Genomic DNA, 44854 nt, shown 5'->3' with positions numbered 1-44854 from the left:
GCTTAATTATACAAACGGCGTTGGGATTACTGAGCAAAAAAAATCAAACGGGGTATGAATTGAATCAAGCATTCAAAAATGAGATCGGTGAATTCTGGCAGGCAAAGCATAGTCAGATCTATCCTGAACTGGCTAAGATGGAAGAACTTGGAATCATCAAACATGAAGTAGGAATTACTGGAGTCAAGCTAGAAAAGAAAATTTATCAGCTGACTGAAGAAGGGCGTGTTTTGTTAAACGAATGGATCCATACCTCGCCAAACGAACTCCCGGTCAATCGAGACGAATTTGTCTTGAAACTTTATTTTGTGAAAGACATCAATGATCCAACATGGATCGAGATCCTTGAACAGCAAAAGGAGCTTCATGAAGAAAAAAGACAGCATTTATTCGCCCGACAACAAGTGATTTTCCCGACAGAAAAAGACCAACATGAAAATTATGGCCATTATTTGATCTTGTCTCACGCAATCAATCGAGAAACCGAATATATCAACTGGTTGACACAAGTATTGGAACAAGAAATAAGAAAATAAATGGAAAGTTTATGACAAACAGCTTAAAAAGGCGCCATCCACAAAAATTTGAAAAACAATTTTCGTGGATGGCGCCTTATTTCTTGAGGCTGAACACTTCTGTTCCGACCTCGTGGTGGCTTTTCTATTTAACTGTAGCATGTCGGCTACAAGTTCTAATGGAGTAAAAAAATCAACCTGCGATCTTTTCTTATTTTTCCAGTATTTTTTTAGGATCAGTTGTTTCATCTGCTGGAAGGATCTTATAAGACAGTTCATCTGTTTCTTCGTCATGAATAATACATAGCTGTTCCAGATCATTGAAGTCGCCAATCAAAAGGAGTGTATAACGTTCATCAATCAACTGGATGTCTTTGATGGATTTTGAGAAAACTTTTCGGACATGGCTCATTTTGTTTAAACGTTCCTGAGCTTTTTCAGCGGCTTTGGTCAACGTGTACCCTTCATCTAAAAATTTCTTGATGATCTCAACTTTGACCACTGTCGGTAATCGGTATTTTCTTGAGCAATTCGCGTCAGCAGTAACGGATTGGATAAAGCCTTTTTTTTCCCAGTATCTCAACTGTCGTGGCGAAACCCCAACGATCTCACTCAATTCACTGATGCCTACTAATAAGTGGTCATTTTCCAATAATTGTTTAAGTGAAGCCCCCACCATTCGTCACACTCCTTTGTTGGTTGTTCCCTTAATTATACTTTTGTTGACTATCGTGTCAAGTAGGTTGACAAAAGTTGAAAATAGGAATAAAGTATCTTAGTGATTTCAGAAAACATTCAGAAAGAAGGAGAAATATGAGTAAGAATCAACCCGTAGATATTTACGGAAAACCATATAATCGTACACTATTAGTTGTCGTGTTATTGATTGGGACATTTTGTACGGTCTTGAATCAGACCTTACTGACAACTGCTTTTCCAGCATTGATGAAAGCTTTCGATATTTCAGCTTCTGATGTGCAATGGTTGACAACAGGCTTTTTACTAGTGAACGGGATCATGATTCCGATTACTGCTTGGTTGATCAATAAATTTAGTTCTAGAAAATTATATCTGTCAGCTATGACGATTTTTTTGATTGGAACGATTACCTGTTTTACTGCTCCTAACTTTAGTACGCTACTGATTGGACGTTTGATCCAAGCGTGTGGTGTAGGGGTATCTATGCCATTATTGCAAAATATTATGCTATCGATCTTCCCACCAGAAAAAAGAGGTTCTGCTATGGGAATGTCTGGGATCGTTATCGGATTAGCCCCAGCATTAGGCCCAACACTATCTGGTTATATCATTGATAACTATCATTGGCGCGATTTATTTGGAATGGTTATTCCAATCGTCGTTCTTGTTTTAGTACTTGCGTTCTTTTTGATGAAGAGTGTGATTCCTTTATCCAATCCAAGTATCGATATTTTCTCTGCCATTCTTTCAACAATTGGATTTGGTAGTTTGCTATACGGATTTTCAAGCGTAGGAGACGCCGGTTGGGGAAGTACGAAAGTAATTAGCTTCTTGATTGTTGGTGTGATTTTCATCGCCGCATTTGCTTGGCGTCAATTACATTTAGAACATCCATTCTTAGAGTTGCGTGTCTTCAAATCACCAACCTTTACGATTGCAGCGATTTTAGCTGGAGTAACGAATATGGCAATGGTCGGAGCGGAAATGGTCGTTCCTTTATATATTCAAAATATTCGTGGAGAATCTGCTTTCCACTCAGGTTTGATGTTGCTTCCTGGAGCATTGATCATGGGGGCAATGATGCCGATCACTGGTGCGATCTTTGATAAACATGGGGCAAAACGTCTTGCGATTGTTGGGATGTTCATCTTAACAGCAGCTACAGCACCTTTTGCTTTCTTGACTGAAACGACACCTGTTTTGTATATCGTCATTCTTTATGCGATCCGGATGTTTGGGATCTCGATGGTCATGATGCCGGTGACGACATCAGGGATGAATGCTTTACCTAACAACTTGATCAGTCACGGAACAGCGGTGAACAATACCTTCCGCCAAATTGCAAGTTCGATCGGAACTGCGATTTTGATCAGTGTGTTGACGAATGTTACGAAAGACAATCTACCAACGGATGCTGTGTTGAAAAGTACACCTTTAGCCTATAAAGATCAAGCAATCAACGCGACTTTATCTGGTTACCATGCGGCCTTCTTTGTCGCAATCATATTCGGCTTGATTGGTTTTGCGATTGCTTTCTTCTTAAAAAGAAAAGAACCAGTAGTGGTGGAAGTGGGGGATAACGCATGATTATTTTCGTATTGATTGCCAGTGTCATTGCCTTTGCTTTGACGAATGTTTTTGCCAAAAAAAGGTGGCAAACACTTCTTTCACTCGTCTTTGGCTTACTGTTTGTTCTCTCATTAGGGCTGATCGTAGGAAATATCACTAATCATTTTGGTATGAAAGAAGTGACAGAAACAAAAACGACTCCGCTCGTTTCCAGTGCGGATCAGTCAGACGTAAATATGTTGCTTTATCAGTCACTAGGAGATGGAACAGAAAAAGTCTACTTATATCGAACCGATGACAAGCAAAAAGAACCAAAAGCAACTGGCACAAAAAATGAAACAAATAAGGTTGAACAAACGGACGGAAAAGCAGAAAAAGTCAGTGAAACAACTTATTGGGTCTATAAAAATGACCAATACAAATTCTGGTTCAACTTAGCGGATAATAACCATGAATATGAACGCCGGGTCAATACGTTCAAACTTCCCGCGGATTGGATCGAATTAAGTACTGACCAAGCCTCTGAATTGGCAAAACGTGTCGAAGAACAAAAAAGCACGATGGAAGCCGATGCACAAAACTTCGTAAAAGAAGGCTTGATGAAAGCCATCGCCCAAAACCCAGCGATGACTCAAGAAGAACAACAACAAGTATCAAAAGACTTAGCGACAACCTATCAAAAACAAGCATTGGCAAAATTAGTTGAAGAAGTGAAGAAGTAAATAGTTTAATAATAGGACAAAAATAGTGGATGAAGTATTCGACAACATACTTTATCCACTATTTTTTTATGGAAGTAGGAATGGAATGAAATTTGCATTTTTGCATATTTAAAGAGTAGAAGACAGAAAGTTCCTAAAAGAAAGGAGTGGTCGAAATACGAATAAGAAATTTTCTACAAAGGATAATTATGTATATACAAAACGGAGGTCGTTTATAATGGAGATGTTGCCAATAAAAAAATGGGGAAACAGTAATGGTCTTAGGTTACCAAAATATATCATGGAATACCTTGAAATCCATACAGAAGATAAAGTGAAAATCATACAAGAAGAGAAGAATGGGAAAAAACGTTTGATTATTGAGATATCGTTCTTCTTGGCTTTGAACCGTCAAAAGGTTATGCAGTTAAAAAGAGACGACCGGCTTTAATTATGAGTAAGGATGCGTACAATTTAGCAACGAATTTAATTATCGTATGTCGAATTACTACAAGTGATAAAAATAGACTATTTCTTGTGCCTATTCAAAGCGACAAGTTCAAGCTAGATGAAGTGAAGAAAAGCAAAGTAAATACGCTTCAAGTATTCTCTCTTGACTATACCGAAAAGCTAAACGAAAGGTTAAATATATAGACACTTTAGAGGAAGAAGCTTTTTTTGATATTGCACAAAGATTTCTTAAAAATTTTTCTTTTCCTATCTAGAGATCAGATGGTTGAGAATCAATTTATCTTAGGAAGAAATAATTTATTTAATTTGATAAGTTGATATATAAGCCCTTTTTGAAACCGCGAGCTACATAGTACGAACAAAAGAATAAAGCAAAAACACATTTGGTTTTGAAATTACTTGTCAAAACCAAATGTGTTTTTTTCTATTATATTTTACTATTCTGCTCTTAAAGCAATCGCTGCATCTTTCTTCGCTGCCATACGAGCTGGGATGTGTCCGCCTAACATCGTTAAGATCGTTGATACAACAATCAAAATCAAGGCGTGTACAGGATTTAGTTGAGCAACATTTTCTAAATCAGTCATATTGTACAAGAGACTATTGATTGGGAAAGTCGCGAGCCAAGCAATCAAGACACCAAGTAATCCAGAAGAAATCCCTAAGATGCAAGTCTCAGCATCGAATACTCGTGTGATATCTTTCTTACGGGCACCTAAGGCTTTCAAGACCCCGATTTCCTTCGTACGTTCGATCACAGAAGTATAAGTGATGATGCTGATCATGATCATACTTGTTACAAGTGAAATACCTGCAAAAGCAATCAAGACATACGTGATGGCATCCATCAATCCACCAGTCAATTCGGTCATCGTTCCAGCTAAATCGGAATAGACGATTTTATCTTCATCTGATTTGCCTTTGTTGAATTCATTTAAATAGTTTAGAATTTCTTCTTTATCGCCAAAATTATTTGGGTAGATCATGATACTTGAAGGTAAGCTATCTCCACCTAAATAGCTGATCAATGTTTGTTTTGCTGACTCATCTACTTTTTCAGTCGTCAATACGTTCATATCGCTGTCTTTTTGTGCTTGAACGATTTCAGAATCTTTGTTTTCATTGACGATTTCTGTTGTCAATTGGTCGCTGTAAGCAATACCAGGAGATAATAGATTCATCGTAGAAGAAGATTTGACACGTAGAATACCAGAAATCTTAACTTCTCTGGAGGCATCTTCGTACATCGCTTGGTAATCCGTATTAGGAATGAAGTTTCCTGTCGGTAATTTTGTATAGTACGCATCATTGTTCACTAATTTGAAAGTAGTGCCGACGATTTTGTCAAAATCAAGTGTTTCGCCGTCTTTCACATCAAAGCCTAAATTTTTCAACGCATTGATGTTGGTATTATTATTGCCATCCACGATCAATACGACATCATTTGCAGAGGCAGGATAACTACCAGAAAGTAATGAGTAATTTGACTCTAAGAAATTGTCTTTTTGGTCGTCTAGTTGTGTTGGGAAACTAGAAACACCTACACCAGTCATGGAAGACATCGCACTTGAGAAGGACAGTGATTCAGAATCTGGGTTTTGATTTGAGAAGCTAACAGGCTGTACTTCGCCGTCAACATCTCTTAACAAATTGATACCAGTCGTGCGAGTGAAACCAATATTATTACTTAAATCAGGATCGATACTTGTTACATAATCAACATATTCTTGGTCGATATTATTTGTATGTTGTGCCCGATCTTCGTCGCTGACTTTTGCAGTGACGGTTTTTGTATCTGGATATTCGGCTGTGTTGGAACTCAAACCATCCGATTCAGAAGGCGGGCTAGTGGTGACTTTGGAAATCGTGATTGGAAAACGAGCCATCGTTTCTGACTGTGTTTGATCAATTTGTTTTTGGAATCCTGTAGATAGGGCTAATACGATCGCAATCCCAATAATCCCGATACTTGAAGCAAAGGAAGTCAAAAATGTTCGTCCTTTTTTCGTACGAATATTATTGAAAGATAATTTTAATGCGGTCCAAAAGCTCATCTTTGTCCGACGTAGATTAAATTGATCATCTTTTGGACGTTCGATATGTGGATTAGAATCAGAAACGATTTTTCCATCTGAGAACTCAATGATTCGATCGGCATATTCATGTGCCAACTCAGGGTTATGTGTGACCATGATCACTAGTTTCTCATTGGATAGTTCTTCGATCAACTTCATGATTTGGACACTTGTTTCTGTATCTAAAGCACCGGTTGGCTCATCACATAGAAGGATGTCAGGGTCATTGGCTAAAGCACGTGCAATTGCGACACGTTGCATTTGTCCACCAGATAATTGATTGGGTTTTTTGTGCATGTGGTCGGTCAAGCCAACGCGACGCAATGATTCCTCAGCTTTTTTCCGTTTCTCGTCTTTAGAGACACCACTTAATGTCATGCCAAGTTCAACATTTTCAATGATTCCTAAATGCCCGATCAAGTTATAGCTTTGGAAAACAAAACCGATGGAATTATTACGATAAGCATCCCAATCGCTATCTTTAAAATCTTTTGTGGACTTCCCATTGATGACCATATCGCCAGAGTCATAATTATCCAAGCCGCCGATCACGTTCAGCATAGTTGTTTTACCAGAACCACTAGGACCTAGAATAGCTACAAATTCTTTTTTTCTAAAAGCGACGGATACGCCGTCTAATGCTTTTGTCGTTGTTTCACCAACTTTATAATATTTCTTTATCTCTTTTAATTGTAACATTGTCACCCTTCTTTCCGTTTGAAATATTCGTTATACTAATAAGTATAACAGAACAACGAACGTAGTATAATGAATGAATGTTAACTGAATATGAACAATCAGAAAAAAAACTGAAATTTTTCAAATAATTACATGGGGAGAAATAATGAATCGAATATTACTAGTAGAAGATGATGAGCGTTTGCAACAACTTTATCAATCCGTTTTAGAACGAGCTGGTTTTTTGGTTTTTGCCGTCGCAAATGGGACCGAAGCTTTGAAGCGATTAGAGAGTACTCAAGTAGATGTGATCATCACAGATATCATGATGCCTGTGATGGATGGTTATGAACTGTTGGAAACTTTACGAAGCAGTCGCATAGAAACACCTGTGTTGATCATTACAGCAAAAGCAGATTTTGAAGATAAAAAGAAGGGATTTCAACTGGGAACGGATGACTATATGACCAAACCAGTAGATGTCAATGAAATGGTGTTGCGGGTAGAAGCTTTGTTACGGCGAGCGAAAATCAATCATAGCCACCAATTGAACATTGGACAAACTAGCTTGAACCAAGAAACGTATGAAGTGATCAAGCAGGATCAAGCCATCTTACTTCCACAAAAAGAATTTCAATTATTGTACAAACTACTTTCTTATCCAAATAAGATTTTTACACGTCAACAATTAATGGATGATATATGGGGGTTGGATACCAATACGGAAGAACGGACGATCGATGTGCATATCAAACGATTACGCACGCGTTTTATTGAAAATGATGATTTCCAGATCATGACAGTTCGCGGCTTAGGCTATAAGGCGGTGATTTGATGCGTAAAAAAATCTTTTCACAATTATGGATTTATTTTGCGTGCATTGTGTTTGTTTCCATTTTAGTTACTTTGTTGTGTTTCTTAGGTTTTATTTTCTTACTGTCACACAAAACAGTCCCTGCTTCAGAGCAACAAGCGACATGGTTTCCTCTAGTCGTTTTTGCAGGATTTAGTATGATGGTGGGGACAGGGATCTCGATCTTTGTCGGTCGTCGGATCTTACTGCCAATCAGTGATTTACGAACGAATATGAGCAAAGTAGCAACGGGGGATTTTTCGATTCGGATGAATGAACAACAAAAAGTTGAAGAAGTGCAGCAACTATATAAAGATTTCAACGTGATGGTCCAAGAATTGAGTAGTATCGAAACGTTGAGAAATGACTTTGTTTCCAATGTTTCTCATGAATTCAAGACGCCACTTGCCACGATCCAAGGATATGTGCAATTGTTGCAGCAACCGAATATCTCAGAAGAGGAAAAGCAAGTTTTCTTGCAACGGATCATTGAGAGCATCACTCAGCTTTCACAATTGACAGAAAACACTTTGAAGCTGAATAAATTAGAGAATCAACGAATCCAATTAGAAAAGCGTCCGTTTCGTTTAGATGAACAGATTCGTGAAGTGATTGTTTTTTTACAACCCAAATGGGAGCAAGAACATCTTCAACTGGAGATCGATCTGGAAAGCGTCAGCTTTGTTGGCAATGAAGAATTTTTATATCAAGTCTGGTTGAATCTCATGGATAATGCCATCAAGTACAATCAACCACAAGGAAAAATCAAGATTCGTTTAACACAAAATGCCACTCAAGTGATCGTTGAAGTGACAGATTCTGGCGTGGGAATGGACCAAGAAACACAAGCACGACTCTTTGAGAAATTTTACCAAGGGGAATCCAGTCGCCAATTTTCTGGGAATGGACTAGGATTATCACTAGTCAAAAAAATCATTGAGTTGCATCATGGAAAAATCAGTTATAACAGTATCCCAAAAGTAGGAACGACCGTCATCATTCAATTAGACAAAGAAAACACGCAACCAAATTCTTCGATGGAATAAGATCCAGGGAAGTGAACAGTTAATGATCTATAGGAGCAATAAACCAACAAAAACAAAGAAAAAAACGCCACTTCTGATTCAATAGTTCTAAGGTGTATTTTTCAAGTAATATATACTTGGAAAAGTGTACGAAGACAAGTCGTACATAAGTGAGCATTCGTATATTTTTCTAATAACCGTTATTGGAGGAATGATAGGAATTGAAAAAACAAGTCGGTTTATTGCTCGGACTTTTGACGTTAAGTGTTGGACTAAGCGGAGCCAATCCCATAGTCATTGCAGATGAAGCAACTCATTCTCATGGTACTCCCACAGTATTATTGAAACAGGATTCGGTCTTAGATACACTTGTGGCAAATGCAAGTGCAGAGGATGAAAAACAAGCAGATCGTGGTATCGGTTATTATTGGAAATGCCATACATGTGGCTATCATAGTAAGTGGCATCTATTTCCTGGAACAGCTGTTTCTGCTGCCAATAAACATGCACAGCAATACGATCATGTCACCTCTGTTTATCCAAATTAGCAACTGACTATTTTAGAATGGAGTGTAGCAAATGATGAATGAAACGTGGTTGAACAGGAATAGAAAAGAAGTGATCCGTTTCTCTCTTGCAGTTTTTCTAGGTTTTGCACTGAGTTTTATCGTGTTTGCTTTGTTGTAGGTAAGAGGATAATAAGAAAGTATTCAAAAGGAACAAAGACCAGAAATCATTACGGTCTTTGTTCCTTTTTTGTAAGTAGAATTTTTATGATACTTAGCGTTGTTTTCGAGAATATTGAAGTGATCAGGAGAATGAATGTGAATTTTACTTGCAAACAATATTATACGTGATATAATATTGGTAAATATAAAATATTGCAAACTATAAAGAAGGTGAAGTAATGCATATCCAAGTCCCAACAGTTTTACTCGATGGTACAGTTTTAGCAGCTTTAAGCAGAGAAGACATGTACGGTTACGCATTAACGAAGATCGTCCAAGAAAGTTTATCTGTCAGTGAATCAACGATGTATCCTGTTTTACGCAGATTAAAAAAAGAAGAATACTTAGAAACATACGACGAACCATTCGAAGGCAGAAATCGCCGATATTACCGCTTAACTCCGAAAGGACGTCAACATTTAGAAGAAATCATTGATAAATGGATCGTGTTTCGAGATTCCTTAAACCGATTACTGGAGGAGAATACGAATGAATGAATATTTAAATGATGTGTTGGACGAACTTCAAGAAATACCTGAAGATGATCGCTTTGATATTATTCAATATTATGAAGAATACTTCTTGGATTCTGGCAAAACAGTAGAAGAAGTCGTGGATGAATATGGCTCACCAAAGCAATTTGCCCTGAAGCTGAAAATCAATTATTACTCGGAACAAGACGACGATGAATCAGAATACAGCCAAAGTCCTAAACGGAAAATCCGTTTGATTTGGATGATCGTCATTGGGTTGTGTGCATCACCTTTATTGATTCCTTTAGCATTAGCGTTTATTCTAGCGATTTTTGGTATTCTGATTGGCTTAATTGGCGTGATCATTGGAATCTATGTGGTATGTATCAGTATTTTAGGAGCAGGTTTATTTTCAATCATTTCAGGCGTTGCTGTCTTGCAACAATCGATTGCTAGTGGGCTGTTCTTTGTAGGACTAGGGTTACTTGCCACAGGAGGTGCTGTTTTCTTTGCACCATTACTGTTAAAAGGGACCAAATGGCTATTCCAAATGATGATGAACTTTGTCAAATGGGTAGGACGCCGGTTTATTACGAAACGAGCGATCCATACGACGAATAGTGGGGTGTAAAAAATGAAATTAAAGTATATCTTAGGCGCAGGGTTAGGACTGATGGTCGTTGGTGGCTTGATGGCAGGGTTAAGTTATGCCTCTGGTGCCCAAACGAGTCTGACGTGGGAAGGTGGACCAAGGATCATAGAAATGACTCGCGAAACAAAAGATTTTTCGTCTGAAAAAATCGAAAAAATCGTTGTCCGAGCAGATCACCAAAATATCGTGATCCAACGAGGCGTGAACTTTGGGGTTGAAGCGTCTTATGACAAAACGCAAAAACCAAAGATCAATCTGGAAGATCACACATTGGATATCTCAGCTGACGGTCAAACGCCAGCAGCGATGATCAACGTGACAGACACACGTTCGATGTTGAAGATCACGATTCCTAAAACCATGTCCTTAACAGAATTAGTGGTTGAAGGGAAAAACAATGAATTGTTTTTAGATGAATTTAGTAGTAAGAAGATCAACTTGAATTTAGCAAATACTTGGACGTCGATCAATGAAGTAAGTGGGGAACTTCTTACTGTTGAAAATCAAATGGGCTCGCTAGATTTGCATGAGTTTTCGATAGATAAAGTCAAATTGGCTGCAAGTGATGGCAGTATCCTTTTTAACGACAATGAAAAGTCAATCAAAGGCGAAATCACACTTCAAAATAGTAGTATTGAGTTCTATGAGTATCAACAGCAAGGATTAGCTGTGACACTAGAAGGGGATTCTTACATCAACAAAAATTATGAAACATTGACAACAAAGACTTATAATCAAGGGAATAAAGACCTTAAAGTGACGGGGCATAATAGTCAAGTGAATTTGACAAGTGAAGATGACGAAGAGTCTCCGATGGATGATGAAGACTATGAAGAAGTCTATGATTGATCGTTGAACTGTCAAGACTATCTTTTCCGAAATAACGAATAAATAGTTGAAGAAGCGTATAATTCTTTATGGAATAAGGAATTATACGCTTTTTTATTTATTTTACATGAAATATCATCGCCTATCATCCAATAATATAGTAGAATAAAGAAAGGGAAAAAACGTACATATATGGGGAAAATAGGGTGAATAATGAATGAAAACAGAGGAAATCAAGCGGGAAGAATTGAAAAGTGAATTAGGGAAATTGCATCATTTTTTAACAGAACTGAGTACTAAGTATTATGATACAGACAAAGAAAGAGTAACGATCCAATATCCGAATAATTCCGAAGGTCGACAACTTGAGCAAGTGTACAACGAAATGTTCAAACATCTATTGAAAGTGCAAAAAGAATTAGATTATTATTCACTGCCAATCATCGATACGGGTATTTTGAAATACGATCAAGCAAGCGAACGATTTGTTTTCAAGTCAGTTCGTGAGAATCTCGAATTATCCGCTGGTATGGATCTAGAGATCTTAGTGGAAGATTATTTTACTGAAACGAAACAATGGGTCCGTACACGATTAGAATATTTGCCAGAAGCATCAGGTGGCGTACATGAGAACGGTTGGTATATCACGGAAGACAAAGAATTGGAATTAGAAGGAGCCATGGCAAGGATTCGTAAAAAAACAGAATAGGACCAAGCAAAATTAGGAGTTAGAAAATGAAAGAAAAAAAGGCATTCACTATTAATGGCTATATAGGGCTGTTTATTATTCTTCTAATGTTTGTCGTAGGACTCTTATTATTTTTCATAGGGGTTGCTCGATTTTTAGTTGGATTTTCAATTGTCGGGATTTTCTTATGGGTGATTGTTTTCTTAGCAATCAGCGGACTGACAGTAGTCAGTCCTAATCAAGCAAAGGCAATCGTCTTTTTTGGGCAATATATCGGAACGATTCGTGAAAGTGGATTTTTCTTAACGATTCCTTTTGCGCAAAAAATCAACTTGTCGTTAAAAGTTCGAAACTTCAATAGCTCACTTTTGAAGGTCAATGACTTAGATGGAAATCCGATCGAGATCTCCGCAGTCGTCGTTTTCAAGGTAGTAGATACGGCCAAAGCGCTTTTTGATGTAGCAAACTATCATCAATTTGTTGAGATCCAAAGTGAAACCGCCATTCGTCATATCGCTAGCCAATATCCATATGACACATTCAACGAGGATGATCTTACTTTACGTGGGAATACCACTGCGATTTCAGATGAATTGGCAAAGGAATTACAAGAACGATTATCGGTGGCAGGAGTCGAAGTTTTAGAGACAAGATTGAACCACCTGGCTTATGCAACAGAGATTGCCAGTGCGATGTTACAACGGCAACAAGCTAAAGCCATTTTATCTGCCCGTCAAACCATCGTTGAAGGCGCAGTGACAATGACACAAATGGCCTTGGAGCAAATCGAAGCAGGACAGGATATCGCTTTTACCGATGATCGAAAGATCCAGTTGATCAACAATCTACTTGTGTCGATCATTACTGATAAAGGCACCCAACCAGTGATCAATACTGGAAACAACAAAGAAAAATAGCTGACCGAGGCAAGCATCCGCCAATGGAGCGCTTAGCCAACGAATATCGGTTTGAATCAATAAAAAGAAATTTGGAGTGGGTTACACTTCCAGATTTCTTTTTTTTGAACATATGACAATAATGAAAGAGTTTTGATAGTAAAAAGAAAGGAATTTTCACGGTTACTTGACTATACTTAATTTATCAGAACAGGAAAGAAGGAGTCATGATGAAAAAATTATTGATTGGGTTAGGTGCGTTTATCATCATCGTCTTTGGTGGATATCGTTTAGCAGACCATTTGATCATGGGTGGGGAAAGCTATTATGTTCAAATCACAACGGATGGTGAAAAACAGGTGGATCGCGCTGACGGTGGACAAGAAATCATCAGTTATCGTTATGAATTACCGGGGTTTAATAAAGATGGTAAAGAAAAAACAATGGACTTCAATGGTTTTCAAGAGCGACCATTAAGAAAAGATGCCTATTTGAAAGTAACTTGGAATAAAAATAAAGGCGTGACGTCTTATGAAGAAATACAGGCAAAAGAAATTCCATCCGCAGCACAAAAAAAACTAAATAAAGGGACGGTCAATAATGGATAAAATCGTAGAAATCAATAACGTAACAAAAGTTTACGGAAAAAGTAATGAGAAACAGACACAAGCATTGAACGGTATCAGTTTTAGTGTAGAAAAAGGCGAATTCATTGGTATCATGGGGGCTTCTGGATCAGGTAAATCAACCTTATTGAATATCTTATCAACATTAGATAAACCAACAAGTGGCACGATCCATATCAACCAAGCAGATGTCACGAAGTTGAAAGGAAATCAGCTAGCCGATTTTCGAGCAAAAGAAATCGGCTTTATTTTCCAAGATTTCAATCTTTTAGAGAACTTGACTGCACAAGAAAACATTGCAGTTCCGCTTTCTTTACAAGGCGTGAAACCAAAAGATATCAAGAAAAAAGTCAATGCGGTGGCTGAACGCTTATCAATCAGTCACATTTTAGACAGCTATCCAGCGAAAATCTCCGGCGGACAAAAACAACGGGTGGCAGCTGCGCGTGCATTGGTGACTCAACCAACGATTCTTCTAGGTGATGAACCGACAGGCGCACTGGATTCAAAAAGTGCAAAAGATCTTTTAGACACGATGGAAGAATTAAATACAAAAGATAAAGTCTCGATTTTATTGGTAACACACGATGCTTTTTCAGCAAGTTACTGCCAACGAATCTTATTTATTAAAGATGGCGTGATCCATCAAGAAGTTAAACGGGGAGAGCAAAGCCGTTCAGACTTTTATCGTCAAATATTAACTATTCTAGGTAATCTAGAACAGTAAGGAGGAAACTGAACATGCTTTGGAAATTATCACTTACTGGGATCAAGAGCCGGTTAAGAGACTATATCGTTCTATTTTCAGGTTTAGTCATGGCTTCAGCCATCTTTTATATGTTCGAGTCAATGGCAAGCAACACCGATTTTTTGAACAATAATTCCACTTTAGCGATGACAGTCTTCATCTTTCGCTTTGGGTCGGTATTATTGGGGATCATCACGTTTGTTTACATTCTTTATGCCAACTCATTTTTGATGGCGATGCGCCAAAAAGATTATGCGATGTTTATGATGCTAGGAGCAAAAGGCCGGAAAATTGCCCAAATGATTTTCTCTGAGACCTTGATAGTAGGAACAGTCGCTACTTTGGTTGGTTCAGCTTTAGGGATTGGTTTAACAAGCGTCGTCCATCGACTATTAGTTGCCCAGTTAAATATTAAAATCACTCATTTTACACCGTTCAATATGAATGGATTATTGATTACTTTGCTATTTTTCATCGTACTATTCTTATTAGCAGCGTTTGTCAATGCATTCTCGATTGTCAAAAAACCAATTTTGACTTTACTACGTGCGGATCAAACACCTGCGCAGATGAAACAACACAAATTCTTATTTTTCCTTGAAGTAGTTTTAGGAATCATTTTTATCGGTGTCGGTTATTATATGATGGCAAATATCGGAACCTATCAGTTGATGGCAATCGCCGTCGCGTTAGTTACAATCGTTTTAGGAACGTACTTTATTTTCCATTCGGTCATCATTTTCTTCCTTAAACTATTGAAGAAAACAGAAAATCTTTCGATGAAAAAACTGAACAACTTTACGTTATCACAGTTAAGCTTCCGTATTCGTGAATACACACAAATGCTTTCAATGGTTGCGATGTTACTCGCATTAGCTTTAGGTGCATTAACAGTCGGTCTAGGATTTAAAAACCAGATCACTCAGTTGACGAATGAAGTATCGAATTATGATCTAGTATTGAATCAATCAGAATTGATCGATCAATCTAAAGTGGAGAAACTTTCACCAACGATCAACGCGGTCTACCAACAAAAAGAAGACGAAAAAACAGTGTACTATAATTATAGTGAGTTTGAACAAAATCCATTTTTGATCATGGAAAATCAAACACCTAACACTGGGGAAAGAAACGTCAAAACGAAAAAAGTAACCGCAGAAGAATTAGCGACAAACTTAAATTATCAAGATGAGTTGCGCTATTACGAATTGCCAGAACAACGAGAAAAAGAAGTCAAATTACTGCCAGCAGAAGAATTTGCTCAATTAAATCTTCCACAAACAAGTATGCAATTGATCCAAGCAAAAGATTTCCATGAGAGTATTGAACTGATTGGTGATCTGGTAGCAGAAAACAATAAAAATAATGAATCATTAAAAGATGGAATGTTTAGTTTCACGCAAAAATATGATGCGTACCAAATGATCAACGGCATGTTCTCAGGTTTTGAATTCATGGGCTTCTTCTTAGGGATCGCCTTCTTGACGATGTTAGCAAGTTGCTTGATGTTCAAGATCCTCTCAGGTAGCAAGAGTGATGTCGTTCGTTATGAGATGCTCGGTAAGATCGGTGCTCGTCAAGCATTGTTAAAACAATCGATTCGTCGAGAAATCGGTATTCTCTTCTTAGCACCAGGGATTCTAGGAGCCATCCATGTATTATTTGGACTTCAAATGTTTACTGTTTTGATGGATGATCCATATCACAACTTATGGATACCATTTACAATATTCTTTGTTCTCTACTTTATCTACTATGTTGTAACTACTTGGCTGTATACAGGCATCGTTTTGAACAAAAAAGAATAAGTTGAGATTGATAAAGAGCGAGAAGATGGTTCGTAGAAAACCCTCTTCTCGCTTTTTCTGTTGCCTTCGATAAAATTTAGTGAAATAGGATATAATAAAGAAAAACCTAGGGATACGATAGGAGGCTATTGATTATGAGTGAACTGGCTAGATTTTTCAAAGATGAGCAACTGCAACAAATCCCTAGAAAAGAAAAAAATAAACGCTTGATTTTTGATCATCTTTATTCAAAGTTTGAATTTGATAGAGATTACTTAGAGAGGGAGGTCAACACTATTCTAAAAAGTATTTATCCTGATCATGCGATATTACGGCGCTACCTCGTCGATTACCGTTATCTCGATCGAGAAAAGGACGGTTCGATCTATAAAAAGGCAGTGAGAGAGACAGAATCAAATAAATAAAAAACGCATCTCTTTAAAAGCCAAATTGGCACGAAAGAGATGCTTTTTTTAGGAACTTTTATTTGTTTGCTTTTGCCAAGCATCATATTTCAACAAAAAATATTCGATCACGAAAAACAGCGTCGAAGTTGTTTCAAAAGGTGTAAGGATATCTTCTTGATTTTGTACTTCTGGATTCAAGAAGAAAATCGTTTCATCACAAAGTTTTGAGACAGTTGAGTTCCTAAGTTTTGTGATACCAATTGTCTGGATATTTCGTTGTTTCAGTTGCTTCGCTAATTTGACGACTTCTGGAGATTCACCATTTAGTGTGATCAATAGGACTAAGTCTTCTGGCTGAATGATTTGGTAAAACTGCTTATTGATTGAAACAGCACCAAAGTCATAGAGTATCAATCCATTATGTACAAAGAGCAGTTTCATGTAACTTGAAACTAGCGTTTGTATATCACCGGATCCATAGATAAAAATCCGATTCGCATTAGCCATCATTGTACAAAGATCAGTAAAATCTTTTTTCTTGAGGTTTTTGATTGTTTGGATATGATTTTCCAAAATTTCCTCCTCAAACTCAGATAGACGCACATTTTCCTGTGTAAGTTCATTTTTCAGATGATATTTGAATTCTGAAAAACCATCAAACTCTAGTTTTTGGCAAAAACGCATGATCGTTGTGCGTGAGACATTGCATTGTTTCGCCAACTCATTAATAGACATCGTTAAAGTATGTTTCTTGTGCCCTGTAATGTAGGACCAGATAAGAAAATCGTTTTCAGTCAGTCTTGACTGAAACGTGGTAATACGGTCTTGTAACATATGTTTTCTCCTCATGATTTATTCGCCTAGACATGGTGTGACGATTCACAATTTGTGTGAAAAAAACCTTTTGTTCGTGAGAAACTCTTAAATCCGCCAAATGCCACCCACGAGTCCATTTTAATAGTAAACTAACAATCAGTAAAGCGCTTACTAAAAAATACGAAGGGCAAAAAGACTATGATGAAAAAAATTCAAAGATTTGGCGGAGCAATGTTAGCGCCTGTCATGCTATTCTCTTTTTTCGGTATCGTGATTGGTTTTTCTCTGCTTCTTTCAAACCAAACGATCATGGGAGATATTGCTGCACCTGATACACTTTGGTATAAGTTCTGGAATGTCGTAGCCGCTGGTGGGTGGACCCCGTTTTTTCAATTACCACTTTTATTTGTTATTGGATTACCAATCAGTTTAGCAAAAAAATATGCGGCTCGAGCAACGATGGAAGCATTAGTGATCTATATTGCTTTCAATTATTTCGTCAATGCAATTTTAACGTTATGGCCAAATTCTTTCGCTGTGGATCTATCTCAAGGGACAGCCGTTGGTTCTGGGTTAACATCGATTGCTGGGATCATTACTTTAGATACGGGCATGATCGGAGCATTATTGATTTCAGGTATCGTGGTTTATTTGCATAATCGCTTTTATGAAAAAGAATTACCAGAGATGTTGACGATTTTTAGTGGTTCTGTTTTCGTTACGATGATTGCTTTTTTTGTCATGATTCCTCTAGCACTTTTGATGTGTGTCGTATGGCCTATCATCCAAGAAGGAATGAGAAGCATGCAAGGATTTTTTATCAATTCAGGAAATTTTGGTGTATTCATCTATCAATTTTTACAGAAAATCCTTATTCCAACTGGCTTACATCATTTTGTGTACGCCCCATTTGCTTATGATAGTGCGGTAGTTGAAGGAGGGATGGCTGCTTATTGGGCATCAAATATCGGCGAATTCCAAACAAGTGCGCTCTCACTCAAAGAACTTTATCCATTTGGGGGTTTTTCTTTATCGGGCATGTCAAAAGTATTTGGAACTGCTGGCTTAAGCTTAGCCATTATTCAAGCCGCTCATCCAGATAAAAAGAAGAAAGTCATCGCATTGATCGCCCCAGCTGCTTTAACTGCGATTTTGACGGGAATCACCGAACCGATCGAGTTTACTTTCTTATTTGTTGCCCCAGCTTTATGGGGTGTCCATGCGCTATTAGATGCTTCGATTGCTACGGTTTCTTACGCTTTTGGCGTCGTTGGTGATTTTGGTGGTGGATTGATCAATTGGTTAGGACTAAACTGGTTGCCTCTTTGGAATTTTCATGGTTCAACCTACCTCATCCAAATTATGATCGGACTTACATTTACTGCGATCTGGTTCTTAGTATTCACTTTCATGATCAAAAAATTCAATCTAAAAACTCCAGGACGTGAAGAGGAGGTATCAGAGATACAACTTTATTCAAAAGCTGATTACGAAAACAAAAAGAAGACACAACAAGATGAACAGGAGAAAAACCTACCTAAACATGCGCGACAAGCACAAGCCTATCTAGTGTTAGTAGGTGGAAAAGAGAATGTACTTGATGTGACGAATTGTGCAACACGGTTACGACTTACCGTGAAAGATATAAGTAAAGTAGCCAGTCCTATTGATTTTCAGGAAGCTGGTGCCTCTGGGCTAGTCAATCCAGGCAATGGTGGTATTCAAATCATTGTTGGATTGACTGTACCAAGAGTGAGAGAATCATTTGAAGAATTGATCGTAAAATAAGAGGAGGACAATCATGAGTAAGAAAAAAAGTTCAATCTTGATCGCAGGTGGAGGGAGCACATATACACCCTCATTAGTGATGATGTTAATAGAAGACCGAGAACGGTTTCCAGTCAGAAAAATCAAATTTTATGATAATGATGAACAAAGGCAAGCAGTTATAGCAAAAGCATGCGCGATCATCCTCGCAGAACGAGCGCCAGAAATCGAATTTGATTATTCAACAGATCCGAAAGAGGCTTTTACAGATGTTGATATCGTCATGGCACAACTACGAGTCGGAAAATATGCCATGAGGGAACAAGATGAAAAAATTCCATTTAAGCACAATGTTGTAGGTCAAGAAACATGCGGACCAGGGGGACTTGCTTATGGGTTGCGCTCGATCGGGCCAGTTTTAGAACTAGTCGATTATATGGAAAAGTATTCACCAGATGCTTGGTTATTGAACTATTCTAATCCAGCAGCAGTTGTCGCAGAAGCAACAAGGAGATTTCGCCCCAATTCAAAAATCATCAATATTTGTGACATGCCTGTTTGTTTAGAAGATATCATGGCTCGAGTGATTGGGCTACGGGATCGTAAAGATTTTGAAACATCTTATTTTGGCTTGAATCACTTTGGGTGGTGGACAAGCATCAAAGACCATGAAGGCAATGATTTGCTACCAAAAATAAGCGCCCATGTAAAAAAATATGGTTATACGGAACAAACACAACAAGGCCAACACAAAGAAACAAGCTGGTTGGAAACCATGTTAGCCGCCAAAGAGTTACATGAAATCGAACCCACCTTTTTATCCAATACGTATTTAAAATATTATTTGATGGCTGATGAAACGGTTGCTCATGCCGATAAACAATATACAAGAGCGAATGAAATCATTGATGGACGGGAGAAAATTGTTTTTGAAGAATGCCAGCGGATCATTAATCATCAAACAGCCAAAGACACTCTTTTTGCCTCTAATGAGCATGCCTCATTTATTACAGATCTAGCTTGTGCGTTGACATTCAATACGAAAGAGCGCATGATCCTGATCGTTGAGAATAATGGTGCCATCTCTAATTTCAATCACGATGCGATGGTCGAATTGCCTTGTATCGTAGGGAAAGACGGTTATGAAGTACTATCGATTGGTGAAATCCCTACTTTCCAAAAAGGTTTGATGGAACAGCAAATTGCATCTGAAAAGTTAGCAGTCGATGCTTGGGAACAACAATCATATCAAAAATTATGGCAAGCCTTCATCATGAACAAAACGGTACCTAGTGCAAAAGTAGCAAAGGAAATCCTTGATGAAATGATCGAAGTCAATGCTCCTTATTGGCCGGAGCTTCACTAAGTATCACTTATAAAAATGAAAGGGATCGGCTGTGGGAAATCCTTCAGCCGATCATTTTGAAAGTCGATATGGCAGTAAAGAATAAATTTCAACTCGTCTATTTTTTTCAATATGCGCTGATGGCTATTTTGATGACACAAATCGTTCCGTTTTTAACTGGACAAGGATATGATGCGGTACAAAGAGGTTGGTTTTTAGCTTCTTACAGTGTAACTACGATTATTTTCCAAATTTTTATTGGCTATTATTCTGACCGAAGCAAGCAGATAAAGAAAGTTGCCATGGTAGTTTCTTTACTATTCGTATGCTTTGCGATTAGTTTTTATTTGCTAGGAAAAGAGGTCTGGCTGATACATCTGATCGTACTGGCTATTGCAGGAGGGTTATGCAATACAGGAGCAACTGTCCTAGATAACTGGGTGCTGTCAGAATCAGAGATGCGCAGCAACCTTGCGTCGATCAAAGCAATAGGTTCTTTAGGTTGGAGTGTGATGAGTGTATGTATTCCGGTATTCATTTTTAATAATAATTACCAGTGGCTGATCGTTCCCTTTCTCTTTTTTCTAGTCAGTTATTTGTATATCGCAAAAACAGTGCCCCAAAAACCTCACGATAAAAATGAACATAAAGAACAAGAAACTAAGGAATTTAATCTTGCAGATATGTATCAACTGTGCAGGAATGGGGATTTCTTAGGTTATACGTTGCTATTTTTCCTTTTATATTTAACGATCGTCGCCAATAATACGATCGTGATCGACAAGTTACTCTTAATGGAGAGTGGAAATACATTCGTAGGATTAAAATGGGCGATTCAAGCTTTCTGCGAAATCCCAGCGTATCTTTTATTGAATCATTCGGTGACAAAATGGAAGAATGAGCGATTGATTTTTATTTCTGGTTTCTTTTTGGTCCTGCAATTTTTGATTTATGCAACTTCGCGAACGCCGTTAGTATTGCTTGCTGCCAGTTTCTTGCAGTTTTTCACTGTACCAGCTTTTACTATCGGTAGTCGAATGATCATCAGTGAGATTACCCCTAAAAATGTTTTTTCCTCCGGACAACTTCTATCTATAAGTGTTTATATGGGGCTTTCTTCCTTCATTTCTCCCTTACTAGGAGGTGTCTTGGCGCAACAGTTATCATTGAACCAAGCACTTTACTTTTTTAGTCTGCTACCGATCTTCGCTTTTCTTTTTTATTACTGCTACAGGAAGTATCAAAGAAATAAATGAAAAATCTGAACAGATGCGTACAAGAAAGGTGGGGGATTCCTTACTTTTTTGTATACTCAAATAAAGGAGAGGAATACTTATGGACAAAAAAGTGCAAGTCTCAGCTAAAATGACATCCAAAAAATCAAATCACTGTCCCTAAGAGTGTGCGACAAAAATTAGGCTTGAAAGAGAATCAGAGAGTTATTTTTGAATTCACACCTGAAGGTGAAATTAAAGTGACTAGTGAAAAAAACAATCTGGATTTTGAAGGATTTTGGAAGCATGAATTGGCTGTGGCGGAAGAATACACGAGTTACGATACAGAAATCGTTGATTTTGGAGAGAATGTAGGCGAGGAGAAAATCGAATGGTAAAACAAGGGGATATTATTTTTATAGATTTGAATCTAACAAAAGGGAACGAACTAGCAAAAAAACGCCCGTGTGTCATCATCAGCAATGACAACTATAACAAGATTTTCAATACAGTTTTAGTCATGCCAATCAAGTAGTTCAACAAAATATTTACAGGGGAAATATCAACGCTCAGGTGCATTTCAAACAATTTTTGATACAGCGATGAATACAATCAAAGGAACGATATTATGTCAACATATCCGAAGCATTGATTTATCTCAACGCAGTAATCTTCAAGTGATTGATCAAATTGATCCTCAAACGAAAGAAAGGTTATCAGAGATTGCCAAATATTTTTTCTAACCAATAATGCAACTTTCCAGCGCCTATTTAGGTGGAGTAAGGTACATAAAAAGAACCAGAACTCAGAAGTATTTCATCAACTTCTGAGTTTTGGTTCTTTGATGTGTGTCCATTTTTGCTATCTCAAAAATTGTTTCATCCGAAAGACACGATCAAGGTTCAAGCGACTAGCAAGTGGCTGATCGGTTTCTCTGACCGTAACAGAAAGTTTCTGTGGGATTTCTCTCTCTGAAAAATGATGCCATAGGTCCCAGAAAGAAGCAAATCTTAATTCTGATAGATACAGAAGTGAGGGATTTCTTTGATTGAACAACGAAATGGTCATCCTAGATGAGGTAGACGAAGAATTTCGCCAACGGGTAGGAACGACAAAGGAATCCGTTCGCTCGTTTGTTTTAGAATCCTTTTTTTCTTGTTCTTTTGGTTCGTCGTATTGCGTCAAGTCATAGGCTTCAATGATGGCATTCAATTTTCTAGAATATTGTCGATCTGTTGCATAGCGCCCTTCTAAATACTTCGTTGCTTCTCGGTAATCTTTAGTCTCAGATTTCCATGTTGGTTTATAAAAATCAGCATTATGTGATAAACCATTTTTGATCAAATCGGCATAGTCTTCTAAGCTTTCTTTATATGATGGGTATTTACGAAATGCTGCACGAATCTGATAGTTTTGCCCAGCTGCCGTTTGTTCTAAGGTATTGAAGGAAACACTGCTCCCTTTATAAGCGCCCTTGATCCCAAAAAGATTATAGTTGGGTGAGCGAGAAAGCAAGCTGTTGCCAGAACCACTTTCTAGAATAGCTTGTGCCATCATAACAGAAGCATAAATATTTTCTTCTTGCCCAATTTCTCGAGCATCTTCAGCGATTTTTTCGACAAACTGATCTGTTGTTTGATTTTGTGCGAAATGGAATGAATCGTTGATCCCATCTAAAATCGGTGAACTAGCTAACGAATTTGTCGCTCGTGGTAAACCAGCTATATTGACACGTAAAGCAAAGTCGGGTCTGTAAGCCTTGATGGAAGTGATCCGCACATGGTCACCCGGTTGAGGGGCATGGATGTAATTCCCATTACCAATATAAATACCTACATGATGGGTAGTACCAGAAGCAGGGCCCCAAAAGACTAAATCGCCCGGTTGAGCATTCTCGACAGGGATTTGTGTGCCAGCATATTGTTGTTCCCCTGTCCAACCTCCAATTGAATGGCCAGTTACTTTTTTATAGATGTAATAAGTCAAACCAGAACAATCGAAAGTCGTAGGACCTTTGGCACCCCAGACATATGGTTTTCCCAGTTGGCGATACGCTTCTTTTACAAGTGCTTGTTGGGTGCTCGTTGTGTTGGCCGGTAAAATTGCTTCGATCGGTGTTTTTACAACAAAATCAGATGATTCTGAAGCAGGATTTTCAATTCGATCGGGCGTCTGTGGCCGATTAGTGTTTGTTGTCTGATTTGAAGATGAGCCATTATTGTTTGTTGATCCTGTAGAACCGTTTGTATTGCCATTATTATTTGACGAACTTGGCGGTCGTGAAGGATTCGTTGTATTTCCTGTAGTTGAATTTCCGTTGTTGTTGCCATTATTTCCCGAATTGCCAGTGTTGCCATTATTACCACTATCCGGAATATCTGGAGTAACTGGCGCTGGCTCAGAAGAATCTGTTGTTTCTTCTTCTGGGGATGTTGGTTCAGAAGGGGAAGTCGACGACTCAAACTTCGCGGAGATCGTTAAATCAGTCACGCCAACTGTAAACATTTGTTTGGTATAGTCGATTTCTTGCGCACCTTCGATTTTGACAGAAACTAATTGTTCATTTGTTTCAGGTGTGATCATATATGTAACTTCGGTTCCTTCTTCTAAGTCTTTGACTTTGCCAGACTTAGAAATCTCTAGAAAATCTTCTTCCGTGTACTCTCTCGTTTTGATCTCAGATTTTTCTTTCTCTTCATCAACGATCTTCAATTTGATTTTTCCACGTAAATTCCGATCAATCGTTAGCGTCCGAGTGGCTGTTTCGGTCGATTCTTCCGTTGATTCCTCTGGATTATCGGAAGAATCTGTTGAAGAACTTGATAGTGTGGAATCATTAGTACTTGAATCGGTCGTATCTGAAGGTACCTCCGCAACGATCGAGCTTTCGGCTGTCTGTGTTCGCCTGATTGTAGCAAACGCAGGCTGTGTAGATAACAAAGTTGGAGCAATCAGCCAAGATGCTGCAAGTAGGCGTATTGCTGTTTTTTTCTTCATAACGAAATACTCCTTTTCTTTTTCCACAGTTGCACTAATAAAGTTGCATCTGTTCTGTCAGTTGCTTGATTTCGTGAATAAAGTCAATCATGATTCACGAATAAAAAACAAATAAACATTGGACAAAAGCATTAAGTAGTCATTCATTTCGTTTGAACATTCATTGTTAGATGTACCCTATTTCATTTGTGGGGGCACAAATTTTGGGGGAAATGAGTACACTTACAATAAGTTTACCAAAGATTTATCAATTCTTCAAAACATTTCGATAAATAACGAACGTAAAAAAAGTCGTAGTTAGTGGCTTTTTTATGGGAAAAATAAAAATATAAAATAACGCATTATTTTAAAAACCAATGACAACCGGTGCAGTCATCATTGGTTCACAAAAAATATTCATCTTATTGATGGGAAGAGAGATTGATCGATCGAGTTGAGGAACGTTGGATCAACTCTACGGGCAATAAAAGTTCTTCCCATGATTTATCAGGATGTTGGATACGTTCTAAGAGTAAGCGAGCAGTCGCTTTACCTAACTCCAAGATGGGTTGAGCAATGGTCGTTAATTTAGGCTTCATGTATTCACACATATCGATATTATCATAGCCGATGATGCTATAATCTTCGGGAATGAGTTTATCATGCTCCGCTAATCCGCGATATACACCAAAAGCTAATTCGTCATTCAATGCGAAGATCGCTGTAGTAGCAGAAGAAAGTAAATCAGGAACGATTTCATAGCCCCCTTTTTTTGAAAAGTGAGTAGGGAACCAATGGATCTGTTTCTCAGAATGATCCACATGTTTACACGCGGCTAAGAAACCATCTATCCGATTTTGGACATTTTGCGGTGTTTGTTGTGGATAGACTAAAGCAATTTCCTGATGCCCTAAACCTAATAGATGCTCACCGGCTAAGTACCCACCTTGGTAATCATCTGTTAAGACCGCATCACTAGAACCTTCTGCTTTTTTTTGATCTAGTACGATAAATGGTTTCCCTTGTTTCTTCAAAGAAACTTGGAGGGCTTTCGTTGAGACAGCCGAAGAGGCAATAATAAATCCGTCGACGCCACGTTGCGTCAATTCAAGTAAATAATCCGTTTCTTTTTGATGATCAAAATCTGCATTGCATAGAATCGTGACAAAATTTTGTTGGTAAAGATAGTCTTCTATCCCTTGCATCAATGTATTGAAAAAAGGATTGGTGATATCAGGGACAAGGACACCGATGGTTTTTGTTTTCTTTGTGATCATTTGACGTGCAATGTAATCGGGTTGGTAACCTAATTCGTCTCTTGCTTTTACTACTTTTTTGACCGTATCTGGATGGAATTTTGCTTCATTGCCATTCAAGATCAATGAGACAGTTGCGATAGATACGCCTGAATGTCTCGCAACGTCTTTGATCGTCACTTTTTTCTTTGCCATTGCTATACTCCTATCTCTTTCTTAGTGTCATTTTCCCATGAATACGTAAAGAAGTAAATGATGATTCTGTGATATTCGTCACCTTGCACATCCTGGAACCGAATAAACGGTATTCCAGAAGTAACTCCTTCAGAAATAAGCCAAAAAATCAAAAAATGAAAGAACCATTTTCTATTTTCCTTTCTTATGCCTCTGTGCTGAACGTGCCTTTCACGACCTCTTGTAAACGGTGTTCAAGGCGCAACACTTCGGACATAAGACAAAAAATAAAAAATGAAAGAACCATTTTCTATTTTCCTTTCTTATGCCTCTGTGCTGAACGCGCCTTTCACAACCTCTTTTGAAAAGGTTTTTTTCACAACCTTTCATTTCAGTGTTAAAATAGAGGAGGTTTACTAAATAGACAAATAAACGGGAGAATGAAGGTGGAAGTTTTATGAAATATGTAGAAGTGAAAAATGAATTTAAGCGTTACAAGATGGGCGAAACAACGATTACAGCGAATGATGATATTTCATTCTCCATTGAAAAAGGAGAATTAGTGATCATCCTTGGGCCTAGTGGAGCAGGGAAATCAACGGTTTTGAATATTTTAGGTGGGATGGACACACCGGATGAGGGACAGATCATCATTGATGAAACAGATATTGCTCAATTCAATGACAAACAATTAACGGCTTATCGTCGGACAGATGTTGGCTTTGTTTTTCAATTTTATAATCTCGTTCCTAACTTAACTGCAAAAGAAAATGTTGAGTTGGCAACAGAAGTTTCGCCAAATGCGTTAGATCCTGTAGAAGTATTGACACAAGTGGGGCTTGCGCACCGCTTGAATAATTTTCCGTCGCAATTATCAGGAGGCGAACAGCAACGTGTGTCGATTGCACGAGCGCTTGCGAAGAACCCAAAACTATTACTTTGTGATGAACCAACCGGCGCATTAGATTTTGAGACAGGAAAACAAGTCTTGAAATTATTGCAAAATGCTAGTCGTGAACATGGAAATACCGTTTTGATCATTACGCATAACTCGGCTTTAGCGCCAATCGCTGATCGAGTGATCCATATCAACGATGCCAAAGTCCGTGCAGTCGAATTGAATGAACAGCCTTCATCCATTGATGAACTAGTTTGGTAAGGAGACTTGGAATGAAAAATAGAACTTACCTCAAAGCGGGATTTCGTGAAATACGCCAATCAAAAGGACGCTTCATCGCGATTATTTTGATCATTTTACTTGGTACGCTCCTGTATGTCGGCGTTAAAACAGCCGGCCCTGTGATGCAAAAAACGATGGATGAATATGTCAGAGCTGGTAAACTCTCTAATCTACAGATCGTTTCTACAGCGGGATTGACGAAGGAAGATGTCACAGAAGCAGAGAAACTCTCAGGTGTAACAGTTGAAGCAGGCAAACAACTGTATTACGCGAATGCTAATAAAAATGAAGTTGTCCAAGTATTCTCTTACGCTCCTGATATGAAACAAAATCAGATGACGGTGATCGACGGTCGCTTGCCGCAATCGGATGATGAACTTGTGCTTGATGAGAAAGCGAAAAATCAAGGATACAGCATCGGTGACACCTATACGATCGAAGCAGATGACTTGAAAGGGACGGAGTACAAGATCACAGGGTTTGTCCGTTCCCCGTTATTCATCAATAACTTAGAACGAGGTTATGCAAATGTAGGGAATGGAAGTATTGATTACTTTGCCTATGTCCCTCAAGATAATTTTACAACGGATATCCAATCCGTTCTATATCTAGACTTTGCGAATGTCGATGACTTGAATACGTACAGTGAAGAATACCAAGAAGAGATGGAAAAAAACATCGAAAAGCTGGAAGAGTTGTTTAAAGAGCGACCGCAGCAACGTTTAGAACAGTTGAAGCAAGAAGGTGAAGAGGCTTTAGCCCCTGCAAAACAAGAAATCGCAGACGGGAAATCACAAGTAGCGGATGCGAAGAGTCAATTAGAAACAGCGAGAACGCAGATCGATCAACAACGTCAAGTCTTGGAACAGTTACCTGAACCGCAGCGAACACCGGCATTGAGTGCTTTAGCGGAACAAGAAAGTCAATTATCAGAACAAGAAGCACAATTGACGACAAAAGAAGCGGAGCTAACAGAGGCGGAAGCGTCTATTGCTGAGAATGAAGAAAAAATCAATGAATTAGCAAAGCCAACTTATCTTTTCCAAGAGCGATCGGAAAATGTCGGCTTTCAGGAATTTGGCGATCTAGCTGAACGTATCGCAGCTATCGCAAATGTCTTTCCGGTCTTTTTCTTCTTTATTGCAGCACTGATCACTTTTACCACGATGACACGGATGGTTGAAGAAAATAGACGAGAAATTGGTATATTGAAAGCCTTAGGGTATAGTAAATTGGAGATTGCCAAAAAATATGCCATTTATGCTTGTCTTGCATCAGGTATTGGCATTATTTTAGGAACGATATTAGGAACGAATCTTTTACCACGGATCATTTTTGAGCTTTCAAACGAACGTTACGATATCGGCAGTGCGGTGATTTTCTATGATTGGCCACCAATCATCCAAGCAGCTATTGCGTTCTTCATTGCTGCTTTTGGTGCAGCGATGTTAGTTCTATTCAAAGATCTACGCGAACGACCAGCTGCTTTGTTACAGCCTAAAGCACCGAAACCAGGGAAAAGAATTCTTTTAGAATATATTACTCCTCTTTGGTCACGGTTAAGCTTCAACCAGAAAATCAGTTATCGTAATCTTTTCCGCTATAAGTCACGGATGTTCATGGCGATCATCGGGATTGCGGGTTGTGCAGGATTGATGGTTGCAGGAGTTGGCTTAAAGGATTCTCTTAGCTCTGTTTCTGCCAAACAGTTTGGACCAATCATTGATTATCAAGCGATCGTAACAACCAATCAAACCGATGAAGCAAGTCAAAAAGAAGTCAATGACGCAATGGATGATCAAGCGAAGATCACTGATCGTTTGGCGGTTGATTCGCAAACGATTGAACTACGTAAAAAAGGCCAAGCATCACAAAGCTTGACTTTGATGGTGCCAGAAAATGAACAAGCATTAGAAACGTTCATCCATTTGAAAACAACCGACGATCAATCGGTAGAGCTACCAGACCAAGGACTTGCGATCACACGCAAAGCCGCCGAGTTATTCGATTTATCTGTCGGTGATACGGTGGAAATGTATGATGACGATCAACAAAAGTTACATGGAACGGTGGAAGTCATTTTACAAAATTATTTAGGTAATTTTGTCTACATGAGTCCAGCGTATTATGAAGAGATTTCTGGACAACCAATGACAACGAATGCGTATTTACTCAAAACAGACGAGATGTCGAAAGAAGAAGAGGACACACTCTCAGAAGAATTATTGAAAACGGGTGCCGTCACTAATACCTCATTTATTTCGACACAGATCAAGAACCAAGAAGAATCACTTTCAAATTTAGATGCAGTGGTCATCATCTTCGTCGTTCTATCTGGTTTATTGGCGTTTATCGTTTTATACAATTTAACGAATATCAATATCTCTGAACGAGTACGTGAACTTTCTACGATCAAAGTACTAGGCTTTTTTGACAAAGAAGTCACGATGTACATCGTTCGAGAAAATATCATCTTTACTTTGTTAGGGATCATTGGAGGATTTGGGATCGGCTATGTGCTGACCGACTTTATTTTACGCCAAGCTTCAATGGAATCAGTGATTTTCCCATTAGTTATTACATGGGTTGCTTATACACTATCCGCTACTTTGACGATCCTATTCACGGTGATCGTGATGATCGTCACTCATTTCAAATTGAAGCATATTGATATGATCGATGCATTGAAATCAAATGAATAATGAGTGGGAGGACTAAGATGAGTATTACTGTGAATATCCTGTATACCGGTAAAGAAGGCAATGCAAAGGCATTTGCCCAAGAAATGACAGAGCGAGGAATCGTCGAACGCATTCGTGCGCAAGAAGGAAATGAGCGTTATGAGTATTTTATTCCTTTAGAAGATGCTGAATCGATCTTATTGGTAGACCGCTGGACAGATCAAGAAGCCATCGATCGTCACCACAAATCAGAGATGATGATGGAGATCGCTGAATTACGAAAAAAATATCACTTGAAAATGAATGTCCAACGCTTCATTGATGAACCAACAGAATAGATAAATCACTATTTATGATCCGTTTATTGCTTATTCTTGAAAAAGAAGATAGCAATAAACGGTTTTTTTGTTGAAAGATAAGGGAGAATAGACAAAGAGAAAGAAAAACTTTGCCGTAAAATAAAAAAAGGATAAACGGTAATTCCCACCGTTTATCCCTAGGACTATTCAGTTGGATGAGTTGAATTAGCTGTATCAGCTGTATCAGCTGTGTTCTTGAATCGTAAAAAACTGCGGATCATCTCCCGGATGATCGTATACGTCGGCAACACGAGGATCATTCCTAATAAGCCAAACAAGTTCCCAGCGACAAGTAAAAGAAAAACAGTCGCAATCGGATGGATATGGATCATCTTATTCATCACTAGAGGAGACACCAAGTAAGATTCACCAAATTGAATCAAGGTGATGAAAGCCACTAATAGTAAAGCTGTTTTAACGTCTTGACTCAAAGCATAGAGTAAAGCCGGTGCAGCACCAATAAACGGACCAAAATAAGGAATGATATCCATCAATCCGCAAATTAAGGCAAGTAATAACGAATTTGGTAAGCCTAATACTTTAAAAACAAGATAACTACCCACCCCTACATACGTACAGACTAAAAGCTTGCCACTAATATAGGTCGAAGCAGCTAAATGAAAATCATGGCACCAATCTCTGACTAACTGATGGAATTTCTTAGGCGTGTAGCGGGTCAATATAGCTGGAATCCTGTCACCATCTTTGAACATGTAAATCAGTAAGAGTGGAATCGTAAAGAGAATGATCGCAGAGCGTGAAACGATTTCGAATACATTGACTAAACTTGAAGTGGCTCCTGAAACAAATTGTAAAACAAAGCGTGTCAATTGGTTCAATTCCAGTGTATCAATAAATGGGAGCAAGCGTTCTTCTAATAAGGAACCATCTAGATTCTCTGCTAAAACATAAAGAATTTGAGGAACCTGACCGATAAATTTACTGATTTCCAAAATGATGATCGGTAAAACCACTTGTACGATCAAATACACAGTTAACAAAATCAGTAGCATCATCAGTGTGACCGCAAGCGTTCTTGATTTTATATATTTGAGGAGTTGATTGTATATCGGGAGAAAAATATAGAAGAGAAAAACTGAGATCAAGATCGGCAAGAAGATACTTGCCATGATCGCTTCTAATGGTCTGAAAATAAAAGTGATCTTAGAAAAAATAAAAATAGTGATTCCTGTCAAGCTAAGTAAAACAAGTGTTGCAAATAATTTGGAACGTTTTAAAAAAGTCATAGTAGAGATCCTCCGCTTTTTGGCTTTTTATCGTTTAGGGTATGTATGAAAAAAGCAGTTTACTTGAAGACTGTTCAATCGTTTTTAGATGCTACAAGCTGATTTATATCATGACCCTATACTTAAATATAACATAACTAAAAGAATTTATTTTCTTGAAAAAGGAATTTGTAAAAAAATAAATAGTTAAATGAACGGAGCGTGGTGTGTATGGTCGATTTAAGAGGAAATATTTGTTGAAAAAGGATGTCGGATATTTCCTAGCGTCATTGATTTACAAACGCTTACGTTTCATATATAATTAGATTATCAACTTGTATATATAAGTTAAAAATCAGCTGGAGGTACAGGCTTATGGCGTTTACAGAAAAAGTGATTTATCAGATTTATCCCAAGTCATATCGTGACACGAATGGTGATGGGATTGGTGATTTACCAGGAGTCAAAGAAAAATTGCCGTATTTAAATGAATTAGGCATTGATATGATTTGGTTGAACCCCTTTTACCCAAGTCCGCAAAAAGATAATGGGTATGATATCTCTGATTATCAAGCGATCGATCCATTATTCGGTACGATGGCCGATTTTGAAGCATTAGTAGCTGAAGCGAAAAAATACCAGATCGACATCATGCTAGATATGGTATTGAACCATGTCTCTATTGAACATGAATGGTTCCAAAAAGCATTAGCTGGAGACAAATATTATCAAGATTTCTTTATTTTAAGAGATGAACCAACAGATTGGGTATCAAAATTCGGCGGGAACGCTTGGGCACCCTTTGGGGAAACAGGTAAGTACTACTTGCATTTGTATGATAAAACGCAAGCCGATTTGAATTGGCGCAATGAAGCAGTCCAACAAGAATTATTCAAAGTTGTTCGTTTTTGGATGGATAAAGGTGTCAAAGGGTTCCGTTTTGATGTGATCAACGTGATCGGAAAAGACGAGGAACTGAAAAACAACGCGGAAAACGAAGGGAAAGCCGAGTACACAGATAAACCAATTACTCATACGTATTTACAACGCTTAAACAAAGAAACATATGGTCAAGACCCTGAAATCATTACGGTAGGGGAAATGAGTTCAACGACCATCGAAAACTGTCTTTTATATACGTCGCCTGAACGAAATGAATTATCAATGGTATTTAATTTCCACCATTTGAAAGTCGATTATGAAAATGGCAATAAATGGACTACACCACCATTTGATTTCGAAGAATTAAAGCGTTTGTTCCATACTTGGGGAGAAGAAATGAGCGCAGGAAATGGCTGGAATGCACTATTTTTGAATAACCATGACCAACCACGAGCCTTAAATCGCTTTGTCGATATTGAACAATACCGCAAACAAGGAGCAGAGATGTTGGCTACGATGATCCATTTAAATCGAGGCACTCCGTATATCTATATGGGAGAAGAAATCGGCATGATCGATCCTGACTTCGATTCGATTTCTGACTATCGGGACATTGAAAGCTTAAATGCATATAACCTGTTACAAGAACAAGGATTCACGCCAGAAGAAGCCTTTCGACGAATCAAAGCAAAATCACGAGATAACTCACGCACGCCGATGCAGTGGACGGATGAACCACAAGCGGGCTTCACGTCAGGGACACCTTGGCTACCGTTAGCATCGAAGCACGAAACGATCAATGTAGCAAACGAACAAAAGCAAGAACAGTCGATTTTTGCCTATTACCAAAAGCTGATCCAACTAAGAAAAACATATCCAGTGATTGCTAACGGTGATTACAAAGCCTATGTGCCTGAGCATCCACAAGTCTATAGCTATCTTAGACAAACCGCTGATCAAAAATTATTAGTTCTGACTAATTTTTACGCGAAAGAAACGTCGGTGGAATTACCGGAAGAATTTGTAGGTGCGGAAGTCTTGATCAGTAACTACCCAACGACAGTTGAAAAAGAAATGAAGTTACAGCCTTATCAAGCAGTCGCACTATTATTGCAAGAAAAGTAGAGACTGTGACAAACGAATAGTTTTCAAAATGAGGCCGGGACAGAAGTGTTCAGCCTCGAGAAATAAGGCGCCATCCACGAAAATTGTTCTTCAAATTTTTGTGGATGGCGCCTTATTTCCGAAGAGGTTGCTTCTGTTCTCGCCGTTTATTCGGTTTTAGGTGGTACAAGAGGACTAATGTCCCAGACACATTTATGGGATTTGCTTATCTCTGAAATGTTGCTCGATGAATACCGTATAGTTTTTTAGAGGATAGGAGTGGACTCATGTCTCATGCCTATCCTTTTTTGTTACTTAAAGTAATCCTTCTCTGAAAAATCAGCTTTTTGATAAACCCCTTGATCCCCATAAAACTTATTGTAACGCTGTTTGAATTTTCTAAAGAGAAAAACAACGAATAGTTTGATCAATGTATAGATCGGAATACCAAAAATGACACCCATGATTCCTAGAAGATCTCCCATGACTAATAAAACAATCAAAATCGTGATGGGGTGGATCTGTAACCGATCACCCATCACACGAGGGACCACAAGATCTCCATGTAGTAATTGGACAACGAACCAGACGATCACGAATTTTACAGCCATGAACGTCGAATCTTGAAAAGCAATGAACAGTCCAGGAAAGAAAGCTACGAATGGACCGATATAAGGAATAATACATAATAAACCAGCTGCAATAGCCAGAATACTTGCAAATTCTAAGCCAATCAATAAGAAAGTGACCCAATAAACGGCGCCTAGAATAAAAGAAGCGATGATTTGTCCTTTTAAGAAAGCACCTAATTGTTGATTCGCAATTTTAGTCAATGTCCGAAAATCTGTTCGAAATTTTGGGGGAACGATACCTAAGACCGCTTGATAAAAATTATGCGGATCTTTTAAAAGGAAAAAGGCAATGATTGGACCAGTAAATAAAGTGATAAAGGTCGTTGTGACCGCTGAGAATAGATTTCCTAGACTTTCAGCACCGCTCTGCCAATAGTTACCGATGAATGAAGTAAAGTTATCGGTGAAATCATCAATCGATGCAAAGAATTGATTGAACGAATCAGAAAATGGTGTCTGTGCTAAAAAGTCCTTCAATGTTTGTTGGAAATCTTGGAATAGGTCAGGTAGTTGTTGAATCAATGTGGTTGCTTGCTGTTCTAAAAACGGAAACAGCCAGACACCTCCTAAGCCAATCAGCAATAAAATAATAACAAAAACTAAAATGACTGACAGATTACGTGAGATTTTCTTGCTGAGACGTTTGATCAAAGGCTCTAATAAATAATATAAGACCAAAGCGAAAAGGACTGGTGGTAAAGTCGTGATGAAAATGACAACCAGGGGTTTGAATATAAAAGCAATCTTTTGGAAAAAGTAAATGACCAACGCCATCATCACAAGTAATCCTAGAACGTAATACGAAGTTTTCCCTCCTAAAAAACGAATCAGTCGGGAAGATTCTTTCGGTTTTTTTTCCACGATAGTTCTCCTTTCTCTTGAAATAAGCAGGTTTTTTTGGTTGGGCTATTCTCACGAAGCAACTATTGAGATCGAATGAAGCCTTTTTAATAGTCAGCCAAACTGTGAAAAATATGAGAAGCTATTTTCTCAAATTCTGTTTTGATACTTGGAGCTGAACGTCTTTCTCACAACCTAATAAACGGTGTTCGAAAAGCTGACCTTCAACATTAAGCTGAAAAATCAAAAAATATAGAAAGCTATTTTCTGATTTTCCATCTTACTGCTCAGGTCAAAACGCTTTTCTCACAACCTAGATAAACGGTGTTCAAGAAGCAACACTTCAATAATAAGCCAAGAAAATCCAAAATGAAAAAGCCATTTTTGATTTTCCTGTCTTATTACTCAGTGCTGACCGCTTCTTTCACAACCTTGTCCTACTCCAAGTTATTATAATCTGAAACGGGTGTAAAAAGAAAATAATACAGTTGAAAAATCAATCGAATTTCGATAATAAAATAAATTTAGTAATAATGCTTGACGGTTGGTTTGATTCTATGCTAAATTAATTCCTGTTGCTAAAACGTAACTATTACGATTTGTATTTGTTAATCGTAATCAAAATAGAAAGAAGATGAGAAGGAGCGAATAAGATGAAGCGTTGGATCAAGGTGGTAGGAGGATTACTGTTGGCAGGGGTCCTTGCAAGTTGTGGCACAGGAGAAACTACAACACAATCAAATGCACAAAATGATGAAAGCTTGAACGTAATGACGACATTTTATCCAATGTACGAATTCACGAAGCAAGTAGTTGGTGAAGAAGGTAATGTCGAATTATTGATTCCAGCTGGAACGGATTCACATGACTATGAACCTTCTGCAAAAGATATGACTAAAATCCAAAATGCAGATGTTTTCGTATATAATGATGAAAATATGGAGACTTGGGTCCCATCGGTTGAGCATACATTAGAAGAAGGAAATGTGGTTTCAATCAAAGCAACGGAAGGCATGCTATTATTACCTGGTGACGATCATGGACATCACCACGATCATGATGATCATTCCGACGAAGACCACGATCATGACCATGATCACGATCACGGAGACCACGGTCATTCTCATGAATTAGATCCACATGTTTGGTTAGCTCCTAATCTAGCGATGAAGCAAGTAGAAACGATTCGTGACCAATTGATTGAGGCATATCCTGAAAAAGAAGAAGCATTCACTGAAAATGCTGCCTCTTATTTAGAAGAATTAGAAGCGCTACACAATACTTTTAAAGAAACATTAGGACAAGCAAAACAAAAATCATTTGTGACCCAACACGCTGCGTTCAATTATTTAGCTCTAGAATATGGTCTTAATCAAGTACCAATTGCCGGTCTTTCCTCAAGTGAAGAACCATCTGCTGCGAGAATCGCCGAATTAAAAGAATTTGTTGAAGAACATGGGATCGAATATATCTATTTTGAAGAGAATGCCAAAGACAGTATCGCTCGTACTTTAGCTACTGAAGCAGGCGTATCGTTAGCAGTATTGAATCCTTTAGAAGGATTGACAAAAGAACAAATGGATAACGGCGAAACGTACATTTCAATCATGGAAGCAAACTTAAAAGCGCTCCAAAAAACTACGGATACTGAAAATCCATTAGAAGATACATTGAAACCTGAAAAAGAAAAAACAGTTTATAATGGTTATTTTGAAGATGCAGATGTCCAAGACCGCCCATTATCAGATTGGAACGGTGTCTGGCAAACTGTCGATACGTATATGGCAGATGGAACATTTGATCAAGTATTTGAATATAAAGCCAAAACAAACCCAGATATGACAGCTGAGGAGTACCGTGAATACTATGAAATAGGTTACAAAACAGATGTCGAAAAAATTGAGATCAAAGATGATACAATGATCTTCACTTTCAAGGACGGTGAGGTCAAAGAATCGAAATACCGTTATGTTGGTAAAGAGATCTTGAACTATTCAGCAGGTAATCGTGGCGTCCGTTTCTTATTCGAAGCAGAAGATCCTGATTCTGGTGCGTTCAAGTATGTACAATTCAGTGACCACTCGATTGCGCCTACCAAATCGGATCATTTCCATATCTATTTAGGGAATGAAAGCCAAGAAGCATTGCTAGAAGAAATGGAAAATTGGCCAACTTTCTATCCTGAAAAAATGAGTGGGAAAGAAATCGCGCAAGAAATGATCGCGCATTAAACGATACTAAAAACGAAGAATGAATGGAAAAGAGGATTTTACGACTTTTTCATTCATCCTTCGTTTCTTTATTAAAAAGAATTTATTTATTTTACTGTCTTTCAAGAAATCAACTTCTTTAGCCCACGAATCGAAACAGGGATCACTTCCCCGTTGGATAGAGTCACTTCTCGTGTTTTCTTATTGATTGTTTGGACATTTTGGGTATTGATGACATAAGATTTGTGACAACGGATAAAGTGTTGACTTTTCTTTTCGATATCTTTTATCTTCTCGTAAAACTGCATCTGGGCATGTGTCAAATGGACCTCAAGTTTATGAGGAGTACCTTGAGCAGTAGAAAAGTATTGGATATCTCTGATGGGTAAAAATTTGATTTCATCATTGAATTCAATTCTAAAAATATCTTTTTGTAATGGTGCAGTTTGGAAATCTTCGAATATTTTACTTAAGATACGTTCAACATTATCTTTAAGATCAAAAATATCTTCTTTGATGATATAATCAGTCGGCTCAATGTTGCTTTTCAAAATCGTCATGGAAAGATCGGTGTGTGAAGTAACATAAATGATTTTTCCAAGCGAATCCAAGTCACGTACTCGTTTTCCAATGGCGATGCCATCTAACTCGCTGTCTTTCAGTTCGATATCCAAAAAATAAATACCAAAAGAAGATGTACGTATCCTTGCTGCATTGAGGAGTTCAATAGGATCAGAAGTGGCAATATGGACATAACTATCCAAATTTTCAATCATGATCCGATTCTTGATTACTGTAGAGATGACTTCCAGTTGTTTCGGATCGTCTTCACAAATGTAAATGGGAATCATAAAATTACTCCTTTAATTGTATATGGATTGTTTGTGAAAATCGCTGATTCTCAATCGATGTTTCAAGAAAAAGATAAGGATTCGTTTTTGTTAATTCATCAAGTATAAACAAACCTAATCCTTCATTTTTGGGATTTGTTTTCGTCGAGAAGCCTTTTTGCTTTAACTTACTCAATGGGAACGTATTCGTAGTGGTGTTGATGACGCGTATCATCAACGACTGCTTTTTCTTGATGATAAGTACTTCAATTTTTTTCTTTTTGGTTACTGATGCGCCTTCGATTGCATTATCAAGAATGATACCAAGCATTCTTACCAAATTGATCGTATATTTTTTGCCAATAACGATTTCGTCTGGAACAGTCAATTGGACAGAGATACCTTTTTCTTGTGCCATCATTAATTTTAAAGAAAATAGACTTCTTATTTCAGGTACCTTCATTTTGTCTAGTAAGCTAAGATTTGCTGGGAAGAGATTCATCATTTCACGTGTAGGTAAAATCGTTTGGTTGTAATATTTTTGTAAGCCATCAAGATCGCCTTCAGAAATATAACTATTTAAAGAAAACAACAGATTTTGATAATCGTGTTTAAACTCTCTAAGTTCTTGATAATTTTTTTCTAGATCTCTAATGTAATCTTGCTGTAATTGGATGCGTTGTTCCAATAATTGATCCGCCATCTTTTTATTTGATATTTTCCAATAGTAGATCAAGATAATTAGGCCTACACACAGATATAGTATAAAAAAACTAGTATTTAATGCTAAGACTTTTGGCGTTTCACCAGAAAAGCGTGTATAGAAAATAATGATATAGTAGGTAAGTAAAACCAACGAACCGATTGTACCAATCATTCGACGGTCTATGCTAGCAGACCAATTATCTAAAAATTTTCTGAACCCATAAGCAAATAATAAAGATAAAATCGCTGATACAGTAAGATGGAAATATTGTAAAGCATCTCCAGGTTCAATGACAGCAGATTCCAATACGAAAAAATCCGCGACGCTAGTCAAATGATCACCTAAGATGGAAGTTAATAGTCCCAAGGGTAATGCGTAGATCATATGTTGGCGCGAGGATGAAAAGAAAAAGAAAAGTAGAATCAACATGGCAATTGCGACAAGTGCAGAAAAAATACCTAAAATCGGGTAAAGTATTCCCAACAGGGCTGCTGCCAAGAGACTAAACGTAGAAAATAGGTATTTATTTTTAATTTGGGAATTGATGATTAAGATAGAACAGGTGTAAATCAGATATTGCAAGGCTATGGACCATAAAAACATAAAGCACAGCTCCCATTGCGTTTTCCCAAATTATAGCATATTTATAATATTATTTTTTTAATTTTTCAGGTATTTTAAATTCTGAGCTCATACCGAAGCAGCAGCCAGATACAAAGAAATCAGAAAGGTTAGTTAATTGTTTAACGATTGTTTTTTTCATAAAAAATTCCTCCAATATTCATCATGTAATTTGTAACTGGAAGCAACGTAGCTATTTCTAAAATAATCCCAAGTAGTAAATAGGTAGAAAAGTAAGAAGCAGAGAAAAATAATGTGAGTACTGCAAATAAAAGATACATGAAAATCGCTTTTTTAAGTAGGGGTGGGCGTTTCTCTGGTGCAATCGGGTTAAGGGCTGTGCCTCTTGATCCATAGCGAAGCAAAAGGAAAAAACAAACAATTAACAAAAGGACTATCATAGGGAAAGAGAAAGTCAATTGATAATGTTTCATTACTAAGGGAACCCCCCACAGATAAAGCAATGTCCAAAGTAAGCAAACAAATTCAGAATCGGAATGGAGACCATAAGCGTATCTGCGAATACAGATATATGAAAGGAAAGTCATTCCTGTTTCCGCCCACGTGCCTGTCAATAAAGAAAATACAAAAACGACAGCAAGTTTTCCAAGATTGTTCAGTAAAACTTCAAGAGCAAACTTCACTTGGATGTAAGTCATATCCTCTTCATCTTGTTTTCCGTTGAATAATATTGCCAATATTCGATTTACCACTTTATTTTTCATCTCTATACGTACCTCCGACTACTATAATAAGCGAAAAGACACAAAAAATGTTTTTTGATTCATAAAAGGACGTTTTGACATCAAAATCGTAAACTAAGTGAATTTTGTAACATATTTGTTATATTAGAGTGAAAAGAATTTTTTTTATATAAAAATAAAAGAAATGTTTATCTCTAAATAATTGAAACTCCTTGTAATTGTATAGAATTATCTTTGAATTTTTAGCTAAACATACGATTATACCGAAAAAGAGTGAGATTAATTAACAGTTTTGATGCCAAAAGAACTTTTTATGATATTTCTGTGTTATGTTTAAAAATTTATGTTAAAAATTAATAGAGGTTGCGAAGATGAATATAAGTTACACGTTCTTATATTTTTGTTTTTATCAACTTCTAATTAGAGGGCAGCAACTACTCTTCCCCTTTTTGTTGTTGCCTTCTGATATCAACAACGAGATAGTTTCTATGTGAAAAGTAAGCCTTTAAGAAGGTGGATTTATCATTAAAGGATAACAAATTCGGAATTTTATCAAAATAGGCTGTGCTTTAGGCACAACATAATGGAGGAAATAGCATGGAAAATGAAAATCTATTTGAAGTCGGTAAAACGTATGCATTTGTATCAGATTTATTTTGTTCTCCAATTGAAGCAGAAATTGAAAAAATCTATGAGAATAGTTTGATGGTTCGTGTTCTCAATTGCGCAGATGAAGACAATGAAACTGCACATAACTTACACTGGCAATTAGTCGTTCGTAAGTCAAGTGCAGTAAAAGAGTATAGCTACTAATAGTACGTGTTCATGAAATGAGAAGTAGCAATTTTCATAAATAGCCAGTCAAATCTTGAATGATGGAAAGTCATTTTTGGATTTGGCTGGCTATTTTTTCATTGGAGCGTAAAGTGAAAATGGTTGTCCTATTTTTTTTGACTCCAAGTAGTTATAGAACCTTATCATATCTATCCGTCTGTAGTAGAGATTCTTTTGCTGATTCCCAAGATAACGATTGTAAAAGGTTGAAGTCCCATTTTATTTTTTGTAAAGGTCTGTTAGTATAAAGAAAATAAATGGAGTAGAAAATAAATAAAAGAAAGATGGGGAAGATGATCAATCAAGAAAATGAGAAAGAAATTCTTCGATTGCAAAGAGAAATCAGCCATTGGGAAAGAAAATATAAAAAGCTCCAACAAATTTTTCGAATGCAAGAAGAAATAATTGCTAGTTATGAGGCTGCATATGGGGAAGCACCAGGATTGGTAGAAGAACAACATGGGGAAGAACAGCCAAATGAATCATTTTTTGAACATATTGAAAAGCGTTCTTATAATCGATTCAATAATGAACAAAAAGCAGCAATCACTTATGATATGAGCAAACATTTGCGTATCATTGCAGGTGCAGGAAGTGGGAAAACACAAACGATATGTGCGAAAGCTGTGTATCTGATGAATGAAGAACAAGTAGAAGAGCAAAGAATCTTAATGATTACCTTTACTCGAAATGCTGCGAATGAATTGAAAAAACGAGTGGATAATTTCAGTCAAAGAAAAACGAATGTGACAATTGGGACTTTCCATAGTATTTTTTATCGTCTGTATAGTGATGTCAAACGACAGTTTCCAAATCTTTCTGTTGAAGGGATTCAAGGGGAGTTTTCTAAAGATACACCTTACAAAGTAAATGTATTACTGCAAAAATTAATCAAAAAATATCAACTATACTCTTTCGATCAGTATGGTGAGAAAACGATTGCTAACCGCTTGGATTATTGGCAAAATATGAATCTCTCGCAGCAGGAGATCATCCAATTGATCAAAAAGCGATTTGATTCGATTGAAAAGGACCCACGTCAACCCATCTCTGAGCGTATGGATCAATTAATGACTGAACTATTTGAAGAAAAACGAAAGCAACGGCTTTTTGAGTTCAATGATGTTCTGCAAAATTTGAAAAATGCCCTCTCTAATGTAGATGTCAGAAGATATGTAGGTCAAAAATACGATTACTTGTTTATTGACGAGTTTCAAGACACGAACCCTTTGCAATGGGCGATCGTTCAACTCATTACGAAAGACTCGCCGATCAAGTTGATCATCGTAGGAGATGATGATCAAAGTATCTATGGCTTTAGAGGATCTGAACCTGATTATCTCAAACAGTTCGAAAGAGAATATCCAACAAAAACACTCTTTCTATTGACTAATTATCGTTCGCGAGCATCGATCGTTCAAGGAGCCAATCGATTGATCACGTTCAATAAAGAGGACCGCATACCTAAAGCGATGGTACCGGCGCAAAAAGAACCAGGTGTATTACAGGCATTATCCTTTAAAACCGTACAAGAGGAAAGTGATTGGCTGATCCAGCAAGTGTATGCCTTTATAGAAGACAAAGGAAAGTATAAAGAATCGATCATTTTGTATCGCTCATTATCACAAACGCAAGCTTTAGTGCAACGGTTGATCCAAACAGATATTCCATTTGTATTAGAAGCGGATACCCAATATGCGGGGATTTTTGGCATTAAGCTTTTTCAACAGTTTTATCAAAAGCTTATTAATTGGTACGATGCAGCAATGCCGATAAAAACACAGGCTTATCAACAATTATTGCGACAGCTGATGATCAATTGTTATTTGAAAACAAATGAATGCGACCAATTTTTCTCTAATAAAAACAGTGACCAAGATATTGTTGCTTATATTTTAAAACGGCGACCTAATTTAGAGTCTAGAGAAAAAGAACTAAAGACATTTGTAAGCGCGCTAGAGTCATTTGCCCAACCAACAAAACGTTCATGTGTTTCACTGATTGAGACCTATTGTCGGTTGCCAAGACCGAATAAAGAAATCGAGCAAGGTGACAAAGAATGGTTGCTGGAGACGATCAGACAATATCCAACGATCCCACAATTGAAAAAATTGTATCTTGAGATCCAAGGAATTGCAGCAGAACTAAAAACAAGGTTGATTGCTTATCGTAAGGGGAAACTAGATGCATTATGTATCCAGAGTATTCACAAAAGTAAAGGCCTAAGTTATCGTAATGTCTTTTTAATCGGTTGTAATGAAGGAATGATTCCTTATAATGGTGCGGTAGCAAAAGATAAAAGACTGAAAAGTGAGTTGAAAATCGAGCCATTAACGACGATTGAAGAGGAGAGACGTCTTTTTTATGTCGCAATGACTAGGGCAAGAAATCGCCTTTACTTATGTGTTCCTGAGTTTAAGGGGAAAAGAAAATTAAAACCTTCTCGTTTTATTAAAGAAACAGGTTGTAAAGTTAAAAAAATCCAATAAATTACGAACAGCAAAGCGAGTAAAAATACACTCGCTTTGCTTTTTTATTCAAAAATATAAATAACTATAATTATTTATGTGGGTTTTAAATAACCGTTGTTTATAAAAAGAATATAACCTTTACAAATCTTTTTAAATAACATAAATATAAAAGAAAACAAAATTTATTTATTTTAAGGATAGCGTATGACTGGCATTATTTTGATATTACGTTTAGAATGGGATTACAATTAAAAAGGAGTGAGAAAATGATAAAACTATACACTTCGCCTAGCTGTACATCTTGCAGAAAGGCCAAAGCATGGTTACAAACGAATCACCTTGATTTTGAAGAAAAGAATATCTTTGCAGAACCTCTATCAGAAAACGAGATAAGACAAATATTGGCCGCAACGGAAGGTGGAGTCGAAGATATTATTTCCACTCGATCAAAAGTTTATGAGAAACTAAGGATCGATTTTAATGATTTATCATTAAAAGAAATGATCCGCTTGTTCAAAGAATACCCATCTTTACTTAGACGCCCGATACTCCTTGATGAGAAAAGAGTATTGATTGGATTCAATGAAGATGAAATACGAGCATTCATTCCTAGAGAAATACGAGGTGTCGCAAGAAACTTGATTTATATGAAACATAGTGTCTTGTATTCGTAAGAATAGGAGGAGACGTTGTGAATATCAAAATCTATAGTTCAACGAATTGCACAATAACGGTTAAAGCAATCCAATGGTTAGAGAAAAAGCATTTATCTTATCAATTTGTTGATCTAGAAAGTAGAGCTTTAAGCAATAAAGAAGTCAAAGAGATATGTAGTTTTGAAAATGCAGATATTGAACAACTATTTACTACATGGTCATTTGAATTCAAAAAAATTAAAGCTGGGCTTCCAAAAAATCAGGAAGATCAACTTCTATTTTTGTGCAAAACGCAACGTCATCTTTTAAGACGTCCTTTGATCATCATCGATGATGCGCTGTTTGTTGGCTACGATCAACGATTGATGGAGCAATTGATTTTACATGAATAGACTGTATCCAATTGTGTTACATACTGAAAAAGGCAATTGGAATCATCGGTTTTTCCTTAGTAACAAGCCAAAGAATCAAAATCTCACTTACCTGTTCTCTGGTTTTTTGGCTTATTACCAAAGGCGCGTTGCATATTTTTCGTAAAGAAACTAGTGATAACTAGCAAAAAGTGTAAGAGGCAAATCGTATATTCCAAAAGAAAATATTTCGACTTTTTCGTATTTCTACTATAAAGAGGATCAGAATTGAAAGTATACCAGATAGATTTAGAAGAAATAGTGATTGACAACTAAATAGAATAAATGGTATATTTTTTTTTGTTGTTTTTTGTTTATTACTGATTTTAATAGTGTAAATAAAACTTTAAATAATGCTTGACGAATAGAAAAGCACATGTTAATATAACTAATGTTGTTTGGAGCGATCATCAAGGGATGCTGACTCTACAAATGAAGAGGCAAAAAAAGTTGTTGACAAATAACAAACAACAAGTTATTATAAGTGAGTTGCTGAAACGGCCTCGTGAAAAACGAGTTCAAAAAACTTTTAAAAAATAGT

40 protein-coding genes and 1 pseudogene are annotated in these 44854 nt (G+C 37.4%); 31 read left to right on the top strand and 10 right to left on the bottom strand.

The features are described from left to right. The first annotated feature begins 5 nt into the window (after nt 1-5). Nucleotides 6-536, top strand: a complete 531-nt coding sequence (locus tag CUS89_RS15045; protein ID WP_104872708.1) for a PadR family transcriptional regulator — start codon at nt 6-8, stop codon at nt 534-536. 190 nt (nt 537-726) lie between these two features. Here the strand turns inward: CUS89_RS15045 and CUS89_RS15040 are convergent, their stop codons facing one another. After that, nucleotides 727-1194 carry a MerR family transcriptional regulator gene (locus CUS89_RS15040; RefSeq protein ID WP_104872707.1) on the bottom strand — a complete coding sequence of 156 codons (468 nt, stop codon included), beginning with the start codon at nt 1192-1194 and terminating at the stop codon, nt 727-729. A gap of 134 nt (nt 1195-1328) precedes the next feature. Here CUS89_RS15040 and CUS89_RS15035 point away from each other — a divergent pair, with 134 nt between their 5' ends. The 4 genes and pseudogenes from CUS89_RS15035 (at nt 1329) to CUS89_RS15020 (ending at nt 4209) form a co-directional block, all read left to right on the top strand. Continuing rightward, nucleotides 1329-2801 (top strand): MDR family MFS transporter, encoded by a 1473-nt coding sequence (locus CUS89_RS15035; RefSeq protein WP_019723916.1) that lies wholly within the window; start codon nt 1329-1331, stop codon nt 2799-2801. After that, nucleotides 2798-3505 carry a DUF4811 domain-containing protein gene (locus CUS89_RS15030; RefSeq protein ID WP_104872706.1) on the top strand — a complete coding sequence of 236 codons (708 nt, stop codon included), beginning with the start codon at nt 2798-2800 and terminating at the stop codon, nt 3503-3505. The genes CUS89_RS15035 and CUS89_RS15030 overlap by 4 nt, the downstream gene beginning before the upstream one ends. Nucleotides 3506-3722: 217 nt before the next feature. Continuing rightward, on the top strand, nt 3723-3935 hold the full coding sequence (locus tag CUS89_RS15025; RefSeq protein WP_308726901.1) for an AbrB/MazE/SpoVT family DNA-binding domain-containing protein: 213 nt from the start codon (nt 3723-3725) through the stop codon (nt 3933-3935). Continuing rightward, nucleotides 3872-4209: pseudogene (locus tag CUS89_RS15020) on the top strand (type II toxin-antitoxin system PemK/MazF family toxin). Before CUS89_RS15025 ends, CUS89_RS15020 begins: the two are co-directional and overlap by 64 nt. Nucleotides 4210-4392: 183 nt before the next feature. On the opposite strand, the gene CUS89_RS15015 reads toward CUS89_RS15020, so the two are convergent. After that, nucleotides 4393-6729, bottom strand: a complete 2337-nt coding sequence (locus CUS89_RS15015; protein WP_104872705.1) for an ABC transporter ATP-binding protein/permease — start codon at nt 6727-6729, stop codon at nt 4393-4395. Between the two features lie 145 nt (nt 6730-6874). Between CUS89_RS15015 and CUS89_RS15010 the strand changes: the two genes are divergently transcribed. From CUS89_RS15010 to CUS89_RS14955, 12 genes are all read left to right on the top strand, one after another. Next, nucleotides 6875-7543, top strand: a complete 669-nt coding sequence (locus tag CUS89_RS15010) for a response regulator transcription factor (protein WP_104872704.1) — start codon at nt 6875-6877, stop codon at nt 7541-7543. Further along, complete coding sequence (locus tag CUS89_RS15005) at nt 7543-8607, top strand: HAMP domain-containing sensor histidine kinase (RefSeq protein ID WP_104872703.1); 1065 nt, start codon at nt 7543-7545, stop codon at nt 8605-8607. Before CUS89_RS15010 ends, CUS89_RS15005 begins: the two co-directional genes overlap by 1 nt. 200 nt (nt 8608-8807) lie before the next feature. Next, nucleotides 8808-9134, top strand: coding sequence for a hypothetical protein (locus CUS89_RS15000; protein ID WP_104872702.1), 327 nt, complete (start codon nt 8808-8810; stop codon nt 9132-9134). Between the two features lie 359 nt (nt 9135-9493). Continuing rightward, nucleotides 9494-9811, top strand: coding sequence for a PadR family transcriptional regulator (locus tag CUS89_RS14995; protein WP_010736371.1), 318 nt, complete (start codon nt 9494-9496; stop codon nt 9809-9811). Further along, nucleotides 9804-10418, top strand: coding sequence for a DUF1700 domain-containing protein (locus CUS89_RS14990; protein ID WP_034690030.1), 615 nt, complete (start codon nt 9804-9806; stop codon nt 10416-10418). The genes CUS89_RS14995 and CUS89_RS14990 overlap by 8 nt, the downstream gene beginning before the upstream one ends. Before the next feature lie 3 nt (nt 10419-10421). After that, nucleotides 10422-11288: a DUF4097 family beta strand repeat-containing protein gene (locus CUS89_RS14985; protein ID WP_258082444.1), complete on the top strand. Its 867-nt coding sequence runs from the start codon at nt 10422-10424 to the stop codon at nt 11286-11288. A 196-nt stretch (nt 11289-11484) separates the two neighbouring features. Then, nucleotides 11485-11976, top strand: a complete 492-nt coding sequence (locus tag CUS89_RS14980; protein WP_104872701.1) for a DUF5348 domain-containing protein — start codon at nt 11485-11487, stop codon at nt 11974-11976. A gap of 26 nt (nt 11977-12002) precedes the next feature. Continuing rightward, nucleotides 12003-12872, top strand: coding sequence for an SPFH domain-containing protein (locus CUS89_RS14975; RefSeq protein WP_104872700.1), 870 nt, complete (start codon nt 12003-12005; stop codon nt 12870-12872). 209 nt (nt 12873-13081) lie between these two features. Continuing rightward, nucleotides 13082-13459, top strand: coding sequence for a YxeA family protein (locus CUS89_RS14970; RefSeq protein ID WP_104872699.1), 378 nt, complete (start codon nt 13082-13084; stop codon nt 13457-13459). Next, on the top strand, nt 13452-14204 hold the full coding sequence (locus tag CUS89_RS14965; protein ID WP_104872698.1) for an ABC transporter ATP-binding protein: 753 nt from the start codon (nt 13452-13454) through the stop codon (nt 14202-14204). Before CUS89_RS14970 ends, CUS89_RS14965 begins: the two co-directional genes overlap by 8 nt. A gap of 14 nt (nt 14205-14218) precedes the next feature. After that, nucleotides 14219-16033, top strand: coding sequence for an FtsX-like permease family protein (locus tag CUS89_RS14960; RefSeq protein ID WP_104872697.1), 1815 nt, complete (start codon nt 14219-14221; stop codon nt 16031-16033). A 134-nt stretch (nt 16034-16167) separates the two neighbouring features. Next, a complete protein-coding gene (locus tag CUS89_RS14955; protein WP_104872696.1) occupies nt 16168-16437 on the top strand; it encodes a DUF2087 domain-containing protein in 270 nt (89 codons plus the stop codon). A 48-nt stretch (nt 16438-16485) separates the two neighbouring features. Here CUS89_RS14955 and CUS89_RS14950 read toward each other — a convergent pair whose 3' ends face one another. Next, nucleotides 16486-17253, bottom strand: a complete 768-nt coding sequence (locus tag CUS89_RS14950; RefSeq protein WP_104872695.1) for a MurR/RpiR family transcriptional regulator — start codon at nt 17251-17253, stop codon at nt 16486-16488. Nucleotides 17254-17433: 180 nt separating this feature from the next. Between CUS89_RS14950 and CUS89_RS14945 the strand changes: the two genes are divergently transcribed. The 5 genes from CUS89_RS14945 (at nt 17434) to CUS89_RS16495 (ending at nt 22096) form a co-directional block, all read left to right on the top strand. Further along, on the top strand, nt 17434-19023 hold the full coding sequence (locus CUS89_RS14945) for an alpha-glucoside-specific PTS transporter subunit IIBC (protein ID WP_104872694.1): 1590 nt from the start codon (nt 17434-17436) through the stop codon (nt 19021-19023). 13 nt (nt 19024-19036) lie between these two features. Further along, a complete protein-coding gene (locus tag CUS89_RS14940) occupies nt 19037-20368 on the top strand; it encodes a 6-phospho-alpha-glucosidase (protein WP_104872693.1) in 1332 nt (443 codons plus the stop codon). 68 nt (nt 20369-20436) lie between these two features. Next, nucleotides 20437-21603 carry an MFS transporter gene (locus CUS89_RS14935; protein ID WP_104872709.1) on the top strand — a complete coding sequence of 389 codons (1167 nt, stop codon included), beginning with the start codon at nt 20437-20439 and terminating at the stop codon, nt 21601-21603. Between the two features lie 218 nt (nt 21604-21821). Beyond that, nucleotides 21822-21959 (top strand): hypothetical protein, encoded by a 138-nt coding sequence (locus CUS89_RS16500; RefSeq protein ID WP_258082446.1) that lies wholly within the window; start codon nt 21822-21824, stop codon nt 21957-21959. Then, nucleotides 21953-22096 (top strand): type II toxin-antitoxin system PemK/MazF family toxin, encoded by a 144-nt coding sequence (locus CUS89_RS16495; protein ID WP_258082443.1) that lies wholly within the window; start codon nt 21953-21955, stop codon nt 22094-22096. Before CUS89_RS16500 ends, CUS89_RS16495 begins: the two co-directional genes overlap by 7 nt. 326 nt (nt 22097-22422) lie before the next feature. On the opposite strand, the gene CUS89_RS14920 is transcribed toward CUS89_RS16495, so the two are convergent. Then, a complete protein-coding gene (locus CUS89_RS14920; RefSeq protein ID WP_104872692.1) occupies nt 22423-24558 on the bottom strand; it encodes a glucosaminidase domain-containing protein in 2136 nt (711 codons plus the stop codon). A gap of 401 nt (nt 24559-24959) precedes the next feature. After that, on the bottom strand, nt 24960-25988 hold the full coding sequence (gene rbsR / locus CUS89_RS14915) for a ribose utilization transcriptional repressor RbsR (RefSeq protein WP_104872691.1): 1029 nt from the start codon (nt 25986-25988) through the stop codon (nt 24960-24962). 436 nt (nt 25989-26424) lie between these two features. On the opposite strand from rbsR, the gene CUS89_RS14910 reads away from it, so the two are divergent. From CUS89_RS14910 to CUS89_RS14900, 3 genes are read left to right on the top strand one after another with little or no spacing between them, the layout of a single operon-like run. Then, on the top strand, nt 26425-27126 hold the full coding sequence (locus tag CUS89_RS14910) for an ABC transporter ATP-binding protein (protein ID WP_104776525.1): 702 nt from the start codon (nt 26425-26427) through the stop codon (nt 27124-27126). A gap of 11 nt (nt 27127-27137) precedes the next feature. Then, a complete protein-coding gene (locus CUS89_RS14905; RefSeq protein WP_104872690.1) occupies nt 27138-29849 on the top strand; it encodes an ABC transporter permease in 2712 nt (903 codons plus the stop codon). Nucleotides 29850-29866: 17 nt separating this feature from the next. Then, nucleotides 29867-30166 (top strand): antibiotic biosynthesis monooxygenase family protein, encoded by a 300-nt coding sequence (locus CUS89_RS14900; RefSeq protein ID WP_104872689.1) that lies wholly within the window; start codon nt 29867-29869, stop codon nt 30164-30166. A 164-nt stretch (nt 30167-30330) separates the two neighbouring features. Here the strand turns inward: CUS89_RS14900 and CUS89_RS14895 are convergent, their stop codons facing one another. Next, nucleotides 30331-31434 carry an AI-2E family transporter gene (locus tag CUS89_RS14895; protein ID WP_104872688.1) on the bottom strand — a complete coding sequence of 368 codons (1104 nt, stop codon included), beginning with the start codon at nt 31432-31434 and terminating at the stop codon, nt 30331-30333. Nucleotides 31435-31788: 354 nt separating this feature from the next. Here CUS89_RS14895 and treC point away from each other — a divergent pair, with 354 nt between their 5' ends. Beyond that, nucleotides 31789-33420: an alpha,alpha-phosphotrehalase gene (gene treC, locus CUS89_RS14890; protein WP_104872687.1), complete on the top strand. Its 1632-nt coding sequence runs from the start codon at nt 31789-31791 to the stop codon at nt 33418-33420. 290 nt (nt 33421-33710) lie between these two features. Here treC and CUS89_RS14885 read toward each other — a convergent pair whose 3' ends face one another. Beyond that, nucleotides 33711-34892 carry an AI-2E family transporter gene (locus CUS89_RS14885; RefSeq protein WP_104872686.1) on the bottom strand — a complete coding sequence of 394 codons (1182 nt, stop codon included), beginning with the start codon at nt 34890-34892 and terminating at the stop codon, nt 33711-33713. A 632-nt stretch (nt 34893-35524) separates the two neighbouring features. Here CUS89_RS14885 and CUS89_RS14880 point away from each other — a divergent pair. Then, nucleotides 35525-37102 (top strand): zinc ABC transporter substrate-binding protein AdcA, encoded by a 1578-nt coding sequence (locus CUS89_RS14880; RefSeq protein WP_104872685.1) that lies wholly within the window; start codon nt 35525-35527, stop codon nt 37100-37102. A 101-nt stretch (nt 37103-37203) separates the two neighbouring features. Here the strand turns inward: CUS89_RS14880 and CUS89_RS14875 are convergent, their stop codons facing one another. From CUS89_RS14875 to CUS89_RS14865, 3 genes are all read right to left on the bottom strand, one after another. Next, the gene (locus CUS89_RS14875) at nt 37204-37932 is read right to left on the bottom strand and encodes a LytR/AlgR family response regulator transcription factor (RefSeq protein ID WP_104872684.1); all 729 of its coding nucleotides are present in this window, start codon (nt 37930-37932) and stop codon (nt 37204-37206) included. Between the two features lie 4 nt (nt 37933-37936). Then, a complete protein-coding gene (locus tag CUS89_RS14870; RefSeq protein ID WP_104872683.1) occupies nt 37937-39220 on the bottom strand; it encodes a sensor histidine kinase in 1284 nt (427 codons plus the stop codon). A 140-nt stretch (nt 39221-39360) separates the two neighbouring features. Then, complete coding sequence (locus CUS89_RS14865) at nt 39361-39963, bottom strand: accessory gene regulator B family protein (protein ID WP_104872682.1); 603 nt, start codon at nt 39961-39963, stop codon at nt 39361-39363. 576 nt (nt 39964-40539) lie between these two features. Between CUS89_RS14865 and CUS89_RS14860 the strand changes: the two genes are divergently transcribed. The 4 genes from CUS89_RS14860 to CUS89_RS14845 all read left to right on the top strand — a co-directional run bounded on the left by CUS89_RS14860 (nt 40540) and on the right by CUS89_RS14845 (nt 44295). Further along, a complete protein-coding gene (locus tag CUS89_RS14860) occupies nt 40540-40755 on the top strand; it encodes a hypothetical protein (protein WP_010736344.1) in 216 nt (71 codons plus the stop codon). Nucleotides 40756-41060: 305 nt separating this feature from the next. Then, nucleotides 41061-43265, top strand: a complete 2205-nt coding sequence (locus CUS89_RS14855; RefSeq protein ID WP_104872681.1) for an ATP-dependent helicase — start codon at nt 41061-41063, stop codon at nt 43263-43265. Nucleotides 43266-43513: 248 nt separating this feature from the next. Next, nucleotides 43514-43921, top strand: a complete 408-nt coding sequence (gene spx / locus CUS89_RS14850; protein ID WP_104872680.1) for a transcriptional regulator Spx — start codon at nt 43514-43516, stop codon at nt 43919-43921. Nucleotides 43922-43938: 17 nt separating this feature from the next. Continuing rightward, nucleotides 43939-44295 carry an ArsC/Spx/MgsR family protein gene (locus CUS89_RS14845; protein WP_104872679.1) on the top strand — a complete coding sequence of 119 codons (357 nt, stop codon included), beginning with the start codon at nt 43939-43941 and terminating at the stop codon, nt 44293-44295. The last annotated feature ends 559 nt before the right edge of the window (nt 44296-44854 follow it).

Origin of the sequence: Enterococcus mundtii (assembly GCF_002947535.1) — a bacterium.
GTDB lineage: Bacteria > Bacillota > Bacilli > Lactobacillales > Enterococcaceae > Enterococcus_B > Enterococcus_B mundtii_B.
The sequence above is the reverse complement of the archived record's forward strand: the minus strand, read 5'-3'. Positions and strand labels throughout refer to the sequence as shown.

Coding starts and splice junctions, on each gene's coding strand:
- CUS89_RS14865 (WP_104872682.1), bottom strand. CDS start 39,963: ATGAAAAATAAAGTGGTAAATCGAATATTGGCAATATTATTCAACGGA.
- treC (WP_104872687.1), top strand. CDS start 31,789: ATGGCGTTTACAGAAAAAGTGATTTATCAGATTTATCCCAAGTCATAT.
- CUS89_RS14960 (WP_104872697.1), top strand. CDS start 14,219: ATGCTTTGGAAATTATCACTTACTGGGATCAAGAGCCGGTTAAGAGAC.
- CUS89_RS15040 (WP_104872707.1), bottom strand. CDS start 1,194: ATGGTGGGGGCTTCACTTAAACAATTATTGGAAAATGACCACTTATTA.
- CUS89_RS14975 (WP_104872700.1), top strand. CDS start 12,003: ATGAAAGAAAAAAAGGCATTCACTATTAATGGCTATATAGGGCTGTTT.
- rbsR (WP_104872691.1), bottom strand. CDS start 25,988: ATGGCAAAGAAAAAAGTGACGATCAAAGACGTTGCGAGACATTCAGGC.
- CUS89_RS15025 (WP_308726901.1), top strand. CDS start 3,723: ATGGAGATGTTGCCAATAAAAAAATGGGGAAACAGTAATGGTCTTAGG.
- CUS89_RS14990 (WP_034690030.1), top strand. CDS start 9,804: ATGAATGAATATTTAAATGATGTGTTGGACGAACTTCAAGAAATACCT.
- CUS89_RS15015 (WP_104872705.1), bottom strand. CDS start 6,729: ATGTTACAATTAAAAGAGATAAAGAAATATTATAAAGTTGGTGAAACA.
- CUS89_RS14895 (WP_104872688.1), bottom strand. CDS start 31,434: ATGACTTTTTTAAAACGTTCCAAATTATTTGCAACACTTGTTTTACTT.
- CUS89_RS14950 (WP_104872695.1), bottom strand. CDS start 17,253: ATGTTACAAGACCGTATTACCACGTTTCAGTCAAGACTGACTGAAAAC.
- CUS89_RS14980 (WP_104872701.1), top strand. CDS start 11,485: ATGAAAACAGAGGAAATCAAGCGGGAAGAATTGAAAAGTGAATTAGGG.
- CUS89_RS14935 (WP_104872709.1), top strand. CDS start 20,437: ATGGCAGTAAAGAATAAATTTCAACTCGTCTATTTTTTTCAATATGCG.
- CUS89_RS14995 (WP_010736371.1), top strand. CDS start 9,494: ATGCATATCCAAGTCCCAACAGTTTTACTCGATGGTACAGTTTTAGCA.
- CUS89_RS14985 (WP_258082444.1), top strand. CDS start 10,422: ATGAAATTAAAGTATATCTTAGGCGCAGGGTTAGGACTGATGGTCGTT.
- CUS89_RS14970 (WP_104872699.1), top strand. CDS start 13,082: ATGAAAAAATTATTGATTGGGTTAGGTGCGTTTATCATCATCGTCTTT.
- CUS89_RS14875 (WP_104872684.1), bottom strand. CDS start 37,932: ATGATTCCCATTTACATTTGTGAAGACGATCCGAAACAACTGGAAGTC.
- CUS89_RS14940 (WP_104872693.1), top strand. CDS start 19,037: ATGAGTAAGAAAAAAAGTTCAATCTTGATCGCAGGTGGAGGGAGCACA.
- CUS89_RS14920 (WP_104872692.1), bottom strand. CDS start 24,558: ATGAAGAAAAAAACAGCAATACGCCTACTTGCAGCATCTTGGCTGATT.
- CUS89_RS15035 (WP_019723916.1), top strand. CDS start 1,329: ATGAGTAAGAATCAACCCGTAGATATTTACGGAAAACCATATAATCGT.
- CUS89_RS16495 (WP_258082443.1), top strand. CDS start 21,953: ATGGTAAAACAAGGGGATATTATTTTTATAGATTTGAATCTAACAAAA.
- CUS89_RS15005 (WP_104872703.1), top strand. CDS start 7,543: ATGCGTAAAAAAATCTTTTCACAATTATGGATTTATTTTGCGTGCATT.
- CUS89_RS14965 (WP_104872698.1), top strand. CDS start 13,452: ATGGATAAAATCGTAGAAATCAATAACGTAACAAAAGTTTACGGAAAA.
- CUS89_RS14955 (WP_104872696.1), top strand. CDS start 16,168: ATGAGTGAACTGGCTAGATTTTTCAAAGATGAGCAACTGCAACAAATC.
- CUS89_RS15010 (WP_104872704.1), top strand. CDS start 6,875: ATGAATCGAATATTACTAGTAGAAGATGATGAGCGTTTGCAACAACTT.
- CUS89_RS15030 (WP_104872706.1), top strand. CDS start 2,798: ATGATTATTTTCGTATTGATTGCCAGTGTCATTGCCTTTGCTTTGACG.
- CUS89_RS14900 (WP_104872689.1), top strand. CDS start 29,867: ATGAGTATTACTGTGAATATCCTGTATACCGGTAAAGAAGGCAATGCA.
- CUS89_RS14910 (WP_104776525.1), top strand. CDS start 26,425: ATGAAATATGTAGAAGTGAAAAATGAATTTAAGCGTTACAAGATGGGC.
- spx (WP_104872680.1), top strand. CDS start 43,514: ATGATAAAACTATACACTTCGCCTAGCTGTACATCTTGCAGAAAGGCC.
- CUS89_RS14880 (WP_104872685.1), top strand. CDS start 35,525: ATGAAGCGTTGGATCAAGGTGGTAGGAGGATTACTGTTGGCAGGGGTC.
- CUS89_RS14945 (WP_104872694.1), top strand. CDS start 17,434: ATGATGAAAAAAATTCAAAGATTTGGCGGAGCAATGTTAGCGCCTGTC.
- CUS89_RS14860 (WP_010736344.1), top strand. CDS start 40,540: ATGGAAAATGAAAATCTATTTGAAGTCGGTAAAACGTATGCATTTGTA.
- CUS89_RS14855 (WP_104872681.1), top strand. CDS start 41,061: ATGGGGAAGATGATCAATCAAGAAAATGAGAAAGAAATTCTTCGATTG.
- CUS89_RS14905 (WP_104872690.1), top strand. CDS start 27,138: ATGAAAAATAGAACTTACCTCAAAGCGGGATTTCGTGAAATACGCCAA.
- CUS89_RS14870 (WP_104872683.1), bottom strand. CDS start 39,220: ATGTTTTTATGGTCCATAGCCTTGCAATATCTGATTTACACCTGTTCT.